The sequence below is a fragment of the Streptomyces sp. NPDC091649 genome, from assembly GCF_044756785.1.
GTDB lineage: Bacteria > Actinomycetota > Actinomycetes > Streptomycetales > Streptomycetaceae > Streptomyces.
This window is the reverse complement of sequence record NZ_JBIVTR010000001.1, coordinates 458833-515433: the sequence shown is the minus strand read 5'-3', so window position 1 is coordinate 515433 and position 56601 is coordinate 458833. Positions and strand designations below refer to the sequence as shown.

Sequence of the window (56601 nt, the reverse complement as noted above, 5' to 3'; positions counted from 1 at the left end):
GTACACGATCGCCTGCTCCGCTTCGGCCGGGCCGCAGAAGCGCGCCGACAGCCCCCAGCGCGCCAGGTTCACCGCCCGCCCGTAGTCGTAGGCGACCGTCGTGCGCACCCGGCCGTCCGGCGGCAGCAGCCCGTCCGCGCGGAACCGGGCCTCGTACCGCATGATCCGGCGCACCAGATCCTCGATGCCCTTGACCGTGCCCGCGTCGGCCCCGAGGTCCTGGGCGTGACCGGCGGCGGTCTCCCGCCACAGATCGGCCGAGGGCGGCTCGCCGAGCCCCGCCGCCAACTGCTCGCGGGCACGCAGCGCGAAGTCCGGCTCCGGCGGGCTGTTGCGGGCGTCCAGCAGCGCGTCCAGTTGGGCGCGCCACTCCTCGTGGCCGGTGATGCCCCAGGACTCGCGGAGCAGCTCGCGCTCCTTGACGTACTCCCGGTAGAGGGTGCCGACCTCGTTCCACGGCACGGCGTTGCCGATCGCGAGATGGACCCCGCAGGCCAGCCCGTACGCCAGCGGCCCGTGCAGCGCGCCGTGGCGCAGCGCGAGGAGCCGGTTGCCGGACGGGCGGTCGTTCTCCGCGTACGCGCGCTGCCACAGCGCCAGGTCCGGCGGGGCGGTGGGCAGCAGCAACTGGCCGGGCGTCCCCACGTTCACTCCCAGCAGCACCCGAGGATCGGACCAGCCGAACCGGGCGACCCACCGCAGCGAGACCCCGTGGAAGACCCAGTCCGGATGCCACGCGGGCAGCATTCCCCGGGTGAGGACCGGCCGGCAGACGAAGCCGGCCGGATCGTGGTGCGCGCGCCAGGTGACCGTCTCCGGATCAGCGTCCACCTCCGCGCGCGGGGCCGGGATGTACAGCTCGGCCCCGGCCAGCGCCGCCAGTTGGGCCCGTACGTCACCGCGCAGCGCCGCCTCGTGGAGGAGCTGCTCGGTCTCGGACGGCGGAATCCAGGGAGCCGGCGCCCAGGAGGCCGGTGCCCCGCCGGCCGACGGCGGGGCGGGCGGGTTCGGGTTCATGACCAGGTGATGTTCCGGTAGGGGCCGGCGGGGGCCTGGGTGAGGGCGCGGTGCTGGGCCAGCGACTGCCGGTACGTCAGTTCCTCGCCGGGTGTGCCGTCCTCGTCGTCGCCGTGCACCAAGCGGGCCAGCAGATAGCCGAGGGAGAAGTCCTCCCAGGAGGAGTAGGCGTCCCGGGCCAGTCCGGCGAGGCGCAGCACGTCCTGCTCGGCCTCCCGCGGTTCGGTGTACCGGGCGCCCAGCGCGAGCCGTACGACATTGACCGCCCGCCCCAGGTCGAAGGCCGCGAGCGTGTCGACCCGCCGGCCCGGGGCGAGGACCCCGTCGGCCCGGAACCACTCCTCGTACCGGATGAAACGGTGCAGCGCCCGGTGCGCCTCCGCCCGGTCCCCGGCGTCGCGCGCGGTGAACGCCCGGTCCACCGCCTCGGACCACTCCGCACGCGTTGGCGTGCGGCCCAGCCGGGCGGCCAGGGTGTGCCGGCCGCGCAGCACGGCCTCCTGCACCCGGCCCACCAGCCGGTTCTTCATCAGGGAGTCCAGCCGGTCGCGGTACTCCGCCCGGTGTTGGATACCCCAGGGGCTGCGCAGCCGGTCCCGGTCGCTCGCGTAGTCCTGGTAGGCCGCGCCCAGCCGGTTCCAGACCAGGCCGTTGTGGACCGAGAGGTGGGCCCCGAGGGCCAGCCCCCGGGCGAGCGGCCCGTGCAGGGGCCCGTCGGCATCGGTGAGCAGCCGCCCCTCGCACGCCCCGCCGGACCGGGCGTCGGCCGCCCGCCAGGCCCGCAGCCGCCGGGGCCCGGCGTCGACGAGAGCGGCGAACGGGGTGCCGTGGTTCACGGCGAGGCGGCGTGCGTCGTACGGCCAGATCCGGGCGAGTTCACCGAGGCCGACCGCGCGGAACACCCACTCCGGGTGCCAGGGCGGCAGCAGGCCCGGGGTCAGCACCGGCACGCAGATCCGCCGGCTCGCCCCGTCCCGGAACGTGGGCAGCGGGGCCGTCCAGTCCGGGATGTCCGCGTGCAGCCGGGGGACGAGCACGTACAGCCGGGTGCGCGCGAGCACGTCGAACACCGCTTCCGTGCCGCCGACCGCGAGCGCCGCCGACAGTTCGCGTTCGACCTCGGTGGGAGCGGCGTGCCCCCGCTGTCCGCCGGTCCCGCCCGGCCCCGCCCCGTTTCCCCCGGGACCTGTCCCGTTTCCCGCAGGCCCCGTCGTCGTCCCCGCTGTCATCCCCGTCGTCACGGGCCGATCCTACGGAACCGGCCGTGCGCCGGGGCCGGGAGGTCAGAGCCCGGCCGGGCGCACCAGCCCCGACTCGTACGCGAACACCGCCGCCTGCGTCCGGTCGCGGACGCCCAACTTGACCAGAATTCGGCCCACATGGGACTTCACCGTCTGCTCCGCCACGATGAGCTCCCGGGAGATCTCCGCGTTCGACAGGCCGCCCGCGATCAGCGTCAGCACCTCCGTCTCACGCTCCGTCAGCTCCCCGATCCGCGCCTGGAGCGGCGGGCGCGGGGCACCGGCCGTCCGGGAGAACTCCACGATCAGCCGCTTGGTGATGTTCGGGGAGAGCAGTGCGTCGCCGGCCGCCACGACCCGTACCGCGTGGGCGAGTTCTTCGGCCGACGCGTCCTTCAGGAGGAAGCCCGAGGCGCCCGCGCGCAGGGCCTCGTAGACGTACTCGTCGAGGTCGAAGGTGGTCAGTACGAGGACCTTCACCGCCGAGCCCTCGGGGGAGGTGATCCGGCGCGTCGCCTCGATGCCGCCCATCTCCGGCATCCGGATGTCCATCAGCACGACATCCGGGGCGAGTTCGGCGACCTTGGCGATCGCGTCGAGCCCGTTGACGGCCTGCCCGACGACCTCGATGCCCGGCTCGGCGTTCAACAGGACCGTGAAGCCCTGGCGGACCATCATCTGGTCGTCGGCGATCACGGCGCGGATGGGCGGTGTCATGGAACGTCCTCGGTAGGGGTGGGGGCGGCTGCGGTGACGCCGGCGGGCAGGATCGCGGTGACCTCCCAGCCGCCGTCGGGCGTCGGCCCGGTGGCGAGTTCGCCGCCGAGCATCGCGGTGCGTTCGCGCATCCCCAGCAGACCGTGGCGTACCCCGGGCGAGGGGGCGGCGGGCCGGTCCGGCGGGGAGTTGACGACTCGCACGGTCAGTCCGGGGGACCGGTGGGCGATCTCCACCCGGGCGCTCGCACCGGGCGCGTGGCGCATCACGTTGCTCAGCGCCTCCTGCACGATGCGGTACGCGGACAGTTCGACGCCGGGGGACAGCGGGCGGGGCCCGCCGGTGGTGGAGACGCTGACGGCGAGGCCGGTGGAGCGCACGGTGGCCACCAGTTCGTCGAGCCGGTCGAGACCGGGCTGCGGGGCATGACGCGCGCTCGGCGCGGGCGCGTCCTCCGAGCGGAGGACGCCCAGCACCCGGCGCAACTCGGCCAGGGCTTCGAGAGCGTTCTGGCGGATGCCGGTCAGATTCTCCCTCAGCTCATCGCTCGGGTGCTCCACCAGGTGCGGGGCGACCTGGGCCTGGATGGAGATCACCGACATGTGATGCGCGACCACGTCGTGCAGCTCGCGGGCGATCCGGTTGCGCTCCTCCAGAAGCGTGCGCCGGGCCCGTTCCTCCGCCGTCAGCTCGACCTGGACGACGAGGTCCTTACGGGCGAGACGCACGCTGCGGAGCGCGATCCCGAGCACCACAGCGGTGACGAACACGAGCGCCGGCACCAGGGGGGCGAGATGCGGCAGCCCAGGCGCGTACAGGGCCAGCGGCAGCGCCACCCCCGTCGTGATCCCCAGTGCGGCCACCGCGCGTCGGGGCCGGACCCGCAGCGCCAGCAGGAACAGGGCCCCGCCCTGCAGAGCCACTCCGGCGAACGGAGGGGGGTACAACAACTCCGGGCTCATGGGGAAGACCGCGGGAATCCACGGGGGGTACGAGCCCTCCGCGGGCGCGGTGGACTCGGTGACCACCACCGTCACCACCGACAGCGCGGTCGCCGACCACCAGGCGCCCACGGGCCGGATCATCCCGGCCACCAGCGCCGCCGACTGCGCGCCGGCCGCCAGCACCGCGAACAGGTAGACCGTGCCCCCGTGCGGCACGAGTTCGTTGGTACGGATCACCATGAGGCCGACCGCGGTGATCACCAGCAGCACCAGGAACACCGGCCGCCACACCGGCGAGCCCGGCTCCCCCATGCGCGGCACGCGGTCGGCGGGCGCGGCCCACAGCTCCTCGTACAGGGCGCGCGGCGCACGGCTCGCCGCCGCCCGCAGGCGCTCCGCCCTCGATGACGTCACCGTCCCCACCGCCCCCTCGGCTCCACTGCCGCTCAGACTAGGCACGACGCGTGTGCCCCCTCCGCCCGGGGGAGGACGTGCGTACGACGGCCGAACCGCCGCCGGTACGCCGCCCGCCCTGCTCGTAACCCCGAAACGCCGACCGGCACACCAGCAGGGCCAGGGCGAACACCGGCAGCCAGAGCAGCCGGGCCGCCACCCAGCCGGGACCGTCGGGCAGGGTGTGCAGCCCCGGCAACGGATCGGCCGACAGCACCGACGCACTCGCCGTGACGATGATCATCGCGGTCTGGTGCCACAGGAAGACGGTCATCGCCGACAGGTTCACCACCGCGACCACCGCCCACACCGCGGGCCTCCGCAGCACCCGGCGCAGCGGGCCGATCAGCAGCAGCGCCGCCCCGCACTGCGCCAGGCCGAACGCCACGGCGGCCAGGCTCGGCGGATCCAGATTGGACATCCGGCCGCCCGGAACTCCGACCATGGCCGCCGGGTACCCGGCCCACAGCACGAGAGCGACGGCCGCAGCGCCCCCGCCGAGCAGCAGCGCCCAACCGCCCGTCCGGCCGCACATGCCGCCCCGGGCCACCAGCGCCCCCAGGCAGTAGGGCACCAGCCAGCCCGCGACCACGTTGATCCACCCCAGCTCGGAGGGACCGCCGAGACCCAGGCGTACGAGGTCGACGTGCAGCACCACCACGACCGGCCACAACGGGTGCAGCCGGGCCACCAGCGGAGTCAGCGCGGTCAGCGCGGCGAAGACCAGCAAGAACCACAGCGGCGACCAGACCAGCTTGCCCAGCGCACGGACCGTCGGCTCGCCCACCCCGGCCGCCAGCATCACCCCCGCCGCGAGCGCCCACACCACCAGCACCGCCGCCACCGGCCGGAACAGGCGTGCCAGCCGACCGCCCACCCATGGCCCGTACGGCACGCCCCGCCGCCGGGCCGAGGCCCAACTCCCCGCCGCCACCTGCCCGCCGACCAGGAAGAACACCGCGAGGGTCTGGAACACCCAGGAGACCGGAGTGAGGTGCGGCAGGTAGGTCAGCGGGCTGGCCCCGCGCACCGTGCCGCTGTCGGTGACCAGTGCGGTCACCAGCCAGTGCCCGACCACCACGCCGAGGATCGCCAGGGCCCGCAGGGCGTCGACGGCCCGGTCCCGGCCGGGCGGGGTGGCGGCCTCGATCCGGGCGACCCGTCCACGCAGGACCTCAACCACGGGAGACCTCCGAAGAAGTGCGGCCGGACTCCGGGGCACGGCCGTCCGCCGACGGGGCGCGGCGGCCCTCCGGCGCACCGCCCGCCTCCGACGGTTGCGCGCCGGCCACGATCCGTGCCAGCCGCGTCAGGGAACGGGACCCGGGCAGCAGGTAGTCGCTGTGGCCGCCGTCGCCCGCGTCGAACACCTCGGCACCGAACCGGTCCGCCACCGGATCGGTCCCGAAACCGACGGTCGCGACGAACGGCACCCGCACCCGCACATGGGGCACCCGGGCGATCCAGTCCCCGCCGCTCCGGCCCGCCCACACCCGTGCCCCGGTGCGCAGCGAGGCGGCATCCGGGAATCCGACCCCGGGGCTGCCGTAGAGGACCAGGGCGTCGGCCGCCGTCCCCCGCGCGGACCGGGCGCAGACCACCGAACCGTAGGAGTGGCACAGCAGGCTGATCCGGGCGGCGGGCCGCACCGCGCGCAGCCCGTCCACCAGCGCGCGCAGGTCCGGCGCCGCCCCGTCGGCCCGCCCGGTGGTCAGAACGGCCGGGCCGACGGTGGCGGGCGAGCGGTAGCCGAGCCACGCGACCACCGCCGCGCCCTCGCCCAACTCCCGTCCCAGCGCCGCCGCACCGCGCCGCAGCCGCCCGTACGCGTCCAGACCCACGCCCGCACCGGGCACCAGCACCGCGATGTGCCGGGCCGTGGCCAGCTCCCCGACGACCTCCGTGCTCCGGCCGCCGCCCCGCCCGTCGAAGGCGAGGAACTGCCGGCCCGGCGCGGCCATCACCCGCAGCGAGGCCGCCCGCCTGCGGTCGCCGTGCTCCTCCGCCGCCCGTCCGGCCGCCCGGATGTCCTGCCGGCTCACCGCGTACCGCCGGGCGAGCTCCGCCGGACTCGCGTCCCGCAGCGGCCCGAGGACGGTCGGCGCTGGGGCGGGCACGGCGGCGGGGCGGGCCGCCCCGGACACCGGCACCGCCACCGCACAGGTGACGAGGGCGGCGAGCAGGGCCCGGCGCAGGCGGGGCCCGCGCGAGCCGGATCTGCGCCGACGGGGTCCGGACGGGCGGTCGGGCATGAGGCGGGGTCCTTCCGTACCGGGGGCAATTCGTGCTTCCGGTACAGAAGTTATGGACGAGCAGCCGTAGTCGGCGTCCCGCTGGAGAGCGCACCCGCGGGATGGCTCTCAGGTATGACAGCGCGGGGCCCGCGGGGCGCGTCCCGGCCGGTGCGGCCCGGCGTCGCGGTGACGGGCGGGGCGTGTACCGCGCGGGGGAGCACACCGCTCGGACCGGGTGCTTCGGTCTCACCCGAGGGGGAGGAGGCCGACCACCGGCCAGGGCCGCCATCCGGTCCGCACAGGGCCCCCAGGGCGTCCGCCACTCGGCGCCGCAGACCCGCGATCAGCCGGCGTGGTGGCCGTCAATGGCCTCGAAGCCGAGGAGATCCCAAGTCGTCGGCGATGACGTGGAAGGGCAAGCACGGGGCGAGCGGGGTCACGTACGGGTCGACGCCTGCCTCGCGTTGCCGCGTCTTCTCCGGCCCGCGCGCTGATTCGAACGTCCCCAGGTCACGAACCGTCCTCCGCCGACCGTGCCAGGTACGCGTGGTTGTCCGCGATGAGGCCGTCCAGCGCGTCCCTGGCGGCGGCGAGGCCGTCGATGGCCTCAGACAGCCGGGCCCGCTCGTGGCCCATGATCTCCAGAGCCTGCCGTGCCCGGTCCTCATTCGGCTCGGCCATGCAGGGCGCCATCTCGGCAATGGTGCCACTGGACATGCCCGCCGCCAGAAACGCCCGCACGAGGCGCACCCGCTGGACGTGCTCGTCCTCGTAGTGGCGCTGTCCGCTGGGCGAACGGGAGCTGACGAGCAGGCCCTGCTCCTCGTAGTAGCGCAGCGACCGACGGCTGGCTCCCGTCCGGGCGGACAGGTCACCGATCCGCATGCCGACCCCCCATGCTCCTGACCGACTTGCCCCTGACATTGATGTGAGCTTTTAGGTTAACTCCATGCTGAAGCTCATCTTCATGATCAACCGTATCGAGGGAATGTCGTACGAGCGTTTCGTCGAGCACCACCGGGACCGGCACGCGCCGCTGTTCACCTCCATCCCGGAGGCGGAAAGCTACGTGCGCAAGTACACCGTGTCCCACCCGGTCCCCGCCGAGAACTACCCGCCCCGGGCCTACGACGGCCTGACGGAAATCTGGTTCGAGGACTGGGAGGACCATGACGCCTTCTTCGCCTCCGAGAACTACCGGACGCTGGTCAACCCCGACGAAGCACGCTTCATCGACATGGGCTCAGTGGCCGTGATGGTCACCCAGGAGAGGAAGGTCATCTGACGGACCGGCTCGACTGACGGACGCCGGCTCAGCTCTTACGGCCGGGCCCCGCGTACACGTCGGCGTCAGCGGCGCCCGTCACATCGTCGACATGCCCGGGCCCGCGGCGCATCGGTCAACGACGCACCCGATCAGAAGCGCCCCAACGGCAAAGGGTGGGCCCGCTGCGGCGACCTCGACGGTGGCGATAGCTACCGGCCGGTGGAAGACCGAGTGGAACTGTGCCCGCAAGGCGCTTCAGGCGGCGGAGGGCGAGGCGGCCGGGCGTGAGGGCCGCAAACCCGCCGAGCTGCCGCACATGGTGACCCACGACCTGCGGCACTTCTACGCCTCCGCGCTCATCGCGGGCGGGGCGAGCGTCAAGCAGGTCCAGATGGTCCTCGGCCACGCGTCCGCCGTCATCACGCTGCGGATCTACGCGCACCTGTGGCCGGGCGAAGAAGACCGCACCCGGTCCGTGATGGACGCCGTTCTCGGCGGCCTGCGGACCGGGTGCGGACCGGTAGGCGACATGACCAGCGAAACCGCAGGTCAGACGGCCTAACCAGAGATCAAGCCTTCTTGGTCTCCCAGAAGATCCTGTCGACCTCGGCGATGAGGTCCAGGGCCTTCTGGCCCGTCTTCGGGTCGTTCGAGCCCTTGGCCGCGGAGAGCGCCTTCAGGGTGTCGTTGATGAGCTGGTGCAGCTCCGGGAACTTCTCGAAGTGCGGGGGCTTGAAGTAGTCGCTCCAGAGCACCGAGACATGGTGCTTCGCGAGCTCGGCGCGCTGTTCCTTGATCAGGACGGCGCGCGTGCGGAAGTCCGCGTCCTCGTTGGCCTGGTACTTCTCCTGGACGGCCTTGACCGACTCGGCCTCGATGCGGGCCTGGGCCGGGTCGTACACGCCGCAGGGCAGGTCGCAGTGGGCGCTGACCTTCACCTTGGGGGCAAACAGGCGGGAAAGCATGGAGCTGTCCTCCTCGTGATCGTCTTCTCAGGTGGGACATTACTCCGTGGAGCGCCGCTTTCCGCGGCTGCCCCAGGGGCTTAGGTCAAAAGTCCGGGGTGAGAATCGGGCCGTTGGCCGAATGTACGGAGCGGTACGCGGGGCGATGTGCACACGATGTGCTGGAGGAGGGCCGGGAGATGCCGGAGCGGCGACAGGTGTCCGGAGGCGCGCGGGTGACGCGGCGTCCGCTGCGAGTGGTGGAGGTGACGGGGCCCTCGATGGTGCCCACGCTCTACCAGGGGGACCTGCTGCTCGTGCAGTACGGGGCGCTCGTGCGCCCCGGTGACGTGGTGATCCTGCGGCACCCCTTCCAGCAGGACCTGCTGGTGGTCAAGCGCGCCACCGAGCGGCGGCCCGGCGGCTGGTGGGTGCGGGGCGACAACACCTTCGCGGGCGGGGACAGCACCGACTACGGGACCGTGCCGGAGGAGCTGGTGCTGGCCCGGGTGCGGGCCCGCTACCGGCCCCTGGCGAAGGGTCAGCGGTCGCTGTCGGCGGTGCTGGGCTGGGCGGTCTCCGCGCTGCGGCCGGTGCGTTCCGCCTCCTCGCGCTTGCGGGCCCGGTAGGCGGCGACGTTCGCGCGGGTCGCGCAGCGGTCCGAGCAGTAGCGCCTGGAGCGGTTGGTGGAGGTGTCCAGGTAGGCGTTGCGGCAGGGGAGTGCCTCGCACAGGCCGAGGCGGTCCACGCCGTGCTCGGTGAGGTGGAAGGCCAGCCCCATCGCCGCGATGGCGGCGTAGCCGGCGGTCGCGTTCGACGGGTGGTCGGCCAGGTGCATGTGCCAGTCCGGCCTGCCGTCCTCGTCGCGTACGTCGTGTCCCGAGATCTGCGGGCTCACCGGGAACTCCAGCAGCAGCGAGTTCAGCAGGTCGACCGCGAGCGTCTCGTCGTCGCCGTCCGCCGCCTCGAAGACCGCGCGCAGCCGCGCCCGCACGGAACGGAACCGGGTCACGTCCGCATCCGTCGTACGCCGCGCCGCCTGCTGATTGGCGCCGAACAGCTCCCGGACCGCCTCGACCGAGGTGAGTGCGTCCTTGTTGCGGGCCGGCTCCTCGGTGTTGACCAGGCGCACGGCGTAGTCCGAGTAATAGGCCAGTTCCACTTGTAGTCCTTACGGTGCGGGTCTAGAGTCAGGGGTGTCGGCCAGTGTAATGGTCGATTGGCAGTTATGGGCATTACGCGCACGCGGGTATTACGTGGAGGTTGACGTGACGGAGACGGCTACGGGCACCGACTGGCAGTCCTGGCAGGAGAGCTGGGACCGGCAGCAGGAGTGGTACATGCCCGACCGCGAGGAGCGGTTCCGGGTGATGCTGGACATGGTCGAGGCGGTCGTGGGACCGGAAGCGCGGGTGCTCGACCTCGCCTGCGGTACGGGAAGTATCACGGGCCGGCTCCTCGAGCGGTTCCCGAACGCGACGAGCACCGGCGTCGATCTGGACCCCGCGCTCCTGGCCATCGCCCGCGGCACCTTCGAGGGCGACGACCGGGTCGCCTTCGTCACCGCCGACCTCAAGGACCCCGACTGGACCGCCCGGCTGCCCCACGCCTCGTACGACGCCGTCCTCACCTCCACCGCCCTGCACTGGCTGCACCGTGACCCGCTCACCGCGCTCTACGGGCGGATCGGCGGCCTCGTCCGGGACGGCGGGGTGTTCATGAACGCCGACCGCATGATCGACACCGGCACGCCCCGGATCAACGCGGCCGAACGCGCCCACCGGCACGCCGCGATGGACCGGGCCAAGGCCGCCGGGGCGCTGGACTGGGCGGAGTGGTGGGCCGTCGCGGCGAAGGACCCGGTCCTGGCCGCACCCACCGCCGAGCGGTTCGCCCTCTTCGGCGAGCACGCGGACGGTGACATGCCCTCCGCCGACTGGCACGCGCGCACCCTGCTGGCCTCCGGCTTCGGTGAGGCCCGTGCCGTCTGGGCGTCCCCCTCGGACGCGCTCGTGCTCGCCGTGAAGTAGGCCCCTGGCGCAAGGCGGTGCGGAAACCGCCGTGCCGCCGGTCTCCCGTGGTCCCTGGTGCGGTCCCGGGGGCCTTCGGCGTCCTCCCGGACGGCCGCTCCCGCGACGGAGCTGTCGGGACGGACGGAGGCGCCGGGACGGACGGAGCCGTCGGGACGGACGGAGCCGTCGGGACGGACGGAGGCGCCGGCCCGCCGGCCATTCGGAGGTCCGGCCATCCGGGGTCCGGCCATCCGGAGGTCCGGGCGGAGGCGTGTCCGGCCCGCCGGCCGCCCGGAGGCCCGGCCGGTAAGCAGGAATGCGCCCCGGGCCGGCCGGCCCGGGGCGCATCGGCCGCCCTACAGCACCTTGGACAGGAACGACTTCGTCCGGTCGTGCTGGGGGTTGGTCAGCACGTCGCGCGGGTGGCCGGATTCGACCACCATGCCGTCGTCCATGAAGACCAGCGCGTCGCCCACCTCGCGGGCGAAGCCCATCTCGTGGGTGACGACGATCATCGTCATGCCGTCCTCGGCCAGCCCGCGCATGACGTCCAGGACATCGCCCACCAGCTCCGGGTCGAGCGCCGAGGTCGGCTCGTCGAAGAGCATCAGCTTGGGCTCCATGGCCAGCGCGCGGGCGATCGCCACCCGCTGCTGCTGCCCGCCGGAGAGCTGGGAGGGGTAGTTCCTCGCCTTGTCGGCGAGGCCCACCCGGTCCAGCAGTTTCTCGGCGCGGGCCCGGGCCACGGCCCTGGCCTCGCCCTTGACCTGGACCGGGGCCTCCATGACGTTCTCGATCGCCGTCATGTGCGGGAACAGGTTGAAGCGCTGGAAGACCATGCCGATGTCACGGCGCTGGAGGGCGACCTCGCTGTCCTTGAGTTCGTAGAGCTTGTCGCCCTTCTGCCGGTAGCCCACCAGCCCGCCGTCGACGGAGAGCCGGCCGGCGTTGATCTTCTCCAGGTGGTTGATGCACCGCAGGAAGGTCGACTTGCCGGACCCGGACGGACCGATCAGGCAGGACACCTCACGCGGGGCGACCTCCAGGTCGATGCCCTTGAGGATGTGCGCGGAGCCGAAGGACTTGTGGACGCCCTCGGCCTTCACCATGGGGGTCGTCATGCCATGCCTCCCTTGGGGCGGCCCAGGGACAGCACGGTGGCCCTGATCTTCTGGACCGGTGTCTGCGGCAGGCTCCGGCTGGAACCGCGTGCGTAGTGGCGCTCCAGGTAGTACTGGCCCACGCTCAGCACCGAGGTCATGATCAGGTACCAGGACGCGGCGAGGAAGTACATCTCCACGGGGGCGCCGGAGTTCTGCCCGATGTCCTGGGCGTACCGGAACAGTTCGGTGAACTGCACGGCGGCCACCAGCGAGGTCGTCTTGAGCATGTTGATGACCTCGTTGCCCGTCGGCGGCACGATGACGCGCATCGCCTGCGGGATGACCACCCGGCGCAGCGTCTTGCTGTGGCTCATGCCCAGCGCGTGCGACGCCTCGGTCTGGCCCTCGTCGACCGACAGCAGGCCGGCGCGGCAGATCTCCGCCATGTACGCGGCCTCGTTGAGGCCGAGCCCCAGGAGGGCGGTCAGCAGGGGGGTCATGAAGGACGACCACTCGTCCTTGTAGACCGGCCCGAGGTTGATGTACTCGAAGACCAGGCCCAGGTTGAACCAGACGAAGAGCTGGACCAGGACCGGGGTGCCCCGGAAGAACCAGATGTACGACCACGCGATCGACGCGGTCACCGGGTTCTTCGACAGGCGCATCACCGCGAGCAGGACGCCGCCGACGATGCCGATGGCCATCGACAGGACGGTCAGCAGCAGGGTCTGGCCCACGCCCCGGATGATCCGGTCGTCGAAGAAGTAGTCGGGTACGGCGCCCCAGTTGATCTGGCCCTGGGAGAACGCGTAGACGATGGACGCCAGCAGGCCGATGGCGATGACCGCCGACACGTAGCGCCCGTAGTGGCGGACCGGGATGGCCGTGATCGCCTCGGGTCCGGCCGCCGGCGCCGGTGGTGTGCCGGTCGGACCCGTCTTCTTGATGTCAGTCACAGGTGTTGCCTCTCACCGCCGTGATCCGTCACGATCCGCCGTTGATCCGGGCCTCGGTGACCGCGCCGTCCTTGACGCCCCACTTGGCGATGATCTTGTCGTACTCGCCGTTCTCGATGATGGCGTCGAGCGCCGCCTTCACCGCGTCCCGGAGCTCGGTGTTGCCCTTGGCGACGGCGATGCCGTACGGGGCCGCCTCGACCTGCTCGCCGACGATCTGGAAGTCCTTGCCGCCGCCCGAGGTCTTCACCGCGTACGCGGCCACCGGGAAGTCGGACGAACCGGCGTCGGCGCCCCCGGCGCGGAGCCGCGTCTGCGCCTCCAGGTCGTTGTCGAACTGCTCGATGGCGATCTTGCCCTTGCTGCCGCACTTCGCGCTCTCGGCCTTGGCGAGGTCGTGGGAGACCGTGCCGCGCTGGACGGCGATCTTCTTGCCGCAGAGGTCGGACCAGCCCTTGATGCCCTGGTCGTCGCCCTTCTTGGTGTAGATCGAGACGCCGGCGGTGAAGTAGTCGACGAAGTCGACGCCTTCGCCGACCTTCTTCCCGGTCTCGGAGTCGACGCCGTCCTGGCGGTCCTTGGTGTCGGTCATCGCCGACATGGCCAGGTCGTAACGCTTCGAGCGCAGGCCGGTGATGAGGGTGTCGAACGTTCCGTTCTGGAACTCGAAGGTGACGCCGAGCTGCTTGCCGAGGGCGGCGCCGAGGTCGGGGTCGATGCCGACGACCTTGCCGGAATCGTCCTTGAACTCCACCGGCGGGTACGCGATGTCCGAACCGACCCTGATGACGCCCTTGTCCTTGATGGCCGGGGGCAGCAGGTCGGCGAGCGGAGCGCTCTCCGACGCCTTCGGCGAGCCGGACTCCTTCGAGCCCTTGTCGGTCTGGTCGCCACAAGCGGTGAGCAGCAGGGAGCCGGCGACCGCGATGGCGCCGATCGCCGCAATCCGGGACTTCGCGGTCGTACGACGCGTGATGCTTGCGGTCATGTCGGGATCCTCCGGCAGGTGAGGGTGAGGTGCTGATGGGCGGCTTGGCACGCACCTTCGGGTGTCGCCACCTTGTGTGATGACGGCATCCTGCCATTCGGGCCGGCCCATTCAGGGGTCCGGCCATGTCAAAATCGGATAACGGGCGACCCCCGAACATCAACGGCCGGTACACCACGGCCGGATCATCTGTGGGGATTCATTCCCTCTGCCGGAGAATCTTCGGTACGTCTCGACCAGTGGACGGCATTTATGCCGGTTTGCCGACTTGTCCAGATATTCGACTATGAGTCACGTCACCGCATCGATATGGACTCGTCCGTAACATCGTTCGTCCGGTAAGAAAGACGTTTACACCCCTCATCCGGGGCTCAGGGCGCGTGTGCGGCGCGCCCGCGCGTATGTACCTCTTCCCTGCCAGGGCGGGCCAACCGCCCGGTGCGGGGCGCGTACGCGGTGCCCGCCCACCCCTCCTCAACCAGGAGTGGCCACCCTCTAACGATGAAGACTTAAGGGGTCAACACCATGGCAGCGGAGATCGTCAATCCTCGCAGCGACAGCACCAACGACAGCGGCATCCAGCGCACGAGCGCAGCGGACACCGGGGCCGACGAGCCCTTCGATCCGGCCTTCGCCCTCCACCGGGGCGGGAAGATGGCCGTGCAGGCCACCGTCCCGATCCGGGACAAGGACGACCTTTCCCTGGCGTACACGCCCGGCGTGGCGAAAGTGTGCAGCGCCATCGCCGACAACCCCGAACTCGTCCACGACTACACCTGGAAGTCGCAGGTCGTTGCCGTCGTGACCGACGGTACCGCCGTGCTCGGACTCGGCGACATCGGTCCCGAGGCGTCCCTCCCGGTCATGGAGGGCAAGGCCATTCTCTTCAAGCAGTTCGGCGGCGTCGACGCGGTGCCGATCGCGCTCGCGACCACCGACGCGGACGAGATCGTCGACACCGTCGTCCGGCTCGCCCCCTCGTTCGGCGGGGTGAACCTGGAGGACATCTCGGCGCCCCGGTGCTTCGAGATCGAGCGCAAGCTCCAGGAGCGCCTGGACATCCCGGTCTTCCACGACGACCAGCACGGCACGGCCGTCGTCACCCTCGCCGCCCTGCGCAACGCCGCGAAGCTCTCCGGGCGCACGCTCGGCGACCTGCGCGGCGTGATCTCCGGCGCGGGCGCGGCGGGCGTGGCCATCGCCAAGTTCCTGCTGGAGGCGGGGATCGGCGACATCGCGGTGGCCGACCGCAAGGGCATCGTCAGCCGCGACCGCGAGGACCTGACCGAGGTCAAGCGCGAGCTGGCCGAGCTCACCAACCGGGCCGGCCTCTCCGGTTCGCTGGAGACGGCACTGGCGGGCGCGGACGTCTTCATCGGCGTGTCCGGCGGTACGGTCCCGGAGGCGGCGGTGGCCTCGATGGCCCCCGGCGCCTACGTCTTCGCGATGGCCAACCCGAACCCGGAGGTCCACCCCGAGGTCGCGCACAAGTACGCGGCCGTCGTGGCGACCGGCCGTTCGGACTTCCCGAACCAGATCAACAACGTGCTGGCCTTCCCGGGCATCTTCGCCGGCGCGCTCCAGGTCCGGGCCTCCCGGATCACCGAGGGCATGAAGATCGCCGCCGCGAACGCGCTGGCGGATGTCGTGGGCGACGAGCTGGCGGCGGACTACGTGATCCCCTCGCCGTTCGACGAGCGGGTCGCTCCGGCGGTCACCGCGGCGGTGGCCGCGGCCGCCCGTGCGGAGGGCGTGGCGCGGCGCTGATGCCGCGTTGAGCGGTTGTGCGATGGGCGGGGGCCGGCCGTACGGTCCCCGCCCATCGCCGTTCCCGGAGCCCGGCCCCGCGCCGTCCGCCCCGCCGGCCGCTTGGCCGGCCCCTCCGGCGGCCGAGGCGGCCACTGACAGCCCCTCAGGGGCCGGGGGCCGCCCCCTGGAGGGGCTCGTCGGTTGGCGTGCGTCACACACGCGGGCGGTTACGTTCGCGCCCCGCCCCGCCTATCGTCGAGCCATGTTCGCCGCCTACGCAGCCCGCATCGATCCCGACCGGCCCCTCGACGGCTTGGAGCTGGGCGACCGCCCGGCCCCCGAGGCACGTCCCGGGTGGACCACGGTCACCGTCCGGGCCGCCTCCGTCAACCACCACGACCTCTGGTCCCTGCGGGGCGTGGGCCTTCCGCAGGACCGGCTGCCGATGATCCTCGGCTGCGACGCGGCCGGCGTCGACCAGGACGGCAACGAGGTCGTCCTGCACTCCGTCATCGGGCAGTCGGGCCATGGCGTCGGGCCGAAGGAGCCGCGCTCCATCCTCACCGAGCGCTACCAGGGCACCTTCGCCGAGCAGGTCACCGTCCCCACCTGGAACGTGCTGCCCAAGCCGAGGGAGCTCAGCTTCGAGGAGGCCGCCTGCCTGCCGACCGCCTGGCTCACCGCGTACCGGATGCTGTTCACCAACGCCGGGGTGCGGCCCGGCGACTCCGTGCTCGTCCAGGGCGCCGGCGGCGGGGTCGCCACCGCCGCGATCGCGCTCGGGAAGGCCGCCGGGCTCCGGGTCTTCGCCACGAGCCGGGACCGGGCCAAGCGCGAGCGGGCGGTCGCGCTCGGGGCACTGGAGGCGTACGAGCCCGGTACCCGGCTGCCGCAGCGGGTGGACGCCGTCATCGAGACCGTGGGGGCCGCCACCTGGTCCCACTCGGTGAAGTCGCTGCGCCCCGGCGGCACTCTCGTCATCTCCGGGGCCACCAGCGGCGACCGGCCCCAGCACGCCGAGCTGACCCGGATCTTCTTCCTGGAGCTCAAGGTGGTCGGCTCCACCATGGGGACCAAGGACGAGCTGGAGGACCTGCTCGCGTTCTGCGCGACCACCGGGGTGCGCCCGGTCATCGACGAGGTGCTGCCGCTGGACCGGGCCCGGGAGGCGATCGGGCGGGTGGAGTCGGGCGATCTCTTCGGGAAGATCGTGCTGAAGCCCACCGGCTGAAAGAGGCCGGTACCGAAGTCTTGATGGAGCGTCAGTTCTGCTGATGGGATCGACCCATGCGAATGGGCAGAGCACTCATGGCAGTTGTCGTCGCGTCCGTGCTCGCGGCGGGGGCCCTCGCCCCCGCCGCCTCGGCGCGCCCCGCCCCCGTATCCACCCCGGCCCCCGCCCCCGCGTCCGCCGGGCACGGCATCCCGCCGCTGACCGACGACCGGGGGCGCGCCCTCACCCTGCGCGGCTGGAACGTCGAGGACAAGGCGAACCGCGGCGAGGCCGCCCTCACCGCCATCACCGAACGGCACTTCCGCGACCTGCGCGCGGGCGGCTTCAACTTCGCCCGGCTCCTGGTCTTCTGGGACGACCTGGAGCCCACCCGCGGCCAGTACAGCGAGCGCTACCTCCGGCGGATCGAACGCATCCTGGACTGGGCGCGCACACACCGGATCCATGTCCTCATCGACGCCCACCAGGACGTCTTCGGTCCCGCGTTCGGGCACCGGGGCATCCCCGCCTGGGCCACCAGGACCGACGGACTGCCGTTCACCCCGCACCCGGACGACTGGTTCGCCGAGTACTTCGAACCGGCCGTCCAGCGTGCCTTCACCCACCTCTACGAGGACCCCGACCTCCAGCGCGCCCAGGCCGCCATGTGGCAGGTACTCGCCGGACGCTTCGGCGACCACCCGGCCGTCCTCGGCTATGACCTGATCAACGAGCCGATGGGGGAGCTGCGCGAGGGCGAGGACCTGCCGACCGCGGCCCGCCGGATCGAGGCCCGGCACCTCACCCCGATGTACAACCGGCTCGCCCGCGCCGTTCGGGCGAAGGACCGCGACACCTGGATCTTCGTCGAGCCGACCCCGATCGTCGGCGAGGGCGTCCCCACCGGTCTCGGCCGGATCGAGGACCGCCGGACCGTGTACGCCCCGCACTTCTACAACACCGCCATGGAGGCCGGCGCGGACTACGACCCCTCCGCCGGCTGGATCGAGGCGTACGAGGCCGCCGTCACCGCCTACCCGGCCCGGCACGGGATGCCGGTCGTCGTCGGCGAGTGGGGGCCGCTGAACAACGCCCTGCCGAACATGGGCCGCTTCTACCGCGAGGCCGTCGCCTCCCTGAACCGCTACAGCTCCGGCTGGGCGGGGTACGTCTGGTGCTACGGCGGCGGCTACTGCGCGGTCGACGAGCACGGCCGCTTCCGCACGAACAAGGAGCGGACGGCCACCCCGTACGCCCCGGCCGTCGCGGGAACCGTCGGCTCCCAGGCGTACGACGCGGACACCCGCTCCTACCGTCTCGCCTACCGCGCGGCCGCCCGCCCCGGAGTGACGGAGCTGTCCCTCCCGCCGGCCCCCCGGGGCTGGCGCGTCTCCGTCACCGGCCCGGCCCGCGTCCTCGGCAAGTCCTCGCGCGGGGGATGGCCGGCCGTTCTGGCGTGGCCCGGGGCGGAGGTGGTGGTGACCGTGCGCGAAGCTGGCCCGTATGGACGAACTGACCACCCCTGAAGGGTTTCTGCTGCGCCCCTGGGAGCCCGCCGACGCCTCGGCGGTGCTCCGCGCCTTCGCCCCGGCCGAGATGGACCGTCAGACGGACCGGCCCGTGTTCGACCGGCCCGGGGCGCTGGCCTGGATCGCGGACCGTACGCGCGAACGGGGAGCGCGCACCGGCTACTCCTGGGCCGTCGTGGGGGAGGAGGGCGAGGCCCTCGGCTGTGTCGACCTCGGCGCCGTCAACCGGGCCCATGACACCGGCTGGGTCTCCTACTGGACCACCGAGGAGGCGCGCGGCCGGGGGGTCGCCCCGGCCGGGGTGCGGGCACTGGCGCGGTGGGCCTTCGGTGAGCTGGGGCTGTACCGGCTGGAGCTGGGGCACCGCACCGACAACCCGGCCTCCTGCCGGGTCGCGGCCCGCTCCGGATTCGTGGCCGAGGGCATCGAGCGGGCCAGGCTGCGCTACGGCCGCACCCGGTACGACGTCGAGCGGCACGCGCGTCTGGCCGACGATGATGTCAACTTTGATTGACGGAAGGAGGGTGTCAATTCAAGTTGACGTCATGACCGAAGCGACGGATCCGGCCGAACGCGCAGGTGACCGCGACCCGCGCGTCGGGCTGCGGGCGGTGGCCGCGCTGCGCCGGCTGCTGGGAGGAGGGCGGCCGGGCCTCGTTCGCCGTCACCGCACTCGGCCTCCACGGCCATCGCGCCTCCCTGGACGCCGCCTTCGCCGAGGCCCCGCCGGCACGGCGGCCTGGCCGAGGCCGACACCGACGCCCTCGCCGGCATCGGCATCGGAGCGATCCTGTCCCGGGTCGAAGGGGCCCACGGTGAGGGAGCCCCGGCGACCGGCCGGACCGGCCGCCGGTGGTGGTCGGGGCACCGCCCCTTCACTCCGGGCGCGAAGACCGTACTGGAGAACTCGCTACGGGTCGCCCTGGGGCGCGGCGACCGCTTCATCGGCGCGGAGCACCTGCTCCCGGCCCTCACCGCGAAGCCCGGAGTCGTCGCGGACGTGCTCGCCGAGCACGGCGCCGCCTACGCGGCCGTGCGGCGCGCGCTGTACGGCCCCGAGGCCCACGGGAGTCAGGGACGCGCCGGGGCCGGGTGAGACGGGCGAACGGAATGGAGCCGGCGGTACGGAGGCGGTACGGAGACCGGGGCACGCGGAGCGGGGCGGGCGTCCGGCACCGGACACCCGCCCCGCCCGGCCCGAGCCGCGTCGGCTCAGACCTCCTTCCCGTCCTTCGCCGTCAGCAGCGCCTCGATCCGCGCCGTCGCCGCGCCCAGGTGGCGGCGGGCCTCCGCGAGCTGGGTCTCCGTCACCCCGTGATCGCGGGCCGCGTCCCGGACGCCGTCGCGGAAACGGTCCAGCAGGCGGTCCAGGTCGCGTACCGGATCGCCCGTGACCGGCGCGTCCCGGCCCCAGTCGGAGGCGTCGTCGGAAGCGGAGGCGGCCGGGGCGTCCGGTTCCGGCTTGCCGAACGGGGGCCAGGCGCCGGACCGCGCGAAGCCGCCGAGCTGGCCGGTGATCTCCGCGAGGCTCTCGCGAACACCGGAGGGCCAGTCGCCCCGCGCGAAGTGCTCCTGCACCTGGCGGGCGGCGGCCTGCATCTGCTCGCGCGCCTTCTCCTGGGCCTCCTTGGCCTGGCGGCGGGCCTGCTGGGCCTCCTCGCGGGCGCGCCGGGACTCGTCCTTCGCCCGGCGGGCCTGTTCCTTCCACTCCTGCCTGGCCCGGCGCAGCTCCTCCTTGGCCGCGCGCCAGGTCTCGCCGTCGCCGAAGTCACCCAGTCCGCCGAGGCCGCCCAGTCCGCCGAGGTCGCCGAAGGGGGAGGAGGGTTCGCCCTTCCCTCCGGCGCCCCCCGCTCCCGCCTTCGTGCCGGGTCCGGATTCCGAGGCCGCCGCCCGCATATCGCTGCGGAGCCGGCCCGCCGCGCCTCGGACGTCGTCGCGTATCTCGGCCGCCAGCTCGGAGACCGAGTCGCGGATCTCCAGCTCCAGGTCGGCCAGTTCGCCGCCGCGGCCCGCCAGCTCCTGGCGTCCCGTTTCGGTGATGGAGTAGACCTTGCGGCCGCCCTCGGTGGCGTGGGTGACCAGGCCCTCGGCCTCCAGTTTGGCCAGCCGCGGGTAGACCGTGCCGGCGGACGGGGCGTACAGCCCCTGGAAGCGCTCCTCCAGTAGACGGATGATCTCGTAGCCGTGGCGGGGGGCCTCGTCCAGGAGCTTGAGGAGGTACAGCCGCAGACGGCCGTGGGCGAATACGGGAGGCATGTCAGAGAACCTTTCCGGTCGGCTCGGCGGCGTACGCGTCGTCCTCGGCGGGCGGCCTGCGCAGAAGCGCGATCGAGCCGGACACGGTCGTCGCGCGCAGTGTCCCCGTCCCGGCGCCCAGCGTGCCGGTGATCTTCCTCGCCCCCCAGTGCCCGCCGACCCGCAGGTCCTCGAAGGCGTTGGAGACGGCTCCGGTGGCGGTGTTCGCCTCGACCCTGGCGTCGGCCGGGTGCGGCAGCCGGATCGCGATCTCGCCGGTCACCGTGGTCAGCCGGATGTCCGTGGGCCGCCCGGACGGGTCCATGTCCAGCACCATGTCGCCGCTGACCGACTCGGCCCGGACCGAGGCGCCCGCCCCGTCGACCACCGTCAGGTCGCCGGACACGGAGTGGAACCCCAGGTCACCCGTGACGCCCTGCGCTTCCAGGCTGCCCGACACGGATTCCCCGCGCACCGCGCCGGTCAGCCCGACGAGCGTCGAGTCACCGGTGATGCCGCGGACCTCGGTGCGGCCGCTGACGCCGGAGACGACGGCCCCGGCGCCGATCACGCCGACCTCGACCGAGGAGGCGGCCGGCACGACGAGCGAGACCACGGCGCTGCGGCGGCGGCCCTGCGGGTCGAACCAGCGCAGGAAGTCCTGCCAGGGGAGGTCCTCGTAGGCCACGGTGAGCCGGCCGTCCTCCTGGGTCACGATCAGCGGCGGCCCCTCGATCGCGGAGACCTCCAGCCGGGCTTCCGGCCCATCGGCCCCGACCACGCTGACCGCGCCGTCGACGACGCGCACGTGGAGCGCCGTCACCGGATCGTCGAGGACGAGCTTCCGCGGCTCGGCGATGGTCCATGTCGACACAGGCATGGATGTGACCTCCCGGAGCGTGGCGACGCAACATATCGCGTCTTGTGAGCAACACGATATATCGCGGATGACGGAAGTCAAGGGCGGCCGAAAGGGGTCAGGGCAAGGGGTGGCAAACGCGTGCGACATCAACAAAACGGGGCATATTGCCCTAGCGTGTGAGCCATGAACGCGACATCCACCGGGGCCCTCCTGCTGTGCCGGGCCGATCCCGAGACCGTACGGCCGCTCGCCCACCTGCTGCGCGAGCAGATGCTGCTGGCCCGCGCGGGGGAGGAGTGGAGCGTGCTCGTCCCCGAGGGGAAGCCCTGGCAGAAGGGGGCAGGGGAGCAGGACGCCGAACCGGTGGACCGTGTCCTCGGCGGCTGGGCCGCGGCGCTCGCCGTCGGCTCCACCTGGCCGGTGCTCGCGCTGTGGTGGGACGCCGACCGGGCCGGATACACCCTGGCCGCCGGATTCCGCCGGCCGGTGGGCTACATCTGGCTGACCGACGGCACCCCGGTCGGCGAGGACGAGGCCATGCGGACCTTCGCGGTCCGGCTCGGCCTCGATCCGGTGCTGGACGCGCAGGCGCTGGAGGAGCTGACCCGCCCCGACCCCGAGGCCACGGCGGGGGCCCGGCTGCGCGGACTGCTCGCCGTCCTCACCGGCACCGGGTTGACCCTGCCCGCCGGACTCTCACCCGGCGAGAGCGCCGACCGGCTGCGCAGCGTCGCGGCGGTGCAGCGCGGGGTGGAGCGCGTCGAGTGGGCCGGCTGGCGTGACGCCGTACGCGTCGAACTGGACGCCGTCGAGAACAGCCCGGTCGGCCCGTGGGTACGCGGCCCGCGCGCACGGGCCGTCGTCGCCGTCCAGCTCGCGGCCGGGCTCCCGCTCCTGCTGTGGGGCGCCGGCCGCCGCAGCGGCGGCTGGGCGGCGGCCGGGGCGGTGCTGCTGGCACAGGGCGCGCTCGGACTCGCGTACGAACGGGCCAGGGCGAACGCGGACGCCAGCTGACACACCGGCGGACGTGTGCGGGCGTCCGTACGGCTCTTCGACGGTCAGACCGGGCGGGCGGCCCCCGCCTCCCACGCGCGCGGGTCTCCGCTGACGCGCCCGGCCGCCCGCTGACGCGCTAGGGCTACGCGTCCTCGTCGTCCTCGTCGTCCAGCCGCGCCAGCCAGGTCGCGAGGCGCTCCACGGGCACCTCGAAATCGGGGTTGAGGTCGACGAACGTCCGCAGCTGCTCGGCGAGCCACTCGAAGGTGACCTCCTCCTCGCCGCGCCGCTTCTCCAGTTCCTCGATGCCACGGTCCGTGAAGTACATGCGCCCAGGATATCGATGCCCGGAGGCTGCCCGAAACGCCGGAGACCCGGCCCCGCGGCAAGCGCGGAACCGGGTCCCCATGACGTACGAGCGGGTCGTACGGCTACGGTCCTCAGGCTTCGAAGACCTCGTTGACCAGCTGCGTCTGCTCCGCCTGGTGGCGCTTGGCCGAACCGACCGCCGGGGACGAGCCGTGCGGCCGCGAGATGCGGCGCAGGCGCTCGCCGTGCGGCACGTCCGAGCCGACCGCGAGGTCCAGGTGGTCGATCAGGTTGAGCGCGATGAACGGCCACGCACCCTGGTTCGCCGGCTCCTCCTGGGCCCACAGGTACTTCTCGGCGTTCGGGTACTTCGCGATCTCGGCCTGGATCTCCGCACCCGGCAGCGGGTACAGGCGCTCCAGCCGGATGATCGCCGTCTCCGTGTCGCCGCGCTTCTCCCGCTCGGCGTCCAGGTCGTAGTACAGCTTGCCCGCGCAGAAGACGACCTTGCGGACGTCCTCCGCCTTGACCGACGCGTCGCCGATCACCGGGCGGAAGCCGCCGGTGGTGAACTCCTCGATGGACGAGGCCGCGGCCTTCAGACGCAGCATCGACTTCGGAGTGAAGACGATCAGCGGCTTGTGGTGCGGGTTGTGCACCTGCCAGCGCAGCAGGTGGAAGTAGTTCGACGGGAGGGTCGGCATCGCGACCGTCATGTTGTCCTGCGCGCACATCTGGAGGAAGCGCTCCGGACGGGCCGAGCTGTGGTCCGGGCCCTGGCCCTCGTAACCGTGCGGCAGCAGCAGCGTGACGCCGGAGGTCTGGCCCCACTTCTGCTCGGCCGAGGAGATGAACTCGTCCACGACGGTCTGCGCGCCGTTGACGAAGTCACCGAACTGGGCCTCCCAGATGACCAGCGACTCCGGACGGGCCAGCGAGTAGCCGTACTCGAAGCCCATCGCCGCGTACTCCGAGAGCAGCGAGTCGTAGACGTTGTAACGCGCCTGGTCCTCGGCGAGGTACAGCAGCGGGGTGTAGTCCTCGCCGGTGACCTGGTCGACCAGGACCGCGTGGCGCTGCCCGAACGTGCCGCGGCGGGTGTCCTGGCCGGCGAGCCGGACCGGGGTGCCCTCCATCAGCAGCGAACCGATGGCCAGCGTCTCGCCCATGCCCCAGTCGATCGTGCCGTTCTCCACCGAGGCCGCGCGACGCTGCATCTGCGGCATCAGACGGGGGTGGACGGTGATCGACTCGGGGATGTTGACCTGCGACTCGGCGATCCGCTTGACGACCTCGGCCGAGACGGCCGTCTCCACGGTCACCGGGAACGCGGCCTGCGGCTCCGGGACGTGCGGGGCGGCCGGCTGCGAGGTGGCCTCGCGGACCTCCGCGAACACCTTCTCCAGCTGTCCCTGGAAGTCCTGGAGCGCCTGCTCCGCCTCTTCCAGCGTGATGTCGCCGCGACCGATGAGGGACTCGGTGTAGAGCTTGCGCACCGAGCGCTTCTTGTCGATCAGGGTGTACATCTGCGGGTTGGTGAACTCCGGGTTGTCGCCCTCGTTGTGACCGCGGCGGCGGTAGCAGATGAGGTCGATCACGACGTCCTTGTTGAACGCCTGCCGGAACTCGAAGGCGAGCCGCGCCACGCGGACCACGGCCTCCGGGTCGTCGCCGTTGACGTGGATGATCGGCGCCTCGATCATGCGCGCCACGTCGGTGGCGTACATCGAGGAGCGCGAGGACTCCGGGGCGGCGGTGAAGCCGACCTGGTTGTTGATCACCACGTGCACGGTGCCGCCGGTGCGGTAGCCGCGCAGCTGCGACATGTTGAGCGTCTCGGCGACGACGCCCTGGCCCGCGAAGGCCGCGTCGCCGTGGAGCGCGACCGGCAGGACCGTGAAGTCCGTGCCGCCCTTGTTGATGATGTCCTGCTTGGCGCGGGCGATGCCCTCCAGGACCGGGTCGACCGCCTCCAGATGCGAGGGGTTCGCGGCCAGCGAGACCTTGATCTGCTCGCCGTCCAGACCGGTGAAGGTGCCCTCGGCGCCCAGGTGGTACTTGACGTCGCCGGAGCCGTGCATCGAGCGCGGGTCGAGGTTGCCCTCGAACTCCCGGAAGATCTGCGCGTACGACTTGCCGACGATGTTCGCCAGCACGTTCAGCCGGCCGCGGTGGGCCATGCCGATGACGACCTCGTCGAGGCGGGCCTCGGCGGCGGAGTCGAGGACGGCGTCGAGCAGCGGGATGACGGACTCGCCGCCCTCCAGCGAGAACCGCTTCTGACCGACGTACTTCGTCTGGAGGAACGTCTCGAACGCCTCCGCGGCGTTCAGCCGGCGCAGGATGCGCAGCTGCTCCTCGCGCTCGGGCTTCGGGCGCGGGCGCTCGACCCGGTCCTGGAGCCACTGGCGCTGCTTCGGGTCCTGGATGTGCATGAACTCGATGCCGGTGGTGCGGCAGTACGACTCACGCAGCACGCCGAGGATGTCGCGGAGCTTCATCATCGTCTTGCCGGCGAACCCGCCGACCGCGAACTCGCGCTCCAGGTCCCACAGGGTGAGGCCGTGCTCGGTGATGTCCAGGTCGGGGTGCTTGCGCTGGTGGTACTCCAGCGGGTCGGTGTCGGCCATGACGTGGCCGCGGACCCGGTAGGAGTGGATCAGCTCGAAGACCCGCGCGGCCTTGGTGACGTCGTCGTCGTGCGAGGCGTCGATGTCCTTGAGCCAGCGGACCGGCTCGTAGGGGATGCGCAGCGCCTTGAAGATCTCGTCGTAGAACTCGTTCTCGCCCAGCAGCAGCTGGGACAGGACCCGCAGGAACTCGCCGGAGGCGGCGCCCTGGATGACCCGGTGGTCGTAGGTCGAGGTCAGCGTCATGACCTTCGAGATGCCGAGCTTGTTCAGGGTGTCCTGCGACGTGCCCTGGAACTCCGCCGGGTAGTCCATCGCGCCGACGCCCATGATGAGGCCCTGACCGGGCATCAGGCGGGGCACCGAGTGGACGGTGCCGATGCCGCCGGGGTTGGTCAGCGAGGCGGTGACGCCGGAGAAGTCGTCCATGCCGAGCTTGCCGATGCGGGCACGCTTGACGATGTCCTCGTACGCCTGCCAGAACTCGAAGAAGTTGAGCGTCTCGGCCTTCTTGATGGCCGCGACGACCAGCTGGCGGTCACCGTTCGGCTTCACCAGGTCGATGGCCAGACCCAGGTTGATGTGCTCCGGCTTGACCAGGGTCGGCTTGCCGTCCTTCATGGCGAAGGAGTAGTTCATCGACGGCATGGCCTTGAGGGCCTGCACCATCGCGTACCCGATGAGGTGCGTGAAGGAGATCTTCCCGCCGCGGGCGCGCTTGAGGTGGTTGTTGATGACGATGCGGTTGTCGAACAACAGCTTCACCGGGACCGCGCGGACGGAGGTGGCCGTCGGCAGCTCCAGCGAGGCGTTCATGTTCTTCGCGACGGCGGCCGAGGGGCCGCGCAGCGTCACGTACTCCGGGCCGGCCGGGGCCTCGGTGGACTCGTCCGCCGGGGCCTTGGCGGGCGCGGCGGCGGGCTTCGCCGCCGCGGGCTTCGGCTTGGCCGGGGCGGCCTTGGCCGGGGCCGGCTGCGCGGGCGCCGCCGGAGCGGCTGCGGGCGCGGCCTTCGCCGGGGCCGGAGCGGCCGCCGGAGCGGACGCGGCCGGAGCGGCCGGGGCCTCGGTCACCGGGGCCCCCGAGGCCCCGGCGCCGGGAACGGGCTCGTCCGCCGTGCCGGAGGCGCCCGGCTTGTAGTCGGCGAAGAAGTCCCACCAGGCGCGATCGACCGAACTGGGATCCTGGAGGTACTGCTGGTAGATCTCGTCGACGAGCCATTCATTGGCACCGAACGCCGCGGCCGGGCTGGTGCCCGGACCGGCTTGGTCGGTCGAGATGCTCGAGTTACTGGGGGACTGAGACGACACGGCGGCAACCGCCCTCTTCCGCTTCACAAGGTGATGGACAGCGGAAATCAAGGCTACGCCCCCCAAACCGTTCCTTGCAGACCGGGCCGGTGCTTCGTCGTGCACATCACATCGGAAGGCGGGTTTCGGCGCAGGAAATGGCGGGAAACAAGCGAGGTTCCGCTGCACTTCGGGTACGCGGGAACGTGGATACGGTCAGACCGTATCCCCTTGAGATCCCCTGCTGGCAGGACACCGGTGAGCGTGCCCTGACGCTTCGAGCCTATGCCAACCGGGTCGTCAGTCGCGCGGCTCGGGGATTCCCGGGAGGGTGACCTGGATGCGGCAGCCCCGTGCGGACTCGGCCACCCCGATCCGCCCGCCGTGCAGTTCGACCGCCCAGCGGGCGATGGCCAGCCCCAGTCCCGTGCCGCCGTCGCTGCCCGGGCCGTGCGGGGAGGGCGCCTGCCCCCGGTTGAACCGCTCGAACACCCGGTGGCGCTCCGCCTCCGGGATGCCGGGCCCCTCGTCGACGACTTCCAGCTCCAGCGACTCCGGCCGGGCCCCGCGCCGGGCCAGCACCGTCACCCGGCCGTGCGGCGGACTGTGCTTGACCGCGTTGTCGATGAGGTTGGCGACCACCTGGTGCAGCCGCTCGGGGTCCGCGTGCGCGGTGAGCTCCGGCGGCGAAACGTCCAGATGCAGGTGGACGTCCGTACGGGAGTGGTTGCCCGAACCCGACGACAGCCGTCGATGCGAGGCGGCGAGGTTGGCCTCCTTCAGTACGCCCGAGAGATACGGCCACACCTCGAAACGGCGTGCCTTGAGCGTGACGACCCCGTTGTCCAGGCGCGACAGGTCCAGCAGCGTCTCGACCAGTCGGCCGAGCCGCTCCGTCTGCTTCAGCGCCGTGCGCATCGTCTCGGGGTCGGCGGCGGACACCCCGTCCACCACGTTCTCCAGCACGGCTCTCAGCGCCGCGATGGGCGTGCGCAGTTCATGGCTGACGTTGGCCACCATCTCCTTGCGATGCCGGTCCTCCGCCTCCAGATCGTCCGCCATGCGGTTGATCGTCTGCGCCAGGTCGCCCAGCTCGTCCCGCCGCCCGGCGCCGCTCACCCGGCGGGTGTAGTCGCCGTGCGAGATGGACCGGGCCACCGCTCTCATCTCGTCCAGCGGCGCGGTCAGGCCGTGCGCCACGAACTGGGTGATCAGCAGCGTGGCGATCACCGAGAACACCGTGATGAAGCGGAACTCCGTACGGGTCCGCAGCGCGACGATCAGCAGCCCCGTGGTGATGAACACCGACACCACGACGAGCGTGCCCAGCTTGGCCTTGATCGAGAAGGGCCGCAGTCCGGACCCTGGCCGCGTCATGGCGCGGGGGTCTCCAGGGCGTAGCCCACGCCGTGCACGGTGCGGATCCGCTCCGCGCCGATCTTCCGGCGCAGCGCCTTGATGTGGCTGTCGACCGTGCGGGTGCCCGAGGCGTCCGCCCAGTCCCACACCTCGGCCAGCAACTGCTCCCGGGAGAGCACCGCGCGCGGGGTGTTGGCGAGACAGACCAGCAGGTCGAACTCGGTCGGCGTGAGGTGGACGTCCTCGGCGCGCACCCGGACCCGGCGCTGCGCGTGGTCGATCTCCAGCTCGCCCAGGCGCAGTATGCCGCTGCGCGGCGTGACCGCCGCCAGCGCGGCCCGCTCCACCCGGCGCAGCAGCACGTGCACCCGGGCCGCCAGCTCCCGCATGGAGAACGGCTTGGTCATGTAGTCGTCGGCGCCGACCCCGAGCCCGACCAGCATGTCGGTCTCGTCGTCACGCGCGGTGAGCATCAGCACCGGCACCGGGCGCTGTGCCTGCACCCGGCGGCAGACCTCCAGGCCGTCGAAGCCGGGAAGCATGATGTCGAGCACCATCAGGTCGGGCTGCCATGCCTCTGCCGCGTCCACGGCCGCGGGGCCGTCCAGCGCGGTCTGCACCAGGAAGCCCTCCGCCCGCAGCCGGGCGGAGATGGCGTCGACGATCGTGGCGTCGTCCTCGACCACCAGCACCCGGCGCTGGGCCCCTGGGGTGGCCGCGACGCCGTTGTGGGTGGTGTGTGTCTGTTCCATCGCCCCGCCCCTGCCCGTTCTCGCGGGAGCCATTCCCCCGGAGGCACGGTTTTCGCTCGTGGATTTCGTGGGTGATCCCGTGTTCCGGTCAGCAGCGTAAAGGCAGCGGAGGGCTCCCGGCTACGCAGGGTGTTCCCCCGGCGGTGGGCTTTCCCGCCCCGGTGGCGGGCGGACCGTCGCCCGAGCGGCCCCGGGGCGGGCGGATCGTCGCCCTTGTGCCGGTTGGCCCGTGCCGCTGCCCGGGCCGCGCGTACCGGGAGGGGGTTCAGGACGCCCGAAGTGCGAGATGGACCACGTCGGGCACACCTCGGGCAACCGTCACCTCTTCGGTCACAACCCCGCTGAACCCGGCATTCCGCAGCGCCTGCTCGAAGGCGGGCGACGGCTGCGCGGACCAGACGGCGAGCACTCCGCCCGGCGTCAGCCGCTCGTGGCAGTGCGCCAGACCGGCGGGGGAGTAGAGGTTCTCGTTGCTCTCCGTCACGGTCCAGTCGGGCCCGTTGTCGATGTCCAGGCACAGGGCGTCGTAACGCTCCGTGGTGGTACGGAGGTGGGCGACCAGGTCCGTGCGGACGATCCCGGTCCGGGGGTCGGTGAGCGCCGGACCGGAGATCCGCTCCAGCGGCCCGGCGAGGTGCCAGTCCACGATCGCCTGCTCCCGCTCGACCACCACGATCCGGCCCCAGCGCTCCTCCTCGGCGGCCCGCGCCAGGGAGAACCCGACGCCCAGACCGCCGATCAGCACGGAAGGGGCGGTCCGTGCGGCGGGCAGCGCGGCCAGTGCGGCGTCGATCAGCAGCCGCTCGGAGCGCCCGTCGGAGGTGTCCATGAGGAAGCAGCCGTTGGCGATGATCTCGAAGTGCTCCCCGCGCTCCCGCAGCACGACCTCGCCGAAGGGGCCCTCGCGGCGGTCGAGGACGACGGGGGCGTGGTCGGAGCGCGTCGGCAGCGGCGCGGGCGACACGGGCGCGGACCGTACAGGCGCGGATCGCGTCGATTCCGTCGATTCTGGGGCGGACATCGCGGACATGGGTGGCTCTCCGGTCTCCTGGCGTAGCTGTGGGTGTGCGCCATCCTGTCCCGCCCCCGGACCGAAAGGCCAGCGCGTTTCCGGCTCCGGAGGCGGGGAACAACGGCCCGTCCCGCGGTGCTCCCGTACAGGAGGGCCGGGCCCGGCGGGAAAGCGGGCCGGCGTCCCGAGTGTCTGATCGCTCAGAGCGAACAAGCGGTAGGGAACATTCGGCGGCTCAGGAGCATTGAGTCGATGTAGCTCAACTTGCCTGCCGAAGGGGAGATCATGACTCACGAGTCCGAGACGTTCACACCGATCGACCTGCCCGTGCTGCCGCTCGACGACGAGGTCGTCCTGCCCGGCATGGTGGTGCCGCTCGACCTGTCCGACACCGAGGTGCGCGCCGCCGTCGAGGCCGCGCAGGCCGCCGCCCGCCCCGACGGCGGCAAGCCCGAGGTGCTCCTGGTCCCGCGGATCGACGGGACGTACACCGGCACCGGTGTGCGCGGCACCGTCGAGCAGGTCGGACGGCTGTCGGACGGGGACCCGGGCGCGCTCATCCGGGCCCGCGACCGGGTCCGCATCGGCGCCGGTACCAGCGGCCCCGGCCGGGCGCTCTGGGTCGAGGGGACCGTGCTCGAAGCGGTCGTGCCCGACCCCCTGCCCGGATCCGCCGCCGAGCTCGTCAAGGAGTACAAGGCGCTCGCCACCAGCTGGCTGAAGAAGCGCGGCGCCTGGCAGGTCGTGGACCGGGTCCAGCAGATCGACGACATCTCCGCGCTCGCCGACAACTCCGGATACTCGCCGTTCATCACCACCGCCCAGAAGGTCCGGCTGCTGGAGACCGACGACCCGATCGCCCGGCTGAAGCTCGCCATCCAGTGGCTGAGCGAGCACCTCGCCGAGCAGGACGTGGCCGAGTCCATCGCCAAGGACGTCCAGGACGGCGTCGACAAGCAGCAGCGCGAATTCCTGCTGCGCCGCCAGCTGGACGCCGTACGCAAGGAGCTCTCCGAGCTCAACGGCGACCCGGGGGACGAGTCCGACGACTACCGGGCCCGCGTCGAGGCCGCCGACCTGCCGGAGCACGTCCGCGAGGCGGCGCTCAAGGAGGTCGAGAAGCTGGAGCGGTCCAGCGACCAGTCACCCGAGGGGTCCTGGATCCGCACCTGGCTGGACACCGTCCTCGAACTGCCCTGGACCGAGCGCACCGAGGACGCCTACGACATCCGCGGCGCCCAGGAGGTCCTGGACGCCGAGCACGCCGGTCTCGCCGACGTGAAGGAACGCATCACCGAGTACCTCGCGGTGCGCAAGCGCCGTGCCGACCGGGGCCTGGGCGTCGTGGGGGGCCGCCGCGGCGGCGCGGTGCTGGCCCTCGTCGGCCCGCCCGGCGTCGGCAAGACCTCCCTCGGCGAGTCCGTCGCGCACGCCATGGGCCGCGAGTTCGTCCGCGTCGCGCTCGGCGGCGTCCGGGACGAGGCGGAGATCCGCGGCCACCGGCGTACGTACGTGGGCGCGCTCCCCGGCCGGATCGTGCGGGCGATCAAGGAGGCCGGTTCGATGAACCCGGTCGTCCTGCTCGACGAGATCGACAAGGTCGGCTCCGACTTCCGGGGCGACCCGGCCGCCGCCCTCCTCGAAGTCCTCGACCCGGCCCAGAACCACACCTTCCGCGACCACTACCTGGAGGTCGAGCTCGACCTCAGCGACGTCGTCTTCCTGGCCACGGCCAACGTGCTCGAAGCCATCCCGGAGGCCCTGCTCGACCGTATGGAGCTGGTCCGCCTCGACGGCTACACGGAGGACGAGAAGGTCGTCATCGCCCGGGACCACCTGCTCCCGCGCCAGCTGGAGCGGGCCGGCCTGGAGAAGGACGAGGTCGTCCTGGAGGAGTCGGCGCTGCGCAAGCTGGCCGGCGAGTACACCCGCGAGGCGGGCGTGCGGAATCTGGAACGGGCCGTCGCCCGGCTGCTCCGCAAGGTCGCGGCCCAGCACGAGCTGGGCGACCGCGAGCTGCCGTTCACGGTGACCGACGCGGACCTGCGCGGCCTGATCGGCCGTCCGCACCACGTGCCCGAGTCCGCCCAGGACCCGGCCGAGCGCCGTACCGCGGTGCCGGGCGTCGCCACCGGGCTCGCGGTGACCGGGGCGGGCGGTGACGTCCTCTTCGTCGAGGCGTCGCTCGCCGACCCGGAGACCGGGGCGTCCGGGCTGACCCTGACCGGTCAGCTCGGGGACGTCATGAAGGAGTCGGCGCAGATCGCGCTGAGCTTCCTGCGGTCCCACGGCGCGGAACTGGAGCTGCCGGTCGCGGACCTCAAGGACCGGGGGGTGCACATCCACTTCCCGGCGGGCGCGGTCCCCAAGGACGGCCCGAGCGCCGGCATCACCCTGACGACCGCCCTGGCCTCGCTGCTCTCCGGCCGGCTGGTCCGTACGGATGTGGCGATGACCGGTGAGGTCTCGCTGACCGGGCGGGTGCTGCCGATCGGCGGCCTCAAGCAGAAGCTGCTGGCCGCCCACCGCGCGGGCATCACCACCGTGGTGATCCCCCAGCGCAACGAGGCCGACCTGGACGACGTCCCGGCCGAGGTGCTGGAGAAGCTGGACGTCCACCCGGTCACGGACGTCCGCCAGGTGCTGGAGATCGCCCTGGCCCCGGCCTCGGCCAGGACGCCGGAGAGGGCCCCGGCCGCGGCCTGACCGCCACGTGACGAACGGCCCGTCGCCCGGAGAGCCTTCCGGGTGCGGGCCGTTCCGCGGGTGCCGGGCCGGCCGGTCAGGGGCGGTAGATCGTGCCCGGCTCCGGCTCGGCCGGCGCCATCAGCTCGGGGACGGTCACGAAGGTGTAGCCGTCCTTCTGGAGCGCGTCGATGATCCCGGGCACGGCGGGGACGGTGCCCTTGTAGATGTCGTGCAGCAGGATGACGCCGTCCTTGCTCGCCTGGTCCAGGATCCGCTTCTCGATCAGCGCGGAGTCGTTCGTGGAGTAGTCTTTGGCGGTGGCGCTCCACAGCACCTGGGAGAGCCCCAGGTCCTTGCTGATCTCCGAGACCGTGTCGTCGGTGCGGCCCTGCGGCGGGCGCATCAGCCGGGGCTTCTTGCCGGTGATCTTCTCGATGGCCACCTGCGTCTTCTCCAGCTCGGCGCGTATCTCGTCCGGCTCCTGATCGGTCAGGACCTTGTGCGTCCAGGTGTGGTTGGCGACCTCGTGGCCCTCGGCCTCGATGCGCCGCACCGTGTCCGGGTGCTTGACGACGTGGTGCTTGCCCAGCAGGAAGAAGGTGGCGTGCACCTTCTTCTCCTTGAGGATGTCCAGCAGCCTCGGCGTGTCCTTGCCCGGACCCGCGTCGAAGGTGAGGGCGATGCACTTGGCCTTGCGGCAGTCCACCGGCCCGAAGGTCCCCTTGGCGTCGGAGGCCGCCTCGCCGCGTGCCGAGCCCGGCGCCGTCGTGTCCATCGAGCAGCCGCTCAGCGTCAGTGTGAGCGCTGTCACCAGCGCCGCGGTCAACCCCATCCCGGACAACGGCATCTTTCTGGGCACGGCACATCACTCCTCTGTACGGGAAATCCCGCACAGGTGTGCGGTACGCCGAGGACTATACATAGCGCGTATACATGCGGTGCATAGCGGGGTCGGCGGTCGCGAAAGGCCCGGTGAGCTGCGATATCACCGTCCAGGCCGGCCGGACGGGCGGCGCCTGCGAGGTGAGCTGGCGGCCGTCGCGCCGGTACCCGGGCGAACCCGGCGGCGGGCCGCGCCCCCACACCGCGCCCTCCCGGCCGAGCCCGCCGCGCGTCGCGGCACGGGCGCCGGCGGCGCGGTGGGGCGCCGGGCTGCCGCCGTCGGCCCCCTCCTGCGAAATACTGGCCCTACCTGCGGCGTCGACCGGTCGCGGAGGAAGCTTTCATCGGCAGGAAACCGTACGAGGGGTACTGACGTGCGCGGGAACGACAGCGGGCCGGAGCCGGGCACGACGGACGGAAGCGGTGTGGACCACGAATTTCTGGCGCTGGAACGCGAACTGGCCGTGTTCCTGCGCCGGGCACGCGCCAGCTCGGGCGAGATGGCCCGGGAGGTCCACCCCGAACTTGAGCCCGCCGCCTACGGTCTGCTCGTCCGCCTGGAGGCGGCGGGCCGGCAGCGGGCCACCGAGCTGGCCGCCTACTTCGGCGTCGGCAAGGCCACCATGAGCCGTCAGCTGCACTCCCTGGAGAACCTCGGGCTGGTGGCCCGCGAACCCGACCCGGCCGACGGGCGCGCCTGGCTGGTCCATCTCACCGACGACGGCCTGGCCCGGTTCCGCAGCGTCCGGGACGCCCGCCGCGGCCGCTACGTGCGCAAGCTGGCCGACTGGGACCGGGGCGAAGTCGCCGAACTGGCCCGGCTGCTGCACCAGCTGAACGCTCGGGCCGAAGGCTGACAGCTGAACACCCGGGCCGAAGGCTGACAGTCGAACGCCCGCGCCGAAAGCCGGCCCGGCGCACCGTCACGGCCGGCGGGGGTTCCTCCGCGGCGCCGCGCTCACCCCGGCTCCACCAGGAGGGCGGTGGCGTCGTCGTGCGTCTTGCGGCGTCCCAGCCGTACGCGCCCGGCGCGCACGTCGGCGAGCTCCAGTTCCCGCACCCGGTCGATCAGCCCCTGGGGCCCGGCCTTCCGCAGCAGCCCCAGAGCGTCCGCCCAGTCGCCCTCGCCGAACACCTCCGTCCAGCGGGCCGCCCCGTCCGTGAGCGCGGCGAGGGATTGGACGCCGGCCACGGGGGTGGTGCCCGTGACCGCACGCGCGGCCACCGACGGATCGGCGGCGGCCGTGAAGAAGCCGCCCTCCTTGTTGCGCACCGTGGCGTCGGCGATCTCGTCCGAGGCGAGCGAGCCCGGCGGCAGCCGGTCCAGCCGGTCGTCCAGGACCGCCCGGACCGTGCCGTCGAGGGACTCCAGCAGCAGGACCGAGTCGGAGAGCACCAGGTGCTCGACAACGCGTCCGTCCCAACGCGCCAGGACCACGGTCGCCTGAGGCGTACGGGCGTGAGAAAGGTCACAGGTGGACCGGTGCGCGTCGGCTGTACGCGAGATGGCCGAGGCCAGGACCTCGGTCAGGGACAGGTCGGGGCGGTAACCGGACAGTTCCACCAGTGCGCCGCCCAGGCGCGCGGTGAACCACGGGACCGGGTGCACACAACCGTGGTCCCCGCGCGGCGGGGTGACGCCGTCGAGCAGGACCAGCACGCCGCCCCGGCCGGACGCGGGAAGGGCCCCGGAGACCCAGTCCTCGTTGGGACGTTCGGGACTGCCGGCCGCGGTGGCGAGATCGATGCGCATCCCGCCAGTCTGCACGAGCCCTTCACCGTCCCCGCACGCGGCCGGATATGGCCTGTACCAGCAGGTCAACGCAGGCCAACGCGGGCCCCCGGGGCGGAAGGAGCGGCTCCGGCCCGCCTGCGGGCGGGCATCCTGCCAAAGGCGGAGCGGAAGTTCCACCCCATGGCCCACGCATGGTCAGGGGCGAACCGGGGGAGACTTGTTCGCCAACTCCAGAGTGATGTTCACTCCTTCGAGTGGCGGAGCGGTTGATGCGCGCCCCCCTCTCTCAGAAGCGCTGGAATGGTCAGAAGCCGTACCAGGAGCGGGGTGCCCTTCCATGTGACCGTGCGTCACCTCTGCTTCAAGGGTGGACGAATCAAGATTGCGAGCACCGGTGCAGAAGAAGCGGCCGCGGAGCAAGGGCACGACGCGCGACGGTTCCGGGGCGACGCCTCCGGCACCCGGCACGGACAAGCGGACCGTTCGGGTGCGCAGCCGACTGGTCGCCGGTGTCGCGGTCGTCGGTGTCATCGTCATAGCGGCGGGAGCCCCCGCCGTGCTCGGCGCCTCCGCCGACCTGACCGAGTCCCAGCGGCTGGTCACCCTCGCCGAGCTGAACCAGCAGGCGGTCGTCCTCGGGCACTCCCTCGCCGACGAGCGTGACACGATCACCGCGTTCATCGCCGACGGCCGGGACAAGGAAGACGAAGACAGCGACGGCGCGCGGAACCGCGCCGCCCGCACCGCCCGCGTCGACCAGCAGATCGACGAGATCCACGAGGCGGCCTCCGCGGCCCTGCGCCGCGACCTCTCGACGGTCGTCTCGCTCCGCCGGGACGCGCTCACCGGCAAGGGCTCGGCCCTGGAGGCGCACCAGGCGTACTCCGATATCATCGCCAAACTGCACGGCATCGCCGCCGAGCTGGCGGAGAAGACCCCGCCGCGCGCCGCCGACGCCACCCGGGCCCCGCTCACCCTCGGCGGCGCGTCCGAACAGGCCGCCGCCACCCGCGGCCTCCTCCTCGCCGCACTCGCCGTGCCGAGCCCCGAGCCGACGGCCGGGACGGACCCCTTCACCGGGCTGCCCGTGCAGACCCGGGACGAGGGGGACACCCGGGCCGACCGCGAACGCGACGAGCTGAGCGCCGCCGCCCAGCAGGCCCGCGTCCGGGAACTGGCCGCGCTCGCCGACTTCGACCAGGCGGCGGACCCGGAGGCCCGCGACAAGCTCTCCGGCACGGTCACCGGGCCCGAGGTCAACGACGCGGAGAAGTACCTCGCCCGCCTCACCGACCGCCCCGAGCTGTCGGAGGCGGAGCGCGAGGTCAGCCCGAAGAAGCTGGAGGCCGCGCTCTCCGCCCGCGTCGACCGGATGCGCAGCGTCGAGTCCGCTCTGACCACCGGCCAGGTCCAGCACCTGGAGAACCTCCGCGACGACGACGTCACCGCCCTCGAACTGAGCATCGCCCTGCTCGGCGGCTGTTTCCTGCTCGCCGTCGGCGTCTCCACCGCCGTCGCCCGCACCCTCACCCAGCCGCTCGCCGTCCTGCGCATCGGCGCCGCGCGCCTCGCCGAGGAGCCCGAGAGCGCCGAACCGGTCCGCTACACCGGCCGCAACGACGAGTTCGCCCAGGTCGTACGGTCGATGAACACCCTGCACGGCAGGTTCGCCACCCTGCACCAGGACCTCAGCGGTCGCGTCGAGAACCTCACCGGCGAACGCTCCAAGCTGATCGCGGGCCGGGAGGCCCTCGTCACCCAGCGGGCCGAACTCCAGACGCGCGCCACCGAGCTGGCCACCCAGTTGGAGCAGCTGAGGAACACGGTCAACCACACCTTCGTCAACCTCTCGCTGCGCACCCTCGGACTCGTCGAGCGGCAGCTCGGCGTCATCGAGGGCCTGGAGGAGCGGGAACAGGACGCGGAGCGTCTGGCCACCCTGTTCAAGCTGGACCACATGGCCACGGTCATGCGCCGCCACAGTGAGAACATGCTCGTCCTCGCCGGTGCCGAGCACGGCCACGGCCACGCCGGGCCGATCCCGCTGGTCGATGTGGCGCGCGCCGCCGTCAGCGAGATCGAGCGGTACGAGCGGGTGACCATCCAGTCGCTGCCGCCGCACGCCCAGATCGCCGGGTTCGCCGCCGACGACCTCAGCCACCTCCTCGCCGAACTCCTGGAGAACGCCACCTCCTTCTCGCCGCCCGACTCCCATGTCGAGCTGTCCGGCTGGCTCCTGGAGAGCGGCGAGGTGATGCTCTCCGTGTCGGACGCGGGCATCGGCATGTCGACGGTCCGGATGGGCGAACTCAATGCCAGGCTGGCCGACCCGGCCTCGTTCGAGCCGGGGGAGCGGCACATCGACATGACCGGGGCCGGACTGGGCCTCCAGGTCACGTCGTTGCTGGCCGCCCGGCACGGAGTACGGGTCCAGCTGCGCGAGCAGAAGGGGAGTGGCGTGACGGCCGTCGTCGTCCTCCCGGCAGCCCTGCTGCCCAAGTCCCTGCCCGCCTCTTCGCCGCCCGCCGTGCAGCTGCCCGGCGAAGGCCCCGCGCTCAACCTGCCGGGGTCGGTGGCCGAGGCCAACTCCAACGCGCTGCCGAGCCGCTCGCCGCTCCCCTCCGCAGCGCCCGAGCCCGGGACGCCCGCCGACGCCGAGCCGACGACGGCCCCGGAAGAGGGGGTCACGACAGCGGCCGAAGCGGTCACCGAACCGGCAGTCGAGGAAGTCACCGAACCGGCAGTAGAGACGGCCGCCGGGTCGGCCGCCGAGTCGGCAGTCGAGTCGGCGCCGGGTCACGACGAGGAGACCGCGCCCGAGGCCGGTCCCGGCCCCCTGCCCCCTGTCGACCCCATGATCGCCGCCGCCGAGCGCGCGATCCGCGAGAACGCGGCGGCCGAGGACGGCACGGCCGACGAGGACCCGGAAGCCGCCGCCGTAGAGCCTCCGGAGCCGGAGACGCCGCAGCCGGCCGCGGAAGCCGCATCCGGGACCGGGGCGGAAGCCGGGGCGGAGCCCGGGACCGACACCGAAGCGGACCCCGAGATCACCCTGCAGGTCCGGCTGCCGAAGCCCCCGCCGGAGCCGGCCGGCCCCTTCGACCCGCCGGCCCCCGCCGTCTCCGGCGTTCCGGCGGCGGGAGACGCCCACGCCGCCCCGGCCGCCGCCGACCCCTACGCCATCGGCCCCGACCGCCACGAGCGCCCGGCCGAGAGCGGCCCCGGGGCCCAGGACCCGGACGGGCCCGGGTTCCGCCCCGCACCCCACGCCGAGGCCGCCGCGCCCGCTCCCGCGGACACCGTCCCCGGCCCCCGCCGCCCCGTGTCCGGGCGGATCACCGACAAGGGGCTGCCGAAGCGCACCCCCAAGGTGGTCCGGCCCGACTCGACCCCCGCCCCCGGCCGCACCGGCAGCCTGGACCGGGAGGCCCTGCGCCGCCGGCTCGGCAGCTTCCAGCAGGCGGCGAACGAGGGACGGCGCGACGTCGAGGCCGAGATCGCCGAGACCGGCGGCATCGCCGTCGCCACCCCCGGAGGCGTACCCGCCGACCGCACCGGGCACGAGAGCACCACCGCACCCGCGGCCACGGGCACCGCACAGGACGCACACAACGCAAGGACCGCACGCGCCGCAGAGACCGGCGGCCGGGCGGACGGCCGGAACGAAGAGACGGGGGACACAGTCGAGGAGGCACGCAGTTGACTGCGCCCAGCACATTCGGGCTGAGTACCGAAGCCCGGAACCTTCACTGGTTGCTCGGCAATCTCGTGGAGGAGGTGCCAGGGGTCCACTCGGTCACCGTCGTCTCGTCCGACGGCCTGATGCTGCTCTCCTCCGACCCCGGCCATCTGACCGCGAAGGCGGCCGGACCGGCCCCCGGGGCGACGGACGGGCCCCGGGGATCCAGCGCCGACCTGGCCACGATCGTCTCCGGCATCGGCTCGCTGACCGTCGGAGCCGCGAAGCTGATGGACGGCGGCGGCGTCAAGCAGACGATGGTCGCCATGGACGAGGGCAGCGTCTTCGTCATGTCGATCAGCGACGGCTCCCTCCTCGGCGTCCACGCCACCCCGGACTGCGACATGAGCGTCGTCGCGTATCACATGGCCCTCTTCGTCGGCCGGGCCGGACACGTACTCACCCCCGAACTCCGCAGCGAGCTGCGCACATCGATGGAGAGCGCCCAGTGACCACCGCCGCCGCAGAACCCGCCCCCCGGCTCCCCGTCCGCGGGGCCGACAAGCGCCCCGCCCGGGTCCGCCCGTACTCCCTCACCGGCGGTCGCACCCGGTTCGGGCACGTCCTGCTGGTCGAGACGTTCGTCGCGGCCCTCGAAGCCCCCGACGAGCGCCGCGAACTCACGGGAGGCAACCTGGCGTCGCGGGTCATGCCGGAGCTCCGGGCCATCGTCGAACTCTGCCGCCGGATGCGTACGGTCGCGGAGATCTCGGCCCTGCTGAAGATGCCGCTCGGAGTCGTCCGGGTACTGCTCAGCGACTTGGCCGACCAGGGAAAGATCCGCGTGTACGGGACCGGCCACGGCGCCGGCCAGCCCGACCGCGCACTGCTCGAAAGGGTGCTCAATGGACTCCGCCGTCTCTGAGGCGCCGCTCTTCGCCCCGCGTCAGCCGGGGCCCCGAGCGCAGGCCGAGGACCCCGTCCAGGCGTGGCAGCTCGACCACACGCGCGCGCCCACCGCCACCAAGATCGTGGTGGCGGGCGGATTCGGCGTGGGCAAGACGACGTTCGTCGGCGCGGTCTCCGAGATCACACCGCTGCAGACCGAAGCGCTGATGACCCAGGCCAGCGAGGAGACCGACGACCTCTCCGCGACGCCCGAGAAGACCACCACCACCGTGGCCATGGACTTCGGCCGGCTCACGCTGGAGGACGACCTCGTCCTGTACGTCTTCGGCACGCCGGGCCAGCAGCGCTTCTGGTTCATGTGGGACGACCTGGTACGCGGGGCGATCGGCGCGGTCGTCCTCGCCGACACCCGGCGGCTGGAGGACTGCTTCCCCGCGCTCGACTACTTCGAGAGCTGCGGGCTGCCGTACATCGTGGCCGTCAACCACTTCGAGGGCACGCCCGGCTATGCGGCGGAGGATGTCAGGGAGGCCCTGACCGTACCCCCGCGGGTGCCGATAGTGATCATGGACGCGCGTAACAGGATCACGGTCGTCGAGTCGCTCCTGGCCCTGGTGGGCCACGCCCTCGACGCCACCCCCGCATAGCCCGGCAGCGCTGGACAGAGCGCCAGAGCGCCGGAACACACACAACGGAGAGCCGCGATGCGGAAGATACTCATAGTCGGAGCCGGCCAGTCCGGGCTCCAACTGGCCCTGGGACTGCAGTCCAGAGGCTACGAAGTCACCCTGATGTCCAACCGCACCGCCGACGAGATCCGCACCGGCCGGGTCATGTCGACGCAGTGCATGTTCGACACCGCGCTCCAGCACGAGCGGGACTACCAGCTGAACTTCTGGGAGTCCCAGGCCCCGAAGATCGAGGGCCTCGGCGTCTCCGTCGCCGCCCCCGACTCCTCGCGCGCCATCGACTGGGTCGGCAAGCTCGACGGGTACGCCCAGTCCGTCGACCAGCGCGTGAAGATGGCCGGCTGGATGGAGACCTTCGCCCAGCGCGGCGGGCAGCTCGTCATCCACGGGGCGGCCGTCTCCGACCTGGACTACTTCTCCCGCACCTACGACCTGGTGCTGGTCTCGGCCGGCAAGGGCGAGCTGGTCTCCATGTTCGGCCGGGACGCGGCCCGCTCGCCCTTCGACGCCCCGCAGCGCGCGCTGGCCGTCGCCTACGTCCACGGCATGGGCCCGCGCCCGGAGCACCCGGAGTTCGACGCGGTCCGGTGCAACCTGGTGCCGGGCGTCGGCGAGTTGTTCGTGATGCCGACGCTCACCACCTCCGGCCGCGCCGACATCCTCTTCTGGGAGGGCATCCCGGGCGGGCCGCTGGACGCCTTCCAGGGCATCAAGGACCCCTCCGAGCACCTCGCGAAGACGCTGGAGCTCATGGAGCGGTTCACGCCCTGGGAGTACGCCCGCGCCACCAGGGTCGAGCTGACCGACGCCAACGGCACCCTCGCCGGCCGCTACGCCCCCACGGTCCGCAAGCCGATCGGGCGGCTGCCCGGCGGCGGCCTGGTCCTCGGCGTCGCGGACGTCGTCGTGGCCAACGACCCGGTCACCGGGCAGGGCTCCAACTCGGCCTCCAAGTGCGCGAACGCCTACCTGGACTCGATCGTCGAGCACGGTGGGAAGGAGTTCGACGCCGCGTGGATGCAGTCCACGTTCGACCGTTACTGGCAGACCGCGCAGCACGTCACGAAGTGGACCAACGCGATGCTCGGCGTCCCGCCGGAGCACGTGCTGAACCTGATCGGCGCGGCCGGTCGGCTCCAGCCCGCGGCCGACCGCTTCGCCAACGGGTTCAACGACCCGGCGGACTTCGAGAACTTCTTCTACGAGCCCGAGAAGACCAACGCCTACCTGGCCTCGCTCACCGGCGCCTGAGCCGCCCACCGCTTCGGCGGCCGGACCCGCACCGCCGGTCCGGCCGCCGGGGTCCGTCGGCGCCGGCCCGGCCTACGGGGCGTCCGGTGCCGCGTCCGTCCCGTACCCGGTGTCCGCGCCGTCGCGCGCCCCCTCGGGCAGGTCCGGGAGCGTGTACGTGGAGAGCGGGGACCCGTCGGGGTCCGGCCGGACGGCCCCCAGCAGGGGGTTCGACGCCAGCGGCGAGACCTTGACCTTCGTGCCGGGGCGCGGGGCCTGCACCACCAGGCCGTTGCCGATGTACAGCGCGACATGGGTGGCCTTCGGGAAGTAGATCACCAGGTCACCGGGGCGCAGCGCGGAGACCGGCACCCTGCGCAGCCGCCGCCACTGTTCCTGCGAGGTGCGCGGGATCGCCCGCCCCGCAGCCGCCCAGGCCCGGGACGTGAGCCCGGAGCAGTCGAAGGAGTCGGGGCCCTCGGCCCCCCACACGTAGGGCTTGCCGATCTGCCGGACCGCGTACGCGACGGCGTCGCCGCCCTGCCGGGTGGGCGGCCGGGTGGAGCTGAGAGCCCCGGAGGCCACCAGTTCGCGCTGGGCCTCCTCCACGTCCCGCTGTTCGAGACCGGCGAGCTGGGCCAGCTGGTCCTCGGAGAGCGTGGCCAGCAGCCCCTCGACCTCCTTCAGCCTGACGCGCACGGCGTCGCGCTGCTTCTTCTGCCGGGCGGCCAGCTTCTTCTGCTGGTCCAGCGCTTCGCGGGAGGCGGCGGCCAGGGCGTCGGCCCGCCGGGCGGCGTCGGTCAGCCGGTCCACCGTCACCGCGCGGCCGGCGGCCAACCGCCCCACGACATGGCTCTGCTCCAGGGCCCGCTGGGGATCGCGGGCCAGCAGCAGCCGCAGGTACGCGGAGAACTCGGTATGCCCCTGGTACTGCTGCCGGGCCAGCCGCCCGGCGTCCCCACGTCCGGCCTCCAGCGCGGCCCGCGCCTTCGCCAGGTCCGCGTTCACCTTCTTCACCTGCGCGGTTTGCCGCTTCAGCTTCTCCGCGGTGGCGTTGTAGGTCTCGCTCGCCTCCTCCGCCGCCTGGTAGCGGGTCCGGAGCTCCCGCAGCAGGGCGACGACGCTCCGGGGCGCCTCGGGGGCACCGAGCGCGGTCCCGGCGTCGACCTCCGCCGCGTCCGGCTCGGCCGCCTCGGCGGGGTCCTCGTCGGCGTCCTCCGGGTCCGTGCCGGCCGTCCCGCCCGACTCCTCGGCGCGTGGGCCGGAGTCCTCGGACGGTACGGGGTCCGGCTCGGCCGGTGCGGCGGCGGCGGGGGAGACCGTAAGGGCCGCGGCCAGCGCGGCCGTGCAGACCGCGCGCAGGACTCTGCCTGACACGACATCACCTCCGTGACGGAGACGCGGCCCGGAAGCGGGCCCGTCCATAAATCGGCGAATCCGATCATCCGGTCACTCGGTGTCAGGTGATGCAAGCACCGCGCGGCGCGCCACCGGGGGATCCCCCGGACGGCGGTGGCAGGGGGCGGCGCCCCGGGGCCTCAGGCCACCGGGAAGGCGTAGAAGGATCTGTCCCGCTGGACGATGACGGTCTCCCCGACGGTGAGCGCCCGGTACGAAGCGCTCACCGTCGCCCCCTTCGGGTCGGCCGAGCCGATGTCCTGGAACTTCCACAGCCGCTCGCCGTCGGCCGCCGAGAACGCCGTCACCTGCACGGCGTCGGAGGCGATCAGGGTCTTCTCGCTGGCGCTCAGCGCGAGTGAGGGCGCGTTCCCGATGCCCGGCACCTCCGTGGAGCGCCGCCACACGAGCCGGCCGCTCTCCCGTTCCACCGCGCCGACCAGCCGGCTGCGCTCGGTGGTGTGGATCAGGGGCCCGGCGATCAGCGGCGTCCCGAACACCGAGCCGTCGCTCCCCTCGACGCGCCACAGCGGTTTCGTCGTGTCCGTCTCGAAGGCTTCCAGGTCCGTGCCGACCGCGGTGTACAGCGTCCCGTCCTCGTCGCCCACCGTGGCCGCGGCCGGGGAGGCCGCGCCGTACTGCTTGGTCCACAGCAGCTTGCCGGTCTTCTGGTCGAACGAGCGGAGGGAGCCCTTGCCCTTGGCCGCCTTCACCTCGGCGGCCGTCAGGGTGGTCGAGTCCTGCCGTACGAGGACGTCGGCCGAGCGCTCCACGACCACCCGGTAGGCGGGGGTGCCGGGGGCGCGGCCCGCGGGTACCGGGGCTCGCCACAGCTCCTCGCGCCGCACGATGTCGTACGCGAAGAAGTAAGCCTGGACGACCTCCTTGTCCTTGGCCTTCTTCTTGCCCTTCTTCGGCTTCGGGGCCTTTACGGTGACCGTGTGCGATCCGGTGAACCAGATGACCGGCCCGGAGTTCCCGGCCAGCCGTCCGACGGTGAGGCCCGGCAGGTCGGCGAAGGCGTCCGTGTAGCGCACGCGGTGGAGGACCTTGCCGTTCTTCGGCGACAGCCACAGGAACGCGGTCGGGCTCGCCACGAAGACCAGGTCGGCGCCCGCCGCCAGCGCGGCCTGCCCCTTCGCGGCGTCCGCGCGCTGCCACAGCCGCTTGCCGGTGCGCAGGTCCACGGCGCTGGCCTGGCTCTCGCTGGTCACCACGAGGAGCTCGTCCCGCCATACGGCGGTGGTGAGCGGGGAGGACTCGGAGGCCGGGTGCGCATAGATCCAGCGCGGCTCGGGGGCCTGGCCGGGGAGCGTACGGCGGGGCTTCGGCGCGGGTTTGCCGTCCGTCGCCGCCGCGGTGTCCCCGGACCCGAGCGCGGCGACGGTGCCGCCGCCCACGACCAGCCCGCCGACGGCCGCCGCCGCGATGGTCAGCAGGGTCCGGCGGCTTGTGGCGGGGCCGGGCGCCGGGGCCGGCGCCGGCGGCAGCGGCAACGACACCATCGGGCCGCCGCCGGGCCCGCCGAAGCCGGTGGCGCCGGCGGCCCCGGCCGGGAGCGTCGCGGCGGGGTACGGGGCGGGCCCGCCGTGCGCGGAGGCCGGCTGCCGCGGGTCGACGGGCGGCGCGGTCGGCATCGGTCCGGCCGCCGGGGCGGGGGCGGCGCCCGGCGACGCGGTGAGCTCACGGGGGACGGCCAGCTGGGTCGTCGCGCGGTCGGTCCGCGGCGGGCGCGACGCGGTGCCGGGGAACCGCGTGGCGCCCCGGTCCTCGCCGGTGTCTCCGTCGCCCGCGCCCGCCGACGCGGCGGGCGGCCGGGTCTCGGACGTTCCCGCCGGCGGCGCGGGGGCGTCCTCGGGGGGTGCGGAGGCTTCCACCGGCCGGGCGTCCTCCGGTTCCGGGGCCTTGGCCGGGACGGGTTCCAGGGACTTCTCCAGCGCCCCGGGCGCCTGCGGGCCGTCCCCGGCCTCCGGGGTCACCGCCGTCCGCCCGGTCTCCGCGGTCTCCTCCGGCGCCTCCAGGGCCAGGACCCGCGCCTCCTGCTCCGCGACCGCCTCCGCGAGCCGTTCGGGGAGCCAGCCGCCCCGGGCGAGGCCCGCCGCGCCCTCCAGGGCCAGTTCGGCGGCGACCGTGCCCGCGGCCGGCCGCCGGTCCGGGTCCTTCGCCAGACAGCTCGCGATCAGCTCGCGCAACGCTTCCGGTACGCCGTCGAGTTCGGGCTCGTCCCCGCCGATCCGGCGGGCGGCCTCTTCCGCCGGGCCGTCCGTGAACGGGGTCGTCCCGGTCGCCGCGTACGCCAGCAGCAGCCCCAGCACGAACAGGTCGGAGGCGGCGGAGACCTCCTTGCCCTCGATCTGCTCGGGCGTCAGATAGCCGAGCCGTACCGAGAGCTGGCCGCCCGGCCCGGCCTCCGCCGAGGCGGCGGCGCCGAGCGGCCCGAAGGCGGCGAGGCGGGGCCCGTCGACGGCGAGCAGCACCGTACCGGGGGCCAGCCCCTGGAGCACGGAACCGGCGGCGTGCACTCGGGAGAGGATCTCGGCGATGCCCGCGCCCAGGATCCGCAGCGCCCGCTCGGGCAGCGGACCGGTGATCCCGATCGCCTCGGCCAGCGGCAGCGCGGGGACGTAACCCGCCGCGGTCCACAGGGGGTCCGGCCCGTCCGCCGGGGTCTCCGGCTTTCCGTCGCTGTCCAGGGGCGGGCTCACCCAGCCGCCGGCGAGACGCTCCGCGGTGCGCGCCTCGGCCAGGAAGCGGCGGCGGAAGACCGGTACGGCGGCGAGTTCGGGGCGCGCGGCGGTGATGAGGGCCACCTCGCCGGAGGCGGTGTCCCGGGCCACGTACCGCACGGCGCTCGCGCCTTCGTCGAAGCGGGCCAGCGCGGTGAAGCGGCCGAAGCGGCGTGGATCGTCCTGACGCAGCGCCTCCATGGCGCACCCCCCTTGTGACCGTCCTCCGGTGACCGAGTGACCCGTCCGTCGGCACCTGACCGTCGATCTTAGGGCCTGCGCCCCACGGGCGGTCCGTCCGTCGCTCAGTCGCGGGCCGGGGGCTTGGACCAGGGCCACTTGAGGGTGCGGTGTTCACGGCCCCCGGGGGCGTACTCGTACACCCAGCCGCGCTGGAGCCCGAGCCGCCTGGTGTAGCCGGCGGGGACCCGCCGGTAGGCGTACACGGTGGCGGGGCCGCCGTCGGGGGAGGGCACCGGAACCTCGTACCACTTCGGTGGGTGGCCGGTCGGGCCGAGCAGGATCGGCAGGACCCGGCCGTCCAGGGGGCCGCCTCGGAAAGGGGTGTTCTCGCTCTTCACCCGGTCATTCTGACGCAGGGGACGCGGGCAGCAGGTGCGCCGCCTCCGCGAGGACCGGAATAACCCGCTCCGCCAGCCGCCCGGCCGGGCCGTCGGCCCTCTCCAGGGTCAGCAGGTGGTTCACCACCGCGGCCGTCTCCGGGTCGGTGGCGGCGGTCGCGGCGAGCAGGGCGATCAGGTGGTCGACCAGCCAGCCGCGCAGCTCGGCCGCATCCGGGCGCTTCCCGTCGTCCAGCCAGATCAGCGAGGCCGCCTCGACGGCCGCGATCCAGCTGCGCACCATCATCCGCAGCCTCGGCCCGGGGGGCTGCTTCCCGGCGCCCCCGATCCGCCCGAGGTGGCGCAGGATCTCGTCGGCCGCCGCCCGCCGGACCCCGTCCACGATCGTCGTCGTACGCGAGGTCTCCACGACGCTGCCACCGCGCAGCAGGGCGCTGAACCCGGTGTCGTGCTCGTCGACGAAGCGAAGATACCGGTCCAGGACCCGGGCGACCCGCTCGGTGGGCGGGCCCTGGGGCGGTTCGGTGAAGCACAGCGTCAGCTCGTCGGCCGCCGAGCCGAGCGCGGCCTCGTACAACTGCTGCCGCCCGCCCGGGAAGTAGCGGTAGACGAGCGGCCGGGACACCCCGGCCGCGACCGCCACCTCGTCCAGCGAGACCTCGTCGGGCGCCCGGTGCGCGAAGAGGCCGAGCGCGGCGAGCAGCAACTGGGCGCGACGCTCCTCGACACTGAGTCTGCGGTAGGTCGCCCGGGGCGGCGGGGCTGCGGTGGAGGTCATGCGACCGAGCCTAAGGCCACCGCCACCGGGCGCGGGGTCTCCCGTCCGCACGGCCTCAGGCCAGCAGACCGGAGCTTCGCCACAGCCGGCGGCCGACGCCGTTGAGCAGCCCGATGTCCTCGAAGAAGTCGGTGAGCCGCTTCGCGCCGGACTGCATGACCTCGGCGCGGTGGCCGCTCGCCCGCACCTGGGCGAGGGCCTCGCGGCGGTCCAGGCCGACGTTCTCGTACACCTGCGGGTTGACGAAGCAGGTGGAGAAGACGCGCGCCGCCTCGCCGCAGCTGACCTTGGTGAGCTCCCGCTCCCAGCGCGGGGCGGTCACGAGCTGGCGGCGCAGTTCCTCCCGGGCGTACCGGACGTGCCGGGCCTCCTCGATCACATGGATGCGGGTCACGCCGCGCACCAGGGTCTGCACGCGGTCGTCCGGGAAGGTCAGGCGCTGCATCCAGTCGAGGACCTCCTCGCCCAGCAGGGTCGCCGCGAACGAACCGGGGGTGGTCGAGACGGTCTTCAGGACCCGCGCCAGATTGTGGTAGACGCGCGGCACCGGGTACGTCGGGGCGCCGCTCCAGTCGATCATGCGGCCGAACATCATCGAGTGGCGGCACTCGTCGGCTATCTCCGTGAGCGCGTAGCGGACGTGGTTGCTGGTCACCGGCTTGTCGTAGACGTGCCGGACCAGCAGCTGCATCAGGATGATCTCGAACCAGATGCCGAGCGAGGCCAGAGCGGCCGCCTCGTGCCGGGACAGGTCCAGGCGCTGTTCCTCGGACATGCGGTCCCACATGGGGGTCCCGTACAGCGAGAGCAGTTCCGGCGGCCAGAACCACTGGCCCTCCTCGACGGCCGCGTTCCAGTCGAGTTCGGTGTCGGGGTCGAAGGAGTGCTTGGCCGAGGATTCGAGCAGCCGCAGGGCGACCTGCTCACGGTCGCGGAGCGGTCCGAGCGCGTCGCGGAGCACGGTCACATCGCGAGCGGTGACGGTCGTCATGGCGGAGCACCTCACGCAGGGGGCGGATCGGCAACGGGAGTTACCGGCGGTCACCTCTTATGAGACTGCCTGTCAGCAAGACCGTCAATCCCTTGTGCGCGACTTGTTGACCCGCTGTCTACCACCGTGTGAACCTGCCAGGGAGGCGGCCGGCGTGCGCGCTCAACCGCCTCGGGTGTCACGGAACTTGCCGGTCCAGACGATCCAGTCGAGGCGAAGGAGCCGTCCGTGTCCACACATGACCTCTACACCACCCCGCCCGCCGAACCGATCTGGCAGGTCCCCGCCACCGGAGCCGCCCGGTTCAGCTGGGACTACGACGACGGCCGCGAGCGCCTCCTCGCTCTCTACCAGAAGGGGAAGGACAAGCAGTGGGACGGCGCCAAGCGCATCGACTGGGCCCTGGAGGTCGACCCCGCCGACCCGCTCGGCACCCCCGACGAGGCGCTCACGCTGTACGGCACCCCGCACTGGGCGAAGATGACGGAGAAGGACCGGGGCGAGCTGCGCAAGCACTACACCTCCTGGCAGTTCAGCCAGTTCCTGCACGGCGAGCAGGGCGCGATGGTGTGCGCGGCGCGCATCGTGGAGTCCGTTCCCGACCTGGACGCCAAGTTCTACTCCGCCACCCAGACCATGGACGAGGCCCGGCACGCGGAGATCTACGGCCGCTTCCTGCACGAGAAGATCGGCATGCTCTACCCGGTCAACGACAACCTCCAGGGGCTGCTGGGCGACACCCTGCGCGACGCGCGCTGGGACATGCCCTACCTCGGGATGCAGGTCCTGATAGAGGGCCTGGCGCTGGCCGCCTTCGGGATGATCCGCGACACCACGACCAAGCCGCTGCCCAAGCAGATCCTCGCGTACGTCATGCAGGACGAGGCCCGGCACGTCGCCTTCGGGCGGATGGCGCTGCGCGACTACTACCAGCAGCTCAGCGACGCCGAACTCCGCGAGCGCGAGGACTTCGTCATCGAGGGCTGCTACCTGATGCGCGACCGGCTCAGCGGCGTCGAGGTCCTGGAGAACTTCGGCATCGGCAGACAGGAGGCGAAGGACCTCTCGGAGCACTCCGAGTACCTCCAGCTCTTCCGCAAGCTCCTGTTCGGCCGGATCGTCCCGTGCGTCAAGGACATCGGCCTGTGGGGCCCCCGGCTCCAGAAGGCGTACGTCGACATGGGCGTCCTCGAACTCGGCGACTCCGATCTCGACCTGCTGATGTCCCAGGACGAGGAGATAGCCGAGGAACTGGACCGCGAGCGGTTCGCCGCCGAGGAGCAGGCCCGGGTGGCGGAGGTCGCTGAGGCGATCGGGGAGGGAGCGGCCGACGCGGCGTGAAGGGGGCGGCGGGGCGCGGCGGCCCGGCAGCCGATCGGTGAAGGTCCGGCCCGTTCGGGCGCACCCGCCCGAACGGGCCCGTTAAGGGATGTACGCCGCCGGGCCCGGGGGCCACGATGCGGGTATGACGACGAACCCGCCCGCAACCACCGCCGCCGGTCCCGCCGCCGCCCGCCGCAGTCTCGAAGCCCTCGCGCTCGGCGACGCCTTCGGGGAGCGCTGGTTCCCGCTCTTCCGCGAGCCCCGGCAGGCCCTGAACGAGATCCGCGCCCGCCGTGTCCCGCAGGAGCCGCACTGGCACTGGACCGACGACACCGCGCTCGCGCTCGCACTGCACCGCTCCCTCGACGAGCACGGGCAGGTCGACCAGGACCACGTGGCGCTCGGCTACGCCCTCGCCTTCGACGCCGACCAGGCCCGCGGATACGGCCACGGCATGCACCTCCTGCTGCCCCGGCTGCTCGTATCCCCGGCCGACTGGCGCACCCTGGCCCCGGAACTCTTCGAGGGCGGCAGCCTGGGCAACGGTGCGGCCATGCGCGTCGCACCGCTCGGGGCCCGTTTCCACGAGGACCTGGTCCACGTCGCTGGGCAGGCCGCGCTCTCGGCGGAGGTGACCCACGCGCACCCGGACGGCATCGCGGGCGCGGTGGCCGTCGCGGTGGCGGCGGCGCTGTCGGCGCGCGGAGAACTGACGCTGGACGCGGTCGCGGACCGGACACCGCGGGGGCCCGTGCGCGACGGGGTGCTGCGCGCGGCGCGGACGCCGTTCACCACCGAGCCGTGGAAGGCCGCGGACCTCCTCGGCAACGGACAGCGCATCCGCGCCGACGACACGGTGCCGTTCGCGCTGTGGACGGCGGCCCGTCACCGGGGCGACCTGGAGGCGGCGCTGTGGGCGACCGCGGAGGGCCTCGGAGACGTCGACACGACGTGCGCCATCACGGGGGGCGTGGTGGGGGCGGCGACCGGAACAGCCGGTGTCCCGGAGGAGTGGCTGCGCAGGCGCGAGCCGTTGGGATGAGGGGGCCGGGCCGCCGCCGGTCGTGGCGGTGGCCGGTGGCCGCGGGCCCCGAACGACGGCGGCCCGGGCCACGGAGGGCTGTGCGACGGCTGCCCGCGTCACGGCTGCCCGCGCGGCGGTCGCGTGCGCCACGGCGGTCGCGTGCGTGACCGCCGTCCGCGGTACGGCCGTCCTCCGGGGCCGGTCCGGGCCGATGCTCTCGATACCGATACCGATACCGATACCGGCCGCTTCGAAATTCCGTTCGCAAACGTGTCGTACCGTGAGGCCATGACCACCCCGCCACACCCGCCGCAGGGCCCGTACGGGCCGCCGTCCCCGCCGCACTCCTACGGCCCGCCGTCGGCCGCGCCGGGGCCCGCGCCGCACCAGCCGCCCTACGGCTACCCGCAGCAACCGCCCCCCGTCCCGCCCCAGCAGGGCGGCTGGGGCATGCCCGGCGGCGAACCGGGGGCGTACGGCGGCTGGCCGCCCCAGGCTCCCCGGCCCTCGCGCGGAAAGCGGACCGGGCTGATCGTCGGGGTCGCGGTCGGCGCCGTGGTGGTGGCGGGCGGGATCGTCTTCGGCGTCACCCAGCTCGCCGACAAGGGCACCGACCTGGTGTACCCGAAGGCGGAGTACGAACTCACCGTGCGGCAGCAGCTCCTGGACGGCGAGTTCCGTCTGGGCCAGGACCTGTCGGACACCGAGGGCCAGGAGATCGAGGACACCCCCGACCCCAGCATCCGGGACGCCGAGGCGGTCGTCGCGCACTACGCCTCGTCCAAGGGCGGCGCCCTGGTGCTCTCCGGGATGCACGGGCGGCTGGCCGGCCCGGAGTTCATGCGCGGCGAGATCATGAAGGGCGCGGCGACCGCCGACGGCGCGAAGCTCGTCGTGCCCGCCAAGGAGTTCACACCCGAGGGGTCCGACGTCACGATCGAGTGCCAGGTCGTGCGGTCGAACGAGTCGGGCGGTGTCGTGAACATCCCCATGTGCGCCTGGGGCGACGACAACACCGCCGCGATGGTCGCGCTGATCCGCCCGGCGACCGTGCTCGAGGACGCCGGCTCCGTGGACCTGACCGCCGCGGCGGCGGAGACGGCCGAGGTCCGCGAAGAGGCCCGCAAGCCGATCGGCTGACCGCCCGACGGCCCGTCACGCCCTCCATTTCCCGGAGGCCAAAGGTCCCGGAGTCCTCAAGCCCCGGAGCCCAAAGGTCCCGGAGTCTTCATGTCCTGGAGCCTCAACGCCCCGGAAGCCGTCGGGTTCCCGGGGTCGTTCGAGCCCTGGGGGGGTCCGGGGCGTTCGCCCGTCAGGACCTGCTCGCGGCGGGCGGCTCGGGCGCGGGCGGCAGGGAGTCCTCCACCGCGCGGGCGGCGGCGAGCAGCCGGACGTCCGCGCCGCGCGCCGCCGCCAGCTGGAGCCCCACCGGGCAGCCGTCCGCGGTGAATCCGGCGGGCAGGCTCGCGGCGGGGTGGCCGCTCAGGTTGAACGCCCAGGTCAACGCCGTGGAGTAGAGGTCCCCCGGGCCGTCGTGACCGTGCGGCCGGTTCGGTGTGGCCGGGGTCAGGAGCAGGGCTTCACCGGCGAGGACGGCCTCCAGCCGCTCGTCGTTCGTCCGCCGCACCCGCACCGCCTCCGGGTCGTCCGGCGATCCGCCCCGGACGGCCGTCCAGGCCCCCGCCGGGTCGAGCAGCCCGGCGTCGCGCTCCAGCAGGCGTACGGTGCCCGCCGCGACGAGCCGGTCCACCGCCGCCCGGACGACGGCCGCCACCTCGGGGTCCACCTCGGCGTAGCCGAGGTCCTCGCTGTACACAGCGAGCAGCGGTCGCGACGGAGGCCGTGCCGGCGCCGGTGGCCGAGTCGCCGGCAGCGGTGACGGTGTCACCGGCTGTACCGGCGGCGCACCGCCGTCCAGCACATGGCGCAGACACGGCTCCGCCGCCGCCGCCGACCGGGCGAGCACCCCGGCCGCGGCCAGCCCGGACCGGTCGGGGGAGGGGAGCAGCCCGTTCGTCGTCTTCAGCCCGAACACCCCGCACCAGGCGGCCGGAATGCGGACCGACCCCGCCCCGTCGCTGCCGGTCGCCAGCACCACCATCCCCGCCGCCACCGCGACCGCCGACCCGGCCGACGAGCCGCCCGGAGTACGGTCCGCCCGCCACGGGTTGACCGTACGGCCGTGCGCGCCCCGGCCCCAGGTCTGCCAGTGGGCGCCGGGCCCGGGCACCGAGGTCGCGCCGACCGGGACCCCGCCCGCCGCGACCAGCCGGCGGGCCGCGAAGGACCGCTTCCCCCAGGGCCCCTTCACCGCGAACGGCAGCCCGCCCAGCGGGAGTCGCCGCGCCAGGGTGTCGCGTTCCCGGGCGAGCGCCTCGTCCGGCCAGACTTCGATGAACGCGTGCAGCGCCGCATCCAGCCGGTCGATCCGCTCCAGGGCCCGCGCCACCGCCGAGTTCGTCCGCGTCATGGGCCCAGTCTGCCGGTGCGCCCGCCCGGAGGCCCGGGCGTGCTCCCGCACGGAGGCAGGAGGCGTGCTCCCGCACGGAGGCTGGAGGCGTGTGCCCGTACGGGGGCAGGAGGCGTGTGCCCGTACGGGGGCAGGAGGTGTGCGCCCGCACCGGGGTGCCGGCGTGCGCGCTACTCCTCCTCCAACGCCTCCACCAACGCCGCCTCCATGACGGCCCGCGCGATCGGGGCCGCGCTGCCGCCGCCGCTGATGTCGGCCCGGTCGGCGGAGGCGTCCTCCACGACCACGGCCACCGCGACGGCCGGGCGGCCGGAGCCGGGCGCCTGGGCCCAGGAGATGAACCAGGCGTACGGCAGGCCCGAGTTGTCGATGCCGTGCTGGGCGGTACCGGTCTTGCCGCCGACCTTCACCCCGTCGATCGCCGCGTTCGACCCGGTGCCGTTCTCCACCACGTCGACCATCATCCGCTGGAGCTGCACGGCCGTCGACGGGCTCATCGCCCGCTCGTACGGGCGGGATCCCTCCCGCCGGACCGTGTCCCCGTCGTTCGTGGTCACCCGGTCCACCAGATGCGGACGGCGCAGGTCCCCGCCGTTGGCCACCGCCGAGGCGACCATCGCCATCTGGAGCGGGGTCGCCGTCGTGTCGAACTGCCCGATCGAGGACTGGGCCAGCTGGTCCTCGCTCATCTCCGTGTCGAAGTTGCTCTTCGCCACCCCGGACGGAACGCGCAGCCCGGTGTCGTTGAAGCCGAACCGCTCCGCCGCCTCCACCATCCCCTCCAGGCCGACCCGCACCCCCAGATGGGCCATCACCGTGTTGCAGGAGATCCGGATCGCATCGGCCAGGGACGCCTTCTCGCAGCCGCTCGCCTCGTCGGGAAGGGTCGTCCGCGTGCCGGGCAGCACGTACGGCGACGGGGTGTCGGTGGGGGCGTCCGCGTCCGTCACCGCCCGCGAGTCCAGGGCCGCCGCCGCCGTCACGATCTTGAAGGTGGAGCCCGGCGGGTAGGTCTGCCGGATGGCCCGGTTGAGCATCGGCAGGCTCGTGGACGCGTTCAGCCGGGCCCACGCGTCGGTCACCGAGGAACCGGTCCCGGACAGCCGTTCGGGGTCGTACGACGGGGTCGAGACCAGGGCCAGGATCTCGCCCGTCGACGGGTCCAGCGCCGCGACCGCCCCTCGCCGCCCGCTCAGCCCGTCGTACGCGGCCCGCTGCACCGACGCCCTGACCGTGGTGACGACGTCGCCGCCCGGCTGCCGGCCCCGGGTGAACTCGTTCCAGAACGGCAGCGGCGCCAGCAGCGCATCGGTGCCGGACAGCACGGAGTCCTCGGCGTGCTCGATCAGCGTGGTGCCGTACGTCTGCGAGGCGTAGCCGGTCACCGGGGCGTACAGCGGACCGTGCAGATAGGTGCGCTCGAAGCTGAGCTGCTCGCCGGTCTCCCTGTTCCCGGTCACGGCCCGGCCGTCGACCAGGATGTTGCCGCGCGGCTGGTCGTAACGGGCGATGGTGTTGCGGCGGTTGGCCGGGTTGTCGTCCAGCTCGTCGGCCTCGAAGAGCTGGACGCGGGCCGCGTTGACGAGCAGAGCCACCAGCAGCAGCAGGCAGAAGGCGGCGGCCCGCCGGATGTAGCGGATCACCGGTCCTCCTGCGGGGTCGTCGCGATGACGCCCGTCTCGGCCTGTTCCGGGTGGGGTCGCCGCGAGACGTCGCTGACCCGGATCAGCAGCGCCACGATGATCCAGTTGGTGACGACGGACGAGCCGCCCTGCGCCAGGAACGGCATCGCCATACCGGTCAGCGGGATCAGTCCCATCACCCCGCCCGCGATCACGAACACCTGGAGCGCGAGGATCGACGCCAGGCCGATGGAGAGGAGCCGCCCGAACGGATCGCGCAGAGCGAGTCCGGCCCGGTAACCGCGTGCCACGAGCAGCGCGTAGAGGAGGAAGATCGCGGTCAGCCCGCTCAGGCCCAGCTCTTCGCCCGCGGTCGCCAGGATGAAGTCGGACTTGGCGGCGAAGCCGATCAGGATGGAGTGGCCCGCGCCGAGCCCGGTCCCGAGCATCCCGCCCGCGGCGAACGCGAACAGCGACTGGGCGAGCTGGCTCGGCCCCCGCCCCGCCTCGATCGAGGCGAACGGGTCCAGCCAGTCCTGCACCCGACTGTGGACGTGCGGTTCGAAGGAGCCGACGACGAAGGCCCCGACGGCGGCCAGAAGCAGGCCGACCGCGATCCAGCCGGTCCGGCCCGTCGCCACGTACAGCATGATGACGAAGAGCCCGAAGAACAGCAGCGAGGTGCCGAGATCGCGTTCCAGCACCAGCACCCCGACGCTCAGCAGCCAGATCGCCACGATCGGCCCGAGCACCCGGCCGGCCGGCAGTTGCAGCTTCCCCACCGTGCGGCCGGTGTACGCGAGCGCGTTGCGGTTGGCGGCCAGGTAGGCGGCGAAGAACACCGCCAGCAGGATCTTCGCGAACTCTCCGGGCTGGAAGGACAGTCCGCCGACCCGGATCCAGATCTTCGCCCCGTTCACCGCCGGGAAGAAGATCGGCACGATGAGCAGTCCGAGCGCCGCGGCCTCCGAGAGGTACGCGTACCGCTGGAGCACCCGGTGGTCGCGCAGCAGCACCACCACGGCGGTGAACAGCGCGACGCCGAGCGTGGACCAGACGAGCTGGGTGGGCGCGGCCTGGTCCCTCGGGGTCTCCAGATCGAGCCGGTAGATCAGCACCAGGCCGAGGCCGTTGAGCAGGACGGCGATCGGCAGCAGCAGCGGATCGGCGTACGGGGCCCGGAAGCGGACCGCGACATGGGCGAGCAGCGCGAGCGTGCCGAGGCCGGCGCCGTACCCGGCGACGTCGGGGGGCACGGCGCCGTCGTGGGTGAGGCCGACCGCCGCGTAGCCGAGGACGGAGATCAGGACGCCCCCGACGAGAAGGGCGAGCTCCACCCCGCGCCGTTTGGGCAGGCGTAGCTCGGGCGGGGGAGTGTCCGCCGTCGTTGCGGTCATGCTCCGCAACGTAGCAAGAGGTGCGCGCTATTTGCCTTATGTCGCACCTTGCTCATGTCAGTGCCCGCCCGGGCGTGCGCCCGCCCGCGGGGCTCACGGCGGCGGGGCCGGGCTCCACGGGCGGGCGGGTGTGCGGGTGACGGCAGGTCAGCACCACTGCGGCGCGGCGCCGATGTTCTCGATGTAGCGGGCCGAACCCCACGCCCAGGTGCCGTCCGAGAGCAGGTACCAGCGGTTGTTGCCGTCGACGTTGTCGCCCGTGGTCTTGCAGAAGATGCTGACCACCGTGCCGTATTCGACCGAGCCGACGATGCGGCTGCTGCGGGTCGGCCTGTCACGGAGCAGCAGGTACGGCTTGGCGATGACGCGTCCCTTGTAGGTCCGCTTGGGCGCCTGGGGGCGTGCCTGCCCCTGCTTCTGCGCCTCCTGGCGGGCCTCCTTCTGCTGCGCCTCGTGCTCGCGCTGCAGGGCCGAGGCGGAGAGCTCGTCGGACGCCGGCTCCGGAGCGGTGGCCTCCGCGCGCTGTCCGACGGGCTGGGGGTCGGCCGCCAGAGCGGCGGGCGCGGCGGCCGTGAGCGCCGCGAGCGTGCCGGTGGCCACGCAGAGACCGAGCCGGCGGAGCCGCGAGGGGCGGGACAGGGGGGACATGCTGCCTCCATACGATGAGGAA

General features: G+C 72.8%; 49 protein-coding genes and 2 pseudogenes (1 of these 51 only partly in view). 20 read left to right on the top strand and 31 right to left on the bottom strand.

The window, feature by feature from the left end:
• The 7 genes from ACIQMU_RS02220 to ACIQMU_RS02190 form a co-directional block, all read right to left on the bottom strand.
• A protein-coding gene (locus tag ACIQMU_RS02220) for a DUF1266 domain-containing protein (RefSeq protein WP_352238157.1) crosses the window boundary here: on the bottom strand, positions 1-1017 show its 5' portion. The gene continues 183 nt to the left of window position 1, outside the view; the window shows 1017 of its 1200 coding nt (coding positions 1-1017); the start codon lies at positions 1015-1017; its stop codon lies beyond the left edge, outside the window.
• Positions 1014-2246: a DUF1266 domain-containing protein gene (locus ACIQMU_RS02215; RefSeq protein WP_402688239.1), complete on the bottom strand. Its 1233-nt coding sequence runs from the start codon at positions 2244-2246 to the stop codon at positions 1014-1016. The genes ACIQMU_RS02220 and ACIQMU_RS02215 overlap by 4 nt, the downstream gene beginning before the upstream one ends.
• 54 nt (positions 2247-2300) lie before the next feature.
• Positions 2301-2975: a response regulator transcription factor gene (locus ACIQMU_RS02210; RefSeq protein ID WP_352238159.1), complete on the bottom strand. Its 675-nt coding sequence runs from the start codon at positions 2973-2975 to the stop codon at positions 2301-2303.
• Positions 2972-4342 (bottom strand): sensor histidine kinase, encoded by a 1371-nt coding sequence (locus tag ACIQMU_RS02205; protein ID WP_352238552.1) that lies wholly within the window; start codon positions 4340-4342, stop codon positions 2972-2974. The genes ACIQMU_RS02210 and ACIQMU_RS02205 overlap by 4 nt, the downstream gene beginning before the upstream one ends.
• Positions 4343-4370: 28 nt before the next feature.
• Positions 4371-5543, bottom strand: a complete 1173-nt coding sequence (locus ACIQMU_RS02200) for an acyltransferase (protein WP_352238553.1) — start codon at positions 5541-5543, stop codon at positions 4371-4373.
• Between the two features lie 4 nt (positions 5544-5547).
• Positions 5548-6624 (bottom strand): alpha/beta hydrolase, encoded by a 1077-nt coding sequence (locus ACIQMU_RS02195; protein WP_402688064.1) that lies wholly within the window; start codon positions 6622-6624, stop codon positions 5548-5550.
• A gap of 492 nt (positions 6625-7116) precedes the next feature.
• Positions 7117-7491, bottom strand: a complete 375-nt coding sequence (locus ACIQMU_RS02190) for a MerR family transcriptional regulator (protein WP_352238161.1) — start codon at positions 7489-7491, stop codon at positions 7117-7119.
• Positions 7492-7555: 64 nt separating this feature from the next.
• Here ACIQMU_RS02190 and ACIQMU_RS02185 point away from each other — a divergent pair, with 64 nt between their 5' ends.
• Positions 7556-7891 carry an EthD domain-containing protein gene (locus ACIQMU_RS02185; protein WP_352238162.1) on the top strand — a complete coding sequence of 112 codons (336 nt, stop codon included), beginning with the start codon at positions 7556-7558 and terminating at the stop codon, positions 7889-7891.
• A gap of 199 nt (positions 7892-8090) precedes the next feature.
• Positions 8091-8435: pseudogene (locus tag ACIQMU_RS02180) on the top strand (tyrosine-type recombinase/integrase); the annotation flags it as partial.
• Between the two features lie 7 nt (positions 8436-8442).
• Here the strand turns inward: ACIQMU_RS02180 and sodN are convergent.
• Positions 8443-8838: a superoxide dismutase, Ni gene (sodN, locus tag ACIQMU_RS02175; protein WP_096626899.1), complete on the bottom strand. Its 396-nt coding sequence runs from the start codon at positions 8836-8838 to the stop codon at positions 8443-8445.
• A 179-nt stretch (positions 8839-9017) separates the two neighbouring features.
• Here sodN and sodX point away from each other — a divergent pair, with 179 nt between their 5' ends.
• Positions 9018-9446, top strand: coding sequence for a nickel-type superoxide dismutase maturation protease (sodX, locus tag ACIQMU_RS02170; RefSeq protein ID WP_352238163.1), 429 nt, complete (start codon positions 9018-9020; stop codon positions 9444-9446).
• Here sodX and ACIQMU_RS02165 read toward each other — a convergent pair.
• Positions 9359-9979, bottom strand: a complete 621-nt coding sequence (locus ACIQMU_RS02165; protein ID WP_352238164.1) for a CGNR zinc finger domain-containing protein — start codon at positions 9977-9979, stop codon at positions 9359-9361. The two genes, sodX and ACIQMU_RS02165, sit on opposite strands and share 88 nt — an antisense overlap.
• A 106-nt stretch (positions 9980-10085) precedes the next feature.
• On the opposite strand from ACIQMU_RS02165, the gene ACIQMU_RS02160 reads away from it, so the two are divergent.
• On the top strand, positions 10086-10847 hold the full coding sequence (locus tag ACIQMU_RS02160; protein WP_352238165.1) for a class I SAM-dependent methyltransferase: 762 nt from the start codon (positions 10086-10088) through the stop codon (positions 10845-10847).
• 338 nt (positions 10848-11185) lie between these two features.
• Here the strand turns inward: ACIQMU_RS02160 and ACIQMU_RS02155 are convergent, their stop codons facing one another.
• From ACIQMU_RS02155 to ACIQMU_RS02145, 3 genes are read right to left on the bottom strand one after another with little or no spacing between them, the layout of a single operon-like run.
• The gene (locus ACIQMU_RS02155) at positions 11186-11950 is read right to left on the bottom strand and encodes an amino acid ABC transporter ATP-binding protein (protein WP_352238166.1); all 765 of its coding nucleotides are present in this window, start codon (positions 11948-11950) and stop codon (positions 11186-11188) included.
• Complete coding sequence (locus tag ACIQMU_RS02150; protein ID WP_352238167.1) at positions 11947-12888, bottom strand: amino acid ABC transporter permease; 942 nt, start codon at positions 12886-12888, stop codon at positions 11947-11949. Before ACIQMU_RS02150 ends, ACIQMU_RS02155 begins: the two co-directional genes overlap by 4 nt.
• Before the next feature lie 28 nt (positions 12889-12916).
• Positions 12917-13876 (bottom strand): ABC transporter substrate-binding protein, encoded by a 960-nt coding sequence (locus ACIQMU_RS02145; protein ID WP_352238168.1) that lies wholly within the window; start codon positions 13874-13876, stop codon positions 12917-12919.
• A gap of 525 nt (positions 13877-14401) precedes the next feature.
• On the opposite strand from ACIQMU_RS02145, the gene ACIQMU_RS02140 reads away from it, so the two are divergent.
• The 4 genes from ACIQMU_RS02140 (at position 14402) to ACIQMU_RS02125 (ending at position 18881) form a co-directional block, all read left to right on the top strand.
• Positions 14402-15643, top strand: coding sequence for an NADP-dependent malic enzyme (locus tag ACIQMU_RS02140; protein WP_352238169.1), 1242 nt, complete (start codon positions 14402-14404; stop codon positions 15641-15643).
• A gap of 244 nt (positions 15644-15887) precedes the next feature.
• The gene (locus ACIQMU_RS02135) at positions 15888-16856 is read left to right on the top strand and encodes a zinc-binding dehydrogenase (RefSeq protein ID WP_352238170.1); all 969 of its coding nucleotides are present in this window, start codon (positions 15888-15890) and stop codon (positions 16854-16856) included.
• Between the two features lie 77 nt (positions 16857-16933).
• Positions 16934-18364 (top strand): cellulase family glycosylhydrolase, encoded by a 1431-nt coding sequence (locus ACIQMU_RS02130; RefSeq protein ID WP_352238171.1) that lies wholly within the window; start codon positions 16934-16936, stop codon positions 18362-18364.
• The gene (locus ACIQMU_RS02125) at positions 18342-18881 is read left to right on the top strand and encodes a GNAT family N-acetyltransferase (RefSeq protein ID WP_402688063.1); all 540 of its coding nucleotides are present in this window, start codon (positions 18342-18344) and stop codon (positions 18879-18881) included. Before ACIQMU_RS02130 ends, ACIQMU_RS02125 begins: the two co-directional genes overlap by 23 nt.
• 13 nt (positions 18882-18894) lie before the next feature.
• Here ACIQMU_RS02125 and ACIQMU_RS02120 read toward each other — a convergent pair whose 3' ends face one another.
• A complete protein-coding gene (locus ACIQMU_RS02120) occupies positions 18895-19035 on the bottom strand; it encodes a hypothetical protein (protein ID WP_352238577.1) in 141 nt (46 codons plus the stop codon).
• On the opposite strand from ACIQMU_RS02120, the pseudogene ACIQMU_RS02115 reads away from it, so the two are divergent.
• Positions 19004-19463, top strand: a pseudogene (locus ACIQMU_RS02115) (Clp protease N-terminal domain-containing protein); the annotation flags it as partial. The gene ACIQMU_RS02120 and the pseudogene ACIQMU_RS02115 sit on opposite strands and share 32 nt — an antisense overlap.
• Positions 19464-19579: 116 nt before the next feature.
• Here ACIQMU_RS02115 and ACIQMU_RS02110 read toward each other — a convergent pair.
• A complete protein-coding gene (locus ACIQMU_RS02110) occupies positions 19580-20623 on the bottom strand; it encodes a helix-turn-helix transcriptional regulator (RefSeq protein ID WP_352238172.1) in 1044 nt (347 codons plus the stop codon).
• A 1-nt stretch (position 20624) separates the two neighbouring features.
• On the bottom strand, positions 20625-21482 hold the full coding sequence (locus tag ACIQMU_RS02105; protein WP_402688062.1) for a DUF4097 family beta strand repeat-containing protein: 858 nt from the start codon (positions 21480-21482) through the stop codon (positions 20625-20627).
• 165 nt (positions 21483-21647) lie between these two features.
• Between ACIQMU_RS02105 and ACIQMU_RS02100 the strand changes: the two genes are divergently transcribed.
• Positions 21648-22478, top strand: coding sequence for a hypothetical protein (locus tag ACIQMU_RS02100; RefSeq protein ID WP_402688061.1), 831 nt, complete (start codon positions 21648-21650; stop codon positions 22476-22478).
• A 124-nt stretch (positions 22479-22602) separates the two neighbouring features.
• On the opposite strand, the gene ACIQMU_RS02095 is transcribed toward ACIQMU_RS02100, so the two are convergent.
• The 5 genes from ACIQMU_RS02095 to ACIQMU_RS02075 all read right to left on the bottom strand — a co-directional run bounded on the left by ACIQMU_RS02095 (position 22603) and on the right by ACIQMU_RS02075 (position 29746).
• Positions 22603-22788 (bottom strand): DUF6104 family protein, encoded by a 186-nt coding sequence (locus tag ACIQMU_RS02095; RefSeq protein WP_003966321.1) that lies wholly within the window; start codon positions 22786-22788, stop codon positions 22603-22605.
• A 112-nt stretch (positions 22789-22900) separates the two neighbouring features.
• A complete protein-coding gene (locus tag ACIQMU_RS02090) occupies positions 22901-26707 on the bottom strand; it encodes a multifunctional oxoglutarate decarboxylase/oxoglutarate dehydrogenase thiamine pyrophosphate-binding subunit/dihydrolipoyllysine-residue succinyltransferase subunit (RefSeq protein ID WP_402688060.1) in 3807 nt (1268 codons plus the stop codon).
• A gap of 279 nt (positions 26708-26986) precedes the next feature.
• Positions 26987-28063: a HAMP domain-containing sensor histidine kinase gene (locus ACIQMU_RS02085; protein ID WP_352238176.1), complete on the bottom strand. Its 1077-nt coding sequence runs from the start codon at positions 28061-28063 to the stop codon at positions 26987-26989.
• A complete protein-coding gene (locus ACIQMU_RS02080) occupies positions 28060-28797 on the bottom strand; it encodes a response regulator transcription factor (protein ID WP_030079431.1) in 738 nt (245 codons plus the stop codon). The genes ACIQMU_RS02085 and ACIQMU_RS02080 overlap by 4 nt, the downstream gene beginning before the upstream one ends.
• Before the next feature lie 265 nt (positions 28798-29062).
• Positions 29063-29746, bottom strand: coding sequence for a spermidine synthase (locus ACIQMU_RS02075; protein WP_352238554.1), 684 nt, complete (start codon positions 29744-29746; stop codon positions 29063-29065).
• 348 nt (positions 29747-30094) lie between these two features.
• On the opposite strand from ACIQMU_RS02075, the gene lon reads away from it, so the two are divergent.
• Positions 30095-32515 carry an endopeptidase La gene (lon, locus tag ACIQMU_RS02070; RefSeq protein WP_402688059.1) on the top strand — a complete coding sequence of 807 codons (2421 nt, stop codon included), beginning with the start codon at positions 30095-30097 and terminating at the stop codon, positions 32513-32515.
• Positions 32516-32591: 76 nt separating this feature from the next.
• Here the strand turns inward: lon and ACIQMU_RS02065 are convergent, their stop codons facing one another.
• Positions 32592-33344, bottom strand: a complete 753-nt coding sequence (locus ACIQMU_RS02065) for a polysaccharide deacetylase family protein (protein ID WP_402688238.1) — start codon at positions 33342-33344, stop codon at positions 32592-32594.
• Between the two features lie 409 nt (positions 33345-33753).
• On the opposite strand from ACIQMU_RS02065, the gene ACIQMU_RS02060 reads away from it, so the two are divergent.
• On the top strand, positions 33754-34236 hold the full coding sequence (locus tag ACIQMU_RS02060) for a MarR family transcriptional regulator (protein WP_352238179.1): 483 nt from the start codon (positions 33754-33756) through the stop codon (positions 34234-34236).
• A gap of 101 nt (positions 34237-34337) precedes the next feature.
• Here the strand turns inward: ACIQMU_RS02060 and ACIQMU_RS02055 are convergent, their stop codons facing one another.
• Positions 34338-35132, bottom strand: coding sequence for a hypothetical protein (locus ACIQMU_RS02055; RefSeq protein ID WP_402688058.1), 795 nt, complete (start codon positions 35130-35132; stop codon positions 34338-34340).
• Between the two features lie 376 nt (positions 35133-35508).
• Here ACIQMU_RS02055 and ACIQMU_RS02050 point away from each other — a divergent pair, with 376 nt between their 5' ends.
• From ACIQMU_RS02050 to ACIQMU_RS02030, 5 genes are read left to right on the top strand one after another with little or no spacing between them, the layout of a single operon-like run.
• The gene (locus ACIQMU_RS02050; protein WP_402688237.1) at positions 35509-38817 is read left to right on the top strand and encodes a nitrate- and nitrite sensing domain-containing protein; all 3309 of its coding nucleotides are present in this window, start codon (positions 35509-35511) and stop codon (positions 38815-38817) included.
• On the top strand, positions 38814-39305 hold the full coding sequence (locus ACIQMU_RS02045) for a roadblock/LC7 domain-containing protein (protein ID WP_352238181.1): 492 nt from the start codon (positions 38814-38816) through the stop codon (positions 39303-39305). The genes ACIQMU_RS02050 and ACIQMU_RS02045 overlap by 4 nt, the downstream gene beginning before the upstream one ends.
• Entirely contained in the window at positions 39302-39718 is a 417-nt protein-coding gene (locus ACIQMU_RS02040) for a DUF742 domain-containing protein (RefSeq protein ID WP_352238182.1), read from the top strand. The genes ACIQMU_RS02045 and ACIQMU_RS02040 overlap by 4 nt, the downstream gene beginning before the upstream one ends.
• Positions 39699-40349 (top strand): ATP/GTP-binding protein, encoded by a 651-nt coding sequence (locus ACIQMU_RS02035; protein ID WP_352238183.1) that lies wholly within the window; start codon positions 39699-39701, stop codon positions 40347-40349. Before ACIQMU_RS02040 ends, ACIQMU_RS02035 begins: the two co-directional genes overlap by 20 nt.
• Before the next feature lie 57 nt (positions 40350-40406).
• Positions 40407-41642, top strand: a complete 1236-nt coding sequence (locus tag ACIQMU_RS02030) for a styrene monooxygenase/indole monooxygenase family protein (RefSeq protein ID WP_352238184.1) — start codon at positions 40407-40409, stop codon at positions 41640-41642.
• Between the two features lie 72 nt (positions 41643-41714).
• On the opposite strand, the gene ACIQMU_RS02025 is transcribed toward ACIQMU_RS02030, so the two are convergent.
• The 5 genes from ACIQMU_RS02025 to ACIQMU_RS02005 all read right to left on the bottom strand — a co-directional run bounded on the left by ACIQMU_RS02025 (position 41715) and on the right by ACIQMU_RS02005 (position 48095).
• Entirely contained in the window at positions 41715-42998 is a 1284-nt protein-coding gene (locus tag ACIQMU_RS02025) for an NlpC/P60 family protein (RefSeq protein ID WP_402688057.1), read from the bottom strand.
• 161 nt (positions 42999-43159) lie between these two features.
• Positions 43160-45946 (bottom strand): PQQ-binding-like beta-propeller repeat protein, encoded by a 2787-nt coding sequence (locus tag ACIQMU_RS02020; RefSeq protein WP_402688056.1) that lies wholly within the window; start codon positions 45944-45946, stop codon positions 43160-43162.
• A gap of 104 nt (positions 45947-46050) precedes the next feature.
• Entirely contained in the window at positions 46051-46326 is a 276-nt protein-coding gene (locus tag ACIQMU_RS02015) for a hypothetical protein (RefSeq protein ID WP_352238187.1), read from the bottom strand.
• A 4-nt stretch (positions 46327-46330) separates the two neighbouring features.
• Complete coding sequence (locus ACIQMU_RS02010; RefSeq protein WP_352238188.1) at positions 46331-47104, bottom strand: TetR/AcrR family transcriptional regulator; 774 nt, start codon at positions 47102-47104, stop codon at positions 46331-46333.
• A 55-nt stretch (positions 47105-47159) separates the two neighbouring features.
• Positions 47160-48095 (bottom strand): diiron oxygenase, encoded by a 936-nt coding sequence (locus tag ACIQMU_RS02005; RefSeq protein ID WP_352238189.1) that lies wholly within the window; start codon positions 48093-48095, stop codon positions 47160-47162.
• A gap of 228 nt (positions 48096-48323) precedes the next feature.
• On the opposite strand from ACIQMU_RS02005, the gene ACIQMU_RS02000 reads away from it, so the two are divergent.
• From ACIQMU_RS02000 to ACIQMU_RS01990, 3 genes are all read left to right on the top strand, one after another.
• On the top strand, positions 48324-49436 hold the full coding sequence (locus ACIQMU_RS02000) for a ferritin-like domain-containing protein (RefSeq protein WP_356731364.1): 1113 nt from the start codon (positions 48324-48326) through the stop codon (positions 49434-49436).
• A gap of 124 nt (positions 49437-49560) precedes the next feature.
• Positions 49561-50460 (top strand): ADP-ribosylglycohydrolase family protein, encoded by a 900-nt coding sequence (locus ACIQMU_RS01995; RefSeq protein WP_352238191.1) that lies wholly within the window; start codon positions 49561-49563, stop codon positions 50458-50460.
• A gap of 270 nt (positions 50461-50730) precedes the next feature.
• Entirely contained in the window at positions 50731-51582 is an 852-nt protein-coding gene (locus ACIQMU_RS01990; protein ID WP_402688055.1) for a hypothetical protein, read from the top strand.
• Between the two features lie 172 nt (positions 51583-51754).
• Here the strand turns inward: ACIQMU_RS01990 and ACIQMU_RS01985 are convergent, their stop codons facing one another.
• The 4 genes from ACIQMU_RS01985 to ACIQMU_RS01970 form a co-directional block, all read right to left on the bottom strand.
• Positions 51755-52912: an amidase family protein gene (locus tag ACIQMU_RS01985; protein ID WP_352238193.1), complete on the bottom strand. Its 1158-nt coding sequence runs from the start codon at positions 52910-52912 to the stop codon at positions 51755-51757.
• Positions 52913-53082: 170 nt separating this feature from the next.
• Entirely contained in the window at positions 53083-54555 is a 1473-nt protein-coding gene (locus ACIQMU_RS01980) for a penicillin-binding protein 2 (RefSeq protein WP_352238194.1), read from the bottom strand.
• Complete coding sequence (locus ACIQMU_RS01975; RefSeq protein ID WP_402688054.1) at positions 54552-55931, bottom strand: FtsW/RodA/SpoVE family cell cycle protein; 1380 nt, start codon at positions 55929-55931, stop codon at positions 54552-54554. Before ACIQMU_RS01975 ends, ACIQMU_RS01980 begins: the two co-directional genes overlap by 4 nt.
• Positions 55932-56078: 147 nt before the next feature.
• On the bottom strand, positions 56079-56579 hold the full coding sequence (locus ACIQMU_RS01970; RefSeq protein WP_352238196.1) for an SH3 domain-containing protein: 501 nt from the start codon (positions 56577-56579) through the stop codon (positions 56079-56081).
• Positions 56580-56601 lie beyond the last annotated feature (22 nt).

Coding starts and splice junctions, on each gene's coding strand:
- ACIQMU_RS02215 (WP_402688239.1), bottom strand. CDS start 2,246: ATGACAGCGGGGACGACGACGGGGCCTGCGGGAAACGGGACAGGTCCC.
- ACIQMU_RS02210 (WP_352238159.1), bottom strand. CDS start 2,975: ATGACACCGCCCATCCGCGCCGTGATCGCCGACGACCAGATGATGGTC.
- ACIQMU_RS02195 (WP_402688064.1), bottom strand. CDS start 6,624: ATGCCCGACCGCCCGTCCGGACCCCGTCGGCGCAGATCCGGCTCGCGC.
- ACIQMU_RS02190 (WP_352238161.1), bottom strand. CDS start 7,491: ATGCGGATCGGTGACCTGTCCGCCCGGACGGGAGCCAGCCGTCGGTCG.
- ACIQMU_RS02185 (WP_352238162.1), top strand. CDS start 7,556: ATGCTGAAGCTCATCTTCATGATCAACCGTATCGAGGGAATGTCGTAC.
- sodN (WP_096626899.1), bottom strand. CDS start 8,838: ATGCTTTCCCGCCTGTTTGCCCCCAAGGTGAAGGTCAGCGCCCACTGC.
- sodX (WP_352238163.1), top strand. CDS start 9,018: ATGCCGGAGCGGCGACAGGTGTCCGGAGGCGCGCGGGTGACGCGGCGT.
- ACIQMU_RS02155 (WP_352238166.1), bottom strand. CDS start 11,950: ATGACGACCCCCATGGTGAAGGCCGAGGGCGTCCACAAGTCCTTCGGC.
- ACIQMU_RS02145 (WP_352238168.1), bottom strand. CDS start 13,876: ATGACCGCAAGCATCACGCGTCGTACGACCGCGAAGTCCCGGATTGCG.
- ACIQMU_RS02140 (WP_352238169.1), top strand. CDS start 14,402: ATGGCAGCGGAGATCGTCAATCCTCGCAGCGACAGCACCAACGACAGC.
- ACIQMU_RS02135 (WP_352238170.1), top strand. CDS start 15,888: ATGTTCGCCGCCTACGCAGCCCGCATCGATCCCGACCGGCCCCTCGAC.
- ACIQMU_RS02130 (WP_352238171.1), top strand. CDS start 16,934: ATGGCAGTTGTCGTCGCGTCCGTGCTCGCGGCGGGGGCCCTCGCCCCC.
- ACIQMU_RS02125 (WP_402688063.1), top strand. CDS start 18,342: ATGGACGAACTGACCACCCCTGAAGGGTTTCTGCTGCGCCCCTGGGAG.
- ACIQMU_RS02110 (WP_352238172.1), bottom strand. CDS start 20,623: ATGCCTCCCGTATTCGCCCACGGCCGTCTGCGGCTGTACCTCCTCAAG.
- ACIQMU_RS02105 (WP_402688062.1), bottom strand. CDS start 21,482: ATGCCTGTGTCGACATGGACCATCGCCGAGCCGCGGAAGCTCGTCCTC.
- ACIQMU_RS02100 (WP_402688061.1), top strand. CDS start 21,648: ATGAACGCGACATCCACCGGGGCCCTCCTGCTGTGCCGGGCCGATCCC.
- ACIQMU_RS02095 (WP_003966321.1), bottom strand. CDS start 22,788: ATGTACTTCACGGACCGTGGCATCGAGGAACTGGAGAAGCGGCGCGGC.
- ACIQMU_RS02085 (WP_352238176.1), bottom strand. CDS start 28,063: ATGACGCGGCCAGGGTCCGGACTGCGGCCCTTCTCGATCAAGGCCAAG.
- ACIQMU_RS02080 (WP_030079431.1), bottom strand. CDS start 28,797: ATGGAACAGACACACACCACCCACAACGGCGTCGCGGCCACCCCAGGG.
- lon (WP_402688059.1), top strand. CDS start 30,095: ATGACTCACGAGTCCGAGACGTTCACACCGATCGACCTGCCCGTGCTG.
- ACIQMU_RS02065 (WP_402688238.1), bottom strand. CDS start 33,344: ATGCCGTTGTCCGGGATGGGGTTGACCGCGGCGCTGGTGACAGCGCTC.
- ACIQMU_RS02055 (WP_402688058.1), bottom strand. CDS start 35,132: ATGCGCATCGATCTCGCCACCGCGGCCGGCAGTCCCGAACGTCCCAAC.
- ACIQMU_RS02035 (WP_352238183.1), top strand. CDS start 39,699: ATGGACTCCGCCGTCTCTGAGGCGCCGCTCTTCGCCCCGCGTCAGCCG.
- ACIQMU_RS02030 (WP_352238184.1), top strand. CDS start 40,407: ATGCGGAAGATACTCATAGTCGGAGCCGGCCAGTCCGGGCTCCAACTG.
- ACIQMU_RS02020 (WP_402688056.1), bottom strand. CDS start 45,946: ATGGAGGCGCTGCGTCAGGACGATCCACGCCGCTTCGGCCGCTTCACC.
- ACIQMU_RS02010 (WP_352238188.1), bottom strand. CDS start 47,104: ATGACCTCCACCGCAGCCCCGCCGCCCCGGGCGACCTACCGCAGACTC.
- ACIQMU_RS02005 (WP_352238189.1), bottom strand. CDS start 48,095: ATGACGACCGTCACCGCTCGCGATGTGACCGTGCTCCGCGACGCGCTC.
- ACIQMU_RS01995 (WP_352238191.1), top strand. CDS start 49,561: ATGACGACGAACCCGCCCGCAACCACCGCCGCCGGTCCCGCCGCCGCC.
- ACIQMU_RS01990 (WP_402688055.1), top strand. CDS start 50,731: ATGACCACCCCGCCACACCCGCCGCAGGGCCCGTACGGGCCGCCGTCC.
- ACIQMU_RS01985 (WP_352238193.1), bottom strand. CDS start 52,912: ATGACGCGGACGAACTCGGCGGTGGCGCGGGCCCTGGAGCGGATCGAC.
- ACIQMU_RS01975 (WP_402688054.1), bottom strand. CDS start 55,931: ATGACCGCAACGACGGCGGACACTCCCCCGCCCGAGCTACGCCTGCCC.
- ACIQMU_RS01970 (WP_352238196.1), bottom strand. CDS start 56,579: ATGTCCCCCCTGTCCCGCCCCTCGCGGCTCCGCCGGCTCGGTCTCTGC.